We start from the raw sequence: 57,671 nt of genomic DNA, 5'->3' as shown, positions 1-57,671 counted from the left end.
CCGAAAAATGCTTTATTCGTAAAGCGGGAATGAAATATCATGTCGATCTTCATGCCATCGTATCAGCAAAAATATCAGTTAAAGAAGGTCACGATTTATCCCATAAATTACAAGATACCTTAAAAGAAAAAATCCCTCAATTAGGAAATGTTTTGATTCACATCGAACCAGATGATTATCATTGATTTTTAGATTAAAAGGAGCTAAGGTTCTAAGGTGCTGAGAAAAAAACTTAGCATCTTAGAACCTTAGTATCTTAGCAACTTTTTTAATCCAACACATTCAAAATCTTCAGCCCGAAAACAACTCCGTTTTGCTGAATTCCTCCTTGGTAGGAATGTACATAATCTACTCTGAATATCTTGAATTTTCCGAAACCTAGGTTATCTAAACCAACGGTAAACTCAGTGTAAGGTTTTCTATCAGGAATCGCCAGAGTATGAAATCCTAGATTCATAGTTGATTTTAATAAATTAATCAACGGAATTTTATTGGTTACAAAGCCCATGTCATTGTGCTCTAAGTGCATTTCAAAATAACTGTCATTTGTGCTGTTAGTGTAATAGGGCATTAAATTAAAAACATTCAAATAGCGGTCGCTTGTTCCAATATGCGTTCGATTTCCGTTAAAATGTCTGTAATCTATAAAAGAGATATTTTCGGCATTGAAAAATTTACCTGCTCTAAAGTTCATTCCTAAAACTCCTTTGTTGTTTAAAGAAAGATCATATTGAACAGAAGCGCCGATTCTTTCAAATTCATATTTTTTCTCGCTCGCCGCAAATGCCTTTTCAAAAGCTAAAAATACAGTTGGATATTTTTCATTTTTAATGTTGTATCGTCCGTCAGGTCTCGAAATGTATTTGTTTCCAAAATTAATCCGTGCAGTCAAAGCCGTTTTAAATAAATGATGCTGATCAAATGCAGGAGTTATAAAATCGTTTGGTGCCAGTGGATTATTTGACGTGTAAATATCATCTCTTTTAAAGAAAGAATAATCAGTAGTATTAAAAAGAGGTTTTCGCTGTTCGTATCCAATCTTTGCGTTTAAATTTATTCCGTTAGCAATATCCTGACCATAATTAATTTGTGCAAATTCTAAGTTGTACAATTTCATGTAATTGTCTTTGAAAAACAAGGAGCTTATTGAATTGACAAAATTACTAATAGGTTCAGCACTATTAAATTGTGCCGTTTTTGTTCCTCCAGAAGCCCAGATTGCAGCATGGTTTATGTTGTTAAAACGATGACTGAATTGACCTGTAACACGAAAACGTTCGTCAGAAAAACCATAATTAAAGGTTGTACTTATAGAAGTTGAAGTTCCTTTTTCTTCATTCCATTTTTTAAAAGAAAATCCAGAATCGAGATTAAAACCTTGAACGGTATTAAAACTTAAAGAACTTAAATTCAATAAGCCTTTATATTCAAAAGAGTATTTCTTGAACGTATTTTTATAATCATAACCCATTAAAACATCAAATATTTTAAACTTATTGTTTTTAGCGTCGATTGAATCAGTGTATTTTTGAGACTTTCTGATGGTTTGTAAACTGTCTTTTTTAATATAATCATTATTTTCTTCAATCGTCAAAGGAATTGGACGTATTTGATTCCAAAAAGCATCATCTTTTTTATTTGCATCAGCTTCAAAAGCTACAATTTCATTTCCAAAAGTTTTCTTTTCAAAAGAAGCAGGAAATTCATAATTCGAATAAACGTAATTGAACTTTCCAGAGAACTTTACGCCAAAAGCACCAGCATTAAAAGAAAGAGTTTGCGCGTTTTTTGACCAAATTTTATTTTTGACATTATAACTGAAACTCTGTTTTAGATTCATTACTTCAGTAAATTCGTTTTTCATTCTGTAGCCTTTTATGTCTAAGTCTACAGCATAAATTGCAAAACTATCATCAACTATATAGATGTAACCTTCAAAAACTGGTTCTTTATCACGTTTTGGTGTTACCTTTATTTTGTTAATCTGCTGATTGTTATCATCAAAAAACGTTCCTTCAAGTTTGTATTTGTAGTAATTGAATGCATTATTGGCGATAGGAGAGATAAGATTAATGTTGAATTCTAATGTGTTATCATAGAAATCATAAGTAGATAAAGTCGCGGTATTATAACTGAATCCGTTATTGTTTCCAGAAATTTTAGAGGCAATGATTTTCTCTTTTAGTTTTTCTGGTTTCTCAAAAGAAATCTTAGATATAGTTTCTGATAAATATAAAATACCTGTTCCGGTCGAGTCTAAATTTGAAGCCATTTCGTCGCCGATATCGACTTTCATCCCCATTATTTTCTTTGGAAGATCTTTTATTTTAAACATTCCTTTCGAATAAAAATCAGCGGTATAACGAGCTGTTTTTTCAGAATTACTTTTTTTGTTAGCAATAGCATTTTTTATAATAGCATTTGCAGGGTTGTCTCTTGAATTAATTACAACCTCATTAAGTTCAAAATTTTCTTCTTCCATTTTTACATCTAAAATCAAGCTTTTAGAATCAGAAGCAACGGTTTGTTTTTGGGTTTTAAAACCTAAATATTGAAAGGTGATTTTATTTTTACCAATTTCTTTTACATTAAGCTGGTATTTTCCCTGCTCATTTGAAGTGGTACTGGTATAAGTGTTTTCTTCAAAAACAGAAACAAAAGGCAAAGGATTTCCTTTTAGATCAGTTATTGTCCCTTTGATTTGGGCAAAATTGGAAATTGAAAAAATTAAAAAGGCGAATACAGTAAAGTTTTTCATGAGAGTGGTTTCTCTCACAAAAGTAGAATAAGTTAAAAACGAGCTTATTAAAAAATTGTTAAAAAAAGACTTACAAGAAAAATTGAATTGCGAGATCGTAACTTTTTAGACCAAAACCTAAAATTACACCTTTTGCATTTCCAGACAAATAAGACTGATGTCTGAAGCTTTCGCGGGCATACGTGTTTGAAATATGTACTTCGATTACTGGCGTTGTAACCGCTTTCATTGCATCGCCTATACCTATAGAAGTGTGAGTGTATGCTCCTGCATTTAAAATAATTCCATCAAAAGTAAAACCGCATTCTTGAATTTTACCAATCAATTCCCCTTCGATATTGCTTTGGTAATAAGAAAGTTCAACATTTGGAAATTTTTGTTTCAACGTTTCAAAATAATCTTCAAAAGTTTGGCTTCCGTAAACTTCAGGTTCTCTCTTTCCTAAAAGATTTAAATTTGGTCCGTTGATAATGCAGATTTTCATAAAGAATTTGATTTTAATTATAAGTGATGTGAGTTCACTTTACGTTTTAACTGAAAACATTTCACTAAAGTGTAAAAATAAAAAAACCGTTCTAATTAATTGAACGGTTTTTGTAAAACTATGTGATATTCTTTTTAGAACATGAATCCAGCTGAAAGTTGAACTGTTGAGTTTTTTACATCAGCTTTTGTTGAAACTTCTGTTAGTCCTAATCCGTAACGAGCTTGAACAAAGATACTTTTAGTTACTTTTAGACCTAATCCAGCATTAACGGCAAAATCAAAAGTTTTTGGGTCTTCTGCGTCAAACTCTTTTTTGTTACTTAATAAGAATGAAGCTTGAGGTCCAAGTTCTAAACTAACTGATTTAGTTAAGTAGAATTTTGCCATTACTGGAATAGCTAGGTATCCAAGTTCGTTTTTAAATTCTTTAACTGCATTTTTATATGTTGCACCTTGAGTTGAGTATAAAAGCTCAGGTTGAATAGAGAATTTTTCTAATAATTTAACTTCAGCAACAAGACCAGCATGGTAGCTTGTAATACCTTCTTTGTCAAACGCTACTCCGTTTAGGCTTGCATCTCCAGTTTGGCTTGCAAAGTTAACTCCGGCTTTTACTCCAATTTGTAATAATTGTGCTTGAATGGTTGCTGATGTTGCTAAGAACAATACAGCTGCTAAAAGTATTTTTTTCATAAAAATGTTTTTAGGGGTTTCGTGTTTAAATGTTATTTATTAAGTCAAAACTACATTATTTTCAATTTATTGCTTTATATCAGGCTTTATAAAATTATTAAAATTCACACTTTTTTTTGTGTTTAATCGGCTTTTTTCCTTGTGTTTTCTTCTAATTGTTTGAAAGTCAGTTATTTATTTGTAGTCTAATTCTGTCTTATTTTGATATTTAAATGACTTATTGAGGATCTTTTTCTGTAAGTATAATCTTAATTTCGTATCCCATAATTAAAAAAATAAATTATGAAAAAGGTTATTTTTACTGCTATTGCAGTATTAGGTTTTGCATTTGCTAATGCACAAACTGGAGGGTTTGCTAAAGGAGATGCTTTTATTTCTGGAGCTTTAACTGTAGGTTCTACAAAAACTGGTGATGTAAAAACCAGCGGTTTTGAGATTGAACCAAAAGTAGGTTACTTTGTATCTGAAAACATTGCTATTGGAGCAAAATTAGGTTTTGGCTCTGATAAGGTTGGTGATGACAAAACGAATTCATTTACAGCTGGAGCTTTTGGTAGATATTATTTTACTCCTGCTTCTCAGTTCTCAGTTTTTGGTCAAGCTGGTCTTGATTTTACAAACAGTAAAGCTGGAGATTTCAAAACAAATCAAGTTGGTGCAAATGTAGGTTTAGGTTTAAGTTATTTCTTGTCTAATCATTTTGCTATTGAAGCAAGCTGGGCAGGTTTAGAATACAGCGTAAACAACAATGGTGGTCATGGTGCTGACAAAAGCAACAATTTTGGTTTTGGTACTGACTTAAGAGATGTTAGATTTGGAGTAATCTATAAATTCTAAATAAAATATTTAGTTAGTTTTGAAAGGCCTTCCTCTTTTGAGGAGGGCTTTTTTTGTGCATATAATGGTCGTGTTGTGAAATCAAATGCTTTTAAATTAGGTGGTTAATCTCTTATTACTATTTTATTTGTTAAATTCCTAGCGTAGAATTATGAAGAATATTTTTATATTTGAACTATATAACGTAAAAACAAATTGTAATGAAAAGAATTATTTTAGCTGCTATAGCAGTAATGGTATTTGGATTTGCGAATGCGCAAAAAACAAGATTTGGAGTTAAAGGAGGTCTTAACCTTACAAGTTTTGCAGGTGGAAATTACTATGACTCTAAGTCCTTGGTAGGTTTTCAAGTTGGTGGCTTTGCCGAAATTAAAGTTATAGAGAGGTTGTCGATTCAGCCTGAGGTTTTGTTCTCTACGCAGGGAGCTAAACTTGATGATCTGAATGTTGATAGAAAATTGAATTATATTAATGTTCCTGTTTTGGCTAAATTTTATATTACCAAACAGTTTACTGTTGAGGGAGGGCCTCAACTTGGGTTTTTAGTATCTGCGAAAAGTAATGGGACTGATGTTAAAGACGCATACAAATCAGTAGATACAGGATTTAATTTTGGAGCTGGATATAATTTTACGGAGAATGTTTCTGTAGGGCTTCGTTATACCGTAGGTTTGTCAAATATCGGAGATTATAATGCTGAAACTTGGGAAGAGCTTTATGATAGTCCAAAGAACAGTGTTTTGGCATTGACTTTAGCTTATAAATTCTAATATCTTAAAACGATATTTTGTATAAAACCTTCCTAAATTTCAGGAAGGTTTTTTTGTGCTCAAAAATGTTTTACTTTGTAAAGTATGAAATGGAATAATTACATAAAAGACTACCAATCGTATTTGCGTATAGAAAGAGGATTGTCTAAAAATACAATCGAGAATTATAGTTTTGATATAGAACGTTTGTGCCTTTTTTTAGAAACCAATCAAATTGACGTTTCACCTCTAAAAATTACTGATGAAACAATTCAGCAGTTTATTTACTCAGTATCTAAGGAAGTAAACCCTAGATCTCAATCTAGAATTATTTCTGGTTTGAAAAGCTTTTTTAATTATTTGGTTTTTGAAGATTATAGAAACGATAGTCCTTTAGAGTTAATTGAGAGTCCTAAAACCGGCAGAAAACTACCCGATACATTGTCTGTGGAAGAAATTGATGCTTTAATTGCTGCAATAGATTTGAGCAGTAACGAAGGGGAACGAAACCGTGCTATGCTGGAAACTTTATACGGTTGCGGACTTCGGGTTTCGGAGTTGGTTTCGCTCAAAATATCTGATTTGTTTTTTGATGAAGGTTTTGTGAAGATTACAGGGAAAGGAAATAAAGAGCGTTTTGTTCCGATAGGAAAGGTAACTAGAAAATACATAGAGATTTATCAAAATGAAATTCGGGTGCATCTAAATATTAAAAAGGGTTTTGAAGATACCTTGTTTTTAAATCGCCGAGGTAATCAGCTTACTCGTGCTATGATTTTTACAATAATAAAAGATCTGGCTGTAAAAATTAAACTAAGTAAAACAATTAGTCCGCATACATTACGTCATTCTTTTGCGACACATTTATTAGAAAACGGCGCCGATTTAAGGTCGATTCAATTAATGCTGGGACATGAATCTATTACCACAACTGAAATTTATGTACATCTCGATCGAAGTTTCTTGAAAGAAGTGATGCATTCATTCCATCCGAGAAAATAATTTTTTTTACGTGAAACCTGTGTTTTTAAGCAAAAATTAATATATTGTGTTTGATTTAATGTTAAAAAGAAAGTATAAAAAGCAATAATAAGACTTTTGAATTTGATTTTGATAAAGTAATTATTTACTTAAAATGACGGCGTATGGTTTTTGATTTTTTTAATAGTGAAGATTGCTTAGAAGTTAATAATTTTTACAAAAAACTGCTTGCAGAAGTGCCGGACTTGATTTTTCAGTTTGTGATAGATGCAGATAATCAGTATTCATTTCCTCTTGTAAGCAGATCTGTTGATGAAATTTTTGAACTTGCGATAGATAAATTTACAGATGATATAAAACTGATTATCTACGAAAGAATCTTGCCGCAAGATCGTGATATGTTTTTTCAAAGTTTGGTTAAGGCGCGAAAAGAAATTAAGCCTTGGGAGATTGAGTTTAGAGCAGTTTTGCCTAAAAAAGGACTTCGATGGTTTAGAGTTTCAGCTAAAACTGAATTGTCTGATGGTGATAAAGTAAGCTTTTTTGGACATGTTTCAGATATAACTGAACTTAAAGATAAAGAAGAAAAACTTCGTATTTCTGAAGAGCGTTTTCAGTTTGCTCTAGATGCTTCTACGGTTGGAATTTGGGATTGGGATATGATGACTAATAATGTTTTTTATTCGTCATTATCATTAAAAATCTTAGAATTAGAATCAACTGATATTTTTGACGATCCGGAGCGTTGGGATAAAATTGTACATCCTGATGATCTTCCAAAATATTATTCGGACATCAAGGAGCATTTTGAAAACAAAATACCTTACTACGAAAACTATCATCGTGTAATGACTTCCAGCGGTAATTATAAATGGATTTTAGATCGTGGTAAAGTTATCAAGCGTGATGAAAATGGAAAGCCATTGCGTGTTATAGGAACGCATACTGATATTTCATTGCAGAAAGAAAAGGAGCTTGAGCTCTTGAAAACAATGAAATTGTACAGCGATCAAAATAGCCGACTGCTGAATTTTTCACATATTGTATCGCATAATTTAAATACTCAGGCAGGGAATATTAAGTCAATTTTGGATTTTATTGATGCAGATGGCGACAAGGAAACGGTTACCGAAATGCTGGAACATTTGCGTACGGTTTCTAATGATTTAAATGAAACGATTTCAAATTTAAGTCAGATTGTAAAAACGCAAAGCAATATTAATATCACAGTTGGGCCGTTAAAGCTTTTTGAGTATATAGAGAAAACTATTTCGACAATAAAAGGGCACAGCAAACAGAAAAAAGTCACAATTATAAATAATGTGCCGGAGTACTTGATAATAAATTTTAATCCCGCTTATTTAGAAAGTGTTTTGTTGAATTTTACAACTAATGCCATAAAGTATGCGCATCCTGACAGAGATCCAGTTATTGTTTTTGATTATGGTTTGGAAACAGATGGACATAAATCATTGAAGATTACTGATAATGGTTTAGGAATTGATTTGAAGGTGTACGGCGATTTGTTGTTTGGAATGTATAAAACATTTCATAAACATGAAGAGGCGCGCGGAATAGGTTTGTATATTACCAGAAACCAAATAGAGGCTATGAAAGGAACAGTTTCTGTAGAAAGTGAAGTAGGAGTAGGAACGAGTTTTAAAATCACGTTTAATGATCTTTAAAAGCTTCGTAGTTAGATAGAATTAAAAAAGGCAGCTCGTAAAGAACTGCCTTTTTTGTTTTTATGTATGGATTGGCTGTTATTTTGCAATATTTACAGCTCTTGTTTCTCTAATTACAGTTACTTTAACTTGACCTGGGTAAGTCATTTCAGTTTGAATTTTTTGTGAGATTTCAAATGATAAGTTTGCCGCATTGTCATCAGAAACTTTTTCACTTTCAACGATAACACGAAGTTCTCTACCAGCTTGAATTGCGTAAGCATTTTTTACACCGCTGAATCCGTAAGCTACTTCTTCAAGATCTTTCAAACGCTGAATGTATGAATCTAAAACCTGACGTCTTGCTCCTGGTCTTGCTCCTGATATAGCATCACAAACCTGAACAATTGGCGATAATAATGATTTCATTTCGATCTCGTCGTGGTGAGCACCAATAGCGTTGCATACTTCTTCTTTTTCTCCGTATTTCTCAGCCCATTGCATACCTAATAGTGCGTGAGGCAAATCACTTTCTGTATCTGGAACTTTACCAATATCGTGTAGTAAACCAGCTCTTTTAGCTAATTTGACATTCAAGCCTAATTCGGCTGCCATGATACCGCAAAGTTTCGAAACTTCTCTTGAGTGTTGTAATAAATTTTGTCCGTAAGATGAACGGTATTTCATTCTACCAACAACTTTAATTAATTCCGGGTGTAATCCGTGAATTCCTAAGTCAATAACGGTACGTTTACCAACTTCGATAATTTCGTCGTCGATTTGTTTAGCTGTTTTTGCAACAACTTCTTCGATTCTAGCTGGGTGAATACGTCCGTCAGTTACCAATTTGTGCAATGACAAACGAGCAATTTCTCTACGAACTGGATCAAAACAAGAAAGAATGATTGCTTCTGGTGTATCATCAACGATAATTTCAACTCCAGTTGCAGCTTCAAGAGCTCTAATGTTACGACCTTCACGACCAATGATTCTACCTTTTACATCGTCAGATTCGATGTTGAATACAGAAACGCAATTTTCAACAGCTTCTTCTGTTCCAACTCTTTGAATTGTATTGATGATGATTTTTTTAGCTTCTTGTTGTGCAGTAAGTTTAGCCTCTTCAATTGTGTCTTGAATATGAGACATTGCTTTGCTTTTAGCTTCTGCTTTTAAGCCTTCAACTAATTGTTCTTTAGCTTCTTCTGCAGAAAGTCCAGAGATAACTTCAAGCTGCTGTAATTGACTTTTGTGTAACTTGTCAACTTCAGCTTGTTTTTTGTCTAAAACTTCAATTTTATTGTTGTATTCAGCTGTTTTAGATTCAAAATCGTCATTTACTTTTTTAGCTTTTGAAAGCTCATTAGAAACTTGAGATTCTTTATCACGTACTCTTTTTTCTACTTCAGCAACTTTTTTATCTCGTGCTAAAATAACTTGTTCGTGTTCTGATTTTAATTCGATAAAACGCTCTTTTGCTTGAAGAATTTTATCTTTTTTAATATTTTCGGCTTCTAAATTAGCGTCTTTTAAAATCGAAGCTGCCTCTTTTTTTGCGTTTTTTATTAGGTTTGAAATATTACTTTTCTCGATAAATTTAGCTATTGCAAAACCTGCTGCAATACCTACTATACCAATAATGATCGTTATGATGTCCATGTTTGTTAAGGTTTATATATAAAAAAAGCCTACATTAATTGCTTGAATAAACTCGTAAAGACAAGTTTTGAGCTAACTCACTGTTCAAGTTTCCCAGCCAAAGGAGGGCATACTATAGTAGTGATGATTTGCTCATTCTAAATTGTTAGTGTTGAGTTTACCAATTGTGAACTAATGTAGGCAGTATCTTAGTTTCTGTAAAGAACGTTTAGTTTTCGAGATATTGATCTAAAAGCAAATTTAATTTTTTAATTCTTTCGATAGTTTGCTCGCCATCGATTGCGTTATCAATTTGTTTTTGTTCCACTTGCGATGCAAATTGCAGTGCGCACATGGCTAATACATCTTGTTTGTCGCGAACTGCGTAACTTTCTTCGAACTGCTTAATCATGGCATCAATTTTTTTTGAAGCACTTCTAAGTCCTTCTTCTTGAGCTGGATCTACCGTTAATGGGTAAACTCGGTCTGCAATTGATATTTTGATTTTAAGCTTTCCGTCCATGTTATCTAATCTGATAGTTGTGCTATACAGTAATCAATTTCGCGAATTAATGAATTTATTTTAAGCTTTGTCTCTCTCTTGTTGTCGTCGCTGCCAAGCAACGAATTGGCTATCTTAAGTGTGTCATACTGCTTCTTCAAAGCTTCAATCTCCTCAGATTGTTTTCGAATAATTTGCGCAGCTTTGGCTAATTCTAATTGTAATACCTGATTATTCTTTTCCAAGCTTTTTGATTTCTCAAACAGCTTTTCGATTTTATATTCAAGAGTATCAATTATTTCGGCAATTACACTCATTATACATCCTATTCATTACTTAATCATACAAAGTTAATATTCCTTTTTATTAATGCAATTTTTTATCGATTTTTTTGCATTAAAAATAGACAAATAAATGAATTTCAATCAATTGTGTTTTTGTGGCTGTATCTTCGGTTTTTCCCTGTTAATTTTTTATCTTAGCAAAAATGTTATTTTATGAGATTTTCTGTATTTGCCCTTTTGTGCGGCCACTTTATTTTTGCCCAAACACAATATCCTAAAGATTATTTTCGTCCGCCATTAGATATTCCGATGCAGCTTTCGGGTAATTTTGGAGAATTAAGACCAAATCATTTTCATGCAGGTTTTGATTTGAAAACCAATCAGAGAGAAGGACTCAATGTCTATGCAATTGCCGATGGTTATGTGTCGAGAATTAAGATTTCGACGTTTGGAAACGGAAAATGTATTTACATCACGCATCCAAACGGGTATACTTCTGTTTATGGGCATTTGCAAACCACTAAAGGAGCGATTCAAGATTTTGTAACCAAAGCGCACTATGCTGAAAAGGCTTATGAAATTGAATTATTTCCGAAACCAGGTGATCTTCCGGTTACAAAAGGACAGTTAATTGCACTTTCTGGAAATACAGGTTCATCTGAAGGACCGCATTTGCATTTTGAAATTAGAGATACAAAAACGGAGTTTGTAATTAATCCAATTTTCTTTGGGTTTGATAAAAATATTAAAGACACAAAGAAACCAACTTTGTCAAGTTTGTATGTTTATCCATTAGACAATGCCTCAGTTAATCAGTCCAAACAGCCTGTGTTGTTAAACATGACACTTCAAAAAGACGGAACCTATCTTGCAGGAAAAGTAAAAACGAATGGAAAAATTGGTTTTGGAATTAATGCTGTTGATACTGATGATGTTTCTTTTAATAAAAATGGCGTTTTTAATGTTTCGACATTTTTAAATGGAAATCAAAATTACAACTATCAATTTAATACCTATTCATTTGATGAAATGCGTTACATCAATGCATTTATTGATTATTCGCGATACAAAAAAACAAGTCAGCGTGTTCAGAAGCTTTTCATGAAAACACCTTTTGCGTTAAGCATTATAAAAACGGATGCATCTAGAGGGATAATTACGGCAGAACCTAATTTGGCGTCAACTTATAGAATTGAAGTTTCAGATTATTATGGGAATCTAAATTCAATCACAGTTCCAATCGAATATGATTCAGCTGTTCCTTTGGTGCCGGCAGAAGCGAGTACATCTAAGTATTTTGTTAAATACAATAAAGATTCTAATTTCGAAAAAGATAATATGTCTGTTTTCTTTCCAGCAGGAACATTTTACGATGACTTTAATCTAAATTTTGATGTTAAAAATAATCGAATTTATATTCATGATGATACCGTTCCTGTGCATTCTAATTTTACTATAACCATCAAGGATAATACTTATTCTGAAGCCTTGCGCGACAAAGTTTTTATTGGAAGAATAAGCGGAGCAAGCAGCAGTTACAACGGTACGGTTAGAAAGGGAGATGTTTATACAGCAAAATCAAAAGTATTAGGACAATATGGTTTAGTATTAGATACTATAAAACCCGTTATTAAAATTACAAAGCCGGTTCAGGATAAATGGATCAGCGATCAGAAAAAAATCGAGTTTATTATCAGCGATTCTTCGTCAGGAATTAAATCCTATAACGGCTATTTGAACGGAAAATGGGTTTTGTTTGAATATGAAAATAAAAACAAAAAGATTACTCACACTTTTGATCCTCAATTACTGCTTGAAGGAGCAAATGATTTAAAAATTGAAGTAATTGATAATGTAGGGAATTCTTCTATCTTTGAAACACGTTTCCTTAGAAGTCAACAAAAATAAAACCCAAATAGTTGTATAATAATAGGTTCATATTCGCCTTGTTTTTTCTGTTTTTCACATGTGCTTTGTTTGCTCAAAACGGTCATGTTAAGGGCATTATTGTCGACGATGAAAATAATATTGTTTCTAATGTAAATATCACATCAGGTAAAAATAGTACACAGTCTGATGTCAATGGTTTTTTTGAAATTGATGTAGTTTCAAATAAAAAAGTTTCGATAATTTTTACCCATATTTCTTTAAAAATGATAAGCTTAACGGTGAATTTAAAGCCAAATGAGTTTTTTGTTTTTAATCCCGTAATGAGTAATTCTGAAGAACAGATGGGAGAAGTTTTTGTGTCTTCCAAAAATAGAAAACGTGTTCAGGGAATTGCAACAATTGATGTAACAGCAATAAAAAAAGTTCCCGGTGCAAATGCAGGTGTAGAAAATATCTTAAAAACACTTCCGGGCGTAAATTCAAATAATGAACTTAGTACACAATATGCAGTACGAGGCGGTAATTATGATGAGAATTTAGTTTACGTTAATGAAGTCGAAGTTTATCGTCCGTTTTTAATTCGGTCAGGGCAACAGGAAGGATTGAGTTTTACCAATACAGATTTGGTTCAAAATGTGGATTTTTCGGCAGGTGGATTTCAAGCTAAGTTTGGAGATAAATTATCATCAGTTTTAGATATTACTTATAGAAGGCCAACTCGGTTTGGTGCTTCCTTAGAGGCTAGTTTTTTAGGAGGAAGCGCTTCTGTTGATGCCGTTTCGAAAAACAAAAAATGGTCAGCAGTAACCGGAGTTCGCTACAGAAATAATAGTTTACTGGTAAATAGTCAAGATACAAAGACAAATTATACGCCGACTTTTGCTGATTTTCAAACTAACATAAATTACGATATTTCTGAAAAATGGCAGATGAGTTTTCTGGGAAATGTTTCACAGAATAAATATTTATATCAGCCCTTAACCAGAGAAACAAAATTTGGAACTATCGATCAGCCAATGGCGCTTAATGTGTATTATGAAGGTCAAGAAAAAGATCAATATGATACTTATTTTGGAGCTTTAAAAACAACTTATAAAGTTTCTCCATCTCTTACTTTAAAATTAATTGGATCATTATTTCATACGACAGAAAAAGAGCATTTTGATATTTTGGCGCAATATCGTTTAGGAAATGCGGCAGCAGAGGATGGAACAAACGAGACAGCGGTTGATTTTACTCGAGGAATTGGATCGCAGTTGAATCACGCTAGAAATGATTTGGATGCTTTAATTGCAAATATTGAAATTAAGGGTTCGAAAGACTGGAAAGAAAGTCAGCTTGAATTTGGTTTAAAATATACAAGAGAATCAATTCGAGATCGAGTTGTGGAGTGGGAGGTAATTGATTCATCTGGGTTTTCGGTAAATCCGCCTTTAGTTATGCTGCCAAAAAATAATCAGCCTTATACGCCTTATGAAGGCCCGCTTTTGCCTTATCAAAACGTTCGAGCGACAAATTTTAATACTATAAATAGATTTTGTGGTTATACACAATGGAATAAACAGTCAGAAATTGGTTCTAATCAGGTTTGGTTTCATGTAGGTGCTCGTTTTCAAAGTTGGAATGTTTCAGGCGCTGCGGTTGAGGGAAAAAATCAGTTTGTGTTGAGTCCGCGAGCGCAATTTGCGATAAAACCAGATTGGGATATGGATATGGTTTTCAGAATTTCTGGAGGATTGTATCATCAGCCGCCTTTTTATCGAGAACTCCGGGATTTGAATGGAGTAGTGAATCCGAATGTAAAAGCGCAGGAAGCAGTTCATGTCGTTTTGAGCAACGATTACAATTTTAAAATGTGGAATCGCCCTTTTAAATGGGTTACAGAAGTTTATTATAAGTCACTTTCAGACGTAAATGTGTATTCGATAGATAATGTTCGAATTCGATATGTTGCCAATAATAATGCAAAAGCATATGCACAAGGTTTGGATTTTAGATTGAATGGAGAATTTGTGCCAGGAACGGAGTCTTGGGTTAGTTTTGGATATTTGAAAACCGAAGAGAATTACGAAAACAAAGGTTATATCGCACGTCCGACAGATCAGCGTTTGAAATTTGCAATGATGTTTCAGGATTATATGCCAAATATTCCAAGTGTAAAAGTGTATCTTAATTTAGTGTATAATACTGGTTTGCCTGGAGGCGCACCAGCTTATTCTGATCCTTATTTGTATCAAAACAGATTAAATGATTACAGAAGAGCTGATATTGGTTTTGCTAAAGTTTTTGTTGACAGCAGTACTCAGAATGCTAAAACAGGCTGGCTTAAAAATTTTAAAGAGTTATCTGTTGGATTAGAGATTTTTAATATTTTCAACAATCAAAATGCGATTACGAATACTTGGGTTCGCGATGTTTATTCTAAAAACCAATATGCGATCCCGAATTTTATGACTTCAAGAGTCTTTAATATAAAACTGAATGCACGGTTATGATAAGGAAACGGGAAAATAGAAGAAGGATTTATTATGTTCCCGGAATGATTTCTTTGATTGTTATTCCTTTACTGTGTTTTTATCATTTTTATAAAGTTGATGCTTTTAAAGATGAGCGATGTATTGATATTAATGTTCCTAGTGACTCTACTGAGACAAGGATGTTTATGGCTTATAAAAGGAATTATAAAGTTTTTAATTTTAATAATTCCTTGGATTTAGAAAGAAAAAAGTTAAATAAACTTCAATTTGATTTAAAAGAATTAAATCGTACAAATGATACAATAAATGGAATTCAAGTTTGTTTTGGCGCTAAGATGAAATATGAAGTTTATATTGAAATTTTGGATATCTTCTTTGCTGAAAAAGAAACATTGTTTATGCAATATAAAAACAACTTTTTTGTTTTGAGAATACCAAAGCCTAAGAATCAAATAAGTGTAAAAATTGTCCCAATTACATGTGGTTATTTTGAAGCTAATAAAGATTATATCTTGGAACAGGAGAGAAAGAAGAGGTTCGAGTATTATTTATCTTTGTATAAACAAAATTGGATTGTGTTTTTAGGTTATCTTGGAATTGTGTTTCTCAATATCTTTGCTTTAGTAAAATTCAATAAAAACAGATAATACGATCAAAAATACTATATTTGATATTCTAATATAATTTGCAAGCATGAAAAATTCCTTAAAATATATAGCCTTAATAATCATCGGTACATTAATGAGTTGTAAAGATGAAGTACAGCAAAAGCCAAAAGTAATTTATGATGGTTCAAATAAAGTTGGAGCTGTCGCAAAGAGTGATTCGACACAAATTGAAATTGCAGATTTGCCTATTCAGATGGAAGGAACGAATTATTTAATTCATCCTGTTGGTGATTTAAGGGTTTTTGAAAAGGGGTCAAAAGCACGTTACGGTTCTTCGAGCGTGAATGATATAAGCTTTACAATCTCTAATTTGGGAGAATATGAAATTACGGGATATCTTCAGAATTTAAAATTTCAAAAAGTAGATTCAGATTCAATTCGTCCGCTTTCAGATAAACCGGTTTTAATTTTAACCGCTACTTATTTGAAAACGGTTGCAGACAAAACGCAGAATAAAGTTATGGTTTATACTTTAACAGATTCAGATACTAACAAAGATGGTAAAATTGATACAAGCGATATTAAAACGTTGTATTTAAGTGATATCAGCGGGGAAAACTTCACAAAAGTTTCTGCTGACTTGCAAGAATTGGTAGACTGGAATTTGATCGAATCTAAAAACCGTTTGTATTTTAGAACTATCGAGGACACGAACCAAAACGGGCAGTTTGATAAAAACGATGTTTTGCATTACAATTATATCGATTTGACTTCGAAAAAATGGGAAGTGAAGAGTTATAAGCCTATTTAAAAAAACATTCTACTTTAAAAAAAAGCAGAGTTTGTGAAAGCAAACTCTGCTTTTTTTTTGTAGAAAGGGAAAATCTAATTTATTAAATATAAGAAATATACGAATATTTTAATTATTTATCATAAGAAAAAGATTATATTTGATTTTCTATATTTTATCAAGATGATTAGTTTTAAAAAGTACAAAGTACAGCGAGGAGACACAATTGAAAAAATAGCCAATAAAATTGGAATTCCTGTAAAAGATGTAAGAGCATTTCATAATCAGCATTGTGAAATATCCGATCTGGTAGAATTTGGTTTGCCAATAAGATTTGTAGAATATATTTTGCTTTCTGATCTAAATTCTTATGTAGATTCTAAACTTTCTGAGCAAAAAGCGCTTAAAAAAGTATTTTCTAATTCTGAAAATCTCCTTCGGTTAGCTTGGATTGAGAATTATACACAAGAGTATGGAACTATTATTCAGTTTAGACAGAATAATCAATTAAAAAACAAAGTTCATTTTACTTCGAAAGTTGAGTTTTTAAGAGAACAGGATAATCATTTTATTGTAAAACTTCAAGTCAATCAAGTATATATAAATGATAAAGAACCTAATTTGGTTATTGAGGAATTTGCAAGTGAAATTTCTAAAGTATTATATCCTATTGTATTGTGCTTGACTGACAGAGGAGCAATACACAGCATACTTAATGTAGAAGATATCCATAGAAGATGGAAAGATCTCAAGCCTGCTATACTAAAATACTACAAAGGAGGAAACGTAATACAACGATTAATATATTCTTTCGAAAAAAGTATTGGCTCAGAATCTTTATTAAGACGAAGCTTTGAAGAACACCCTTTTTTTCAAATATTTTTTGCACCGATATATCAAAATCATTCTTCAGATTTATCATTTACCAGCTTTGGCTTTCAAACGCAAACTTTTCAAAGTATTGATGAGTTTCAAACCGCTACATCAAAAATTTGTGTAAGACGTAAAGAAATTGTCTCCAGAATAAATTTTAATAAAGGCTTAGATCCATTTGATGAATCTGACAAAGACGTGGGGGATCTTAAAGAAATTGATTTGCGAAAGGAAGAATTTGAGAGGGGAAAATTGGAAGATGGAATTGATAAGAATTTGGATTTTCAATACAAATTACATCAGGATAACAAAACCATATTTTCTGTTAGTGGTTTTATAAATTCAAGATTAAGTAATAAAACAATTTCTACCATTGAGTTTGAAACTTATGCAATAAACAACAAAAAGCAAAAAACAGAAATTTTAAATCCAGTATCAGGACAAATAGATTGGAATTTGGAAATTATTAATGAAAAAGAAATTAAAGAGCCAGGATTTTGGGAAGGGTTTTGGGGAAGATAATTTATCAGGAGTAAAAGATTTAATTGCGAATTTTTTTTAAAAAAAAAGTAAAAAAATGAATGGTTTTATAGTAGTAGAGAGTGCTCGAATAAAATGTGAATATGGCAGTATTGAATCGGCATTTTTAAAAGCAGATTATAACGGATGTACAATTGATGACAAGAATCCTATACTGGAAAGTAATTTAGATATTTCTAATTTTCTTTTTTGCACCCTGCATCAAAGGGCGTGTGTGTTTAAAGCTCTTGATGAAAAATGGAGAGACCCGGCGTATTTCAAGACTGATGAAGAAAGCTATATTACATCACAATCGACATTGTATTGTAAAGACGGCGGACGTTTATCTATAGTAGATGCAGGACAAACTGTTGTAGCTGAAAAAGACGGCATGCTGATAATGATAGAATGATCTGTTTTTTTTATACAAGGATATTTTTATTATCTAAAATTATGTAAAATGAGCAAAATACATTTAGTATGTCAAGGGGCAATTTGTAAATGTCAGTTTGGTACAGCACCTGATACTTTGAAAGTAAAAACACAAACCAAACGTTTTATAAATGATTCAAAAGGAGAATCAAAACTAACGTCAACAGATAAAGATATAGGTCAGACATTTGAAAAAAATACTTTTGGAAGCTGTGCAAAAATGAACAATAATCCTTGCAAACCATCGGTAACAAAGTGGGAAGGTGTTCATGATAAAGTGACTTTGCAGGACAATGGCGGTAAACCCTTATTAGAAAATAGTAAAGCAACTTGCGCAGTTGCAGGGAGTCCTTGTATAGAAATTATTAATCATGGGCAGATTTGCGAGATTACCGAACAGAATATTAAGAACGTTAGTCCCGAAGTAATTAAGATTATTAATCCTGCAATAAATTTAAGCATTGATGAAATTGATAAATTACAAATACCTAATATCTAACTATCATGAGTGATAATAAATTGCATCTAATTCCAGTATTAGAAAAAGGACAGACTTATAATGCTGCTTTGGCAAGTATTGTTTTGTCTAATGCGGGTTATTTTTCCGTAACAATTAAGGAGTATCAGGAAGACGAAAAAAAGATAAAAGAGTTAGAAAAAAAGAAAGAAGCTGCAAAGAATTTTGCTATAGATAAGTGGGAAGCAAACGAAAAAAAAGGCTGGGGTCAAAAAAAATTAAAAGAAGAATATGAGCAGGATATACAAGAGTATTCAAAATTAGAAGCTCAAGTCCAAAAGTATAAAGAAAAATATAATGATGTAAACTGGTGCTGGCAGCTGGCAGGTAAAAAAATAATTCCTAATAACCTTTCTCATAATGATTCCTTTAGCAAAGGGATTTATCAAATAAAAAATACGGGTAAACAAAGTGTTTTATTTCCAAAATTTCTAATAGGAGGAGGAGTATCGTGGATTGAAGCATTTCATGAAAATGAAGGGCCTGTAGGACAGACACCTTATGGGCTTTGTGTACAAGCTTATGGAATACCAGAAATAGCGAGGATAGAATGGACAGATATTGAACGTAACCCTATAACACAAAAAATAGGTTTTAATTCAAAAGTAATTTTGCATATCTATACCACAGCATTGTACGGACAGGAACTGGAAATAAAGTTAACAGATAAGAATTCGTTAGTTTCTCCAAAAAATAAAGCATTTTCAGAAGCGCCAGCTTTTGAGAGGCAAGTAAATATTCGAAAACTCAATAAAAGAGACATAGGTAAAAAAGGGGTTTCTGGTTTGTTGACAAAAGAAGGACAGAATAATGTTGCAGAGCAAGAATATTACACACAAAAAATAGAGATCGAAATAGTAATTGAGGAAGCCTGGGACATGCACAACGGTACTATTTTGAGTATATTCCCAGCTATAAAATCTCTAGAAACGGATGTTTATTTTAAGGAGTTTGAAGGCGTTCCTTTAGATGTAGTTAGTTACAAAGAAGTAATTACTTCTGTTCAGCAGGTAAGTAATAAACCAGTATTAATTGCAACAATAGAAACAAATGTGGCGCACTACAACCATTGCAGGTACGATAAAATCGAATTGAAAAAACAAGATAAGTCGGGATCTGTTGTGCTTTTTGATTCAGCAAAAAATGCACATAGAGAATTAAAAACTATTCCTGTAGAGATAGTAGTAGGAAAAAAAGAAACCTATTTATTGGATTTTGATTTTGAAACTAAAGAGTGTGAACAAAAACCTGTTAAACACATTAACGAAGAACTTACATTAATTAGTGTTCCTAAAGATTATGAGGTAAAAATTGATTCCAGTTCTAAGGCTGAGCATAAAATAAAAAAGGAAGAAAAGAAATTAATAAAAACAGAATCTACTCGCGACTCCTCAATAATGGGGATGAAAACGAAACAGAACGAAATTATTCCTGTAGAAAAAGGTATTGTTACTGTTAGACAAAAGCAAATAGAATTTGATGCGTTTTATAATTATGATATTCCGCAGGATGCTAATGCTGTAACCACATTTATAAAGGCAGTACGGTATATTTGGCTTCATGATTTAAGTGCAGACAAAATAAACAGGATCAATGCTTTTGCAGCCACATGTGCGTTACAGCAAAATATTCATATTGCGATCTATCCTGATATTAAATGGACTTTGAAATTTGGGTTTAATGTTACCAAAGATGATATTGAAAAATTAAATAAAAAAGGAGGAACGTTTGCTCCTCTAAAAACCTATCAAGACCGTGCTCAGGAAAAAGAAGATGACTATTTTGAAAAAAATAAATCACGTAAAGAAACCAAAGACAGAGCCGAAAAATATTTTTCAGAAAAATATGATCTAAAACGGAGAGATTTACCTGCTGCTCCTGTAGATAAAGGAACTAAATTTAAACAGATAATTGAGATTGTAAAAAACATAAAAATATCTCTGGAAGAGCAGCATTATGGCGGTGCTGTAAAAAATGAGCTGACGGATGAGTTTGTAAAACAATTCTACGAACAGATAAGACCTATAGGTATATTAATTGGGAAAGCAATTGGTATTATAGATGGGGATTATGATAAAAAAGAGTTTACTCCAGGAGAAGAAAAAGACATAGATGGATTAATGGCTAAGTTTAACAGAAAGCCTGTTAAGTACGAAATGTTATATCCTAAAATATCCTGTGCGGGTTCGTGGTATTTTCAGGAAATTGATGCTAAACAATATCCTGAATTTGCAGGAAGGCAAGGCTTGGGCGTAGATTTAATATTAAAAACGGCACCATTAATTGGTGTTTCTATAAAATGGGACATTTTAGAACTTTTGTGCCGCAGGCACCCTATAGCGTACGCTGTTTTAAAAGCGGTTGATGGTTTAATATATATTTTGGCAGACGATCCAAGTGCCGTTACTTGCGATTTTATAGTATCTGGACAGATTGACTCTACTGTAAATTTACAACTTAATTGTTTAGCTGGTTTTAAGGATTTTAATGTAAAAGGGAAAAGTGGAATAAAAGCTGAAATTATATTGGAGCTAAAACTTAATAATAGTATGAAATTAGGGAAATTTGAAATTTTAGCAAAAAGAGATCTGAGTACAGGGGCTTCGATTGGCTTAGGAATAGAAGATTTATACGGTATTGATAATAATGGTATATATATTAAAAAAGATTTAGTTTTTGAAGGAATTAAATTTTCTTTTAAAGCTGAAGGGAGTATAGAACTTGCAAAAAAGGAACGGAAAAGGAGAGAAAATATGGTTAAATTGGGAGGAAAGGTATCAGGAGAAATAACAATGTTAGCGCATACTTTTTCAACAAATAAAATATATTTAAATAAAACATTACAATCATGAAAAAAATAATAATGCTAACATTAATATTAATCACAAACTTAAGTTGTTCACAAAAAAATAATAATCAAAACATGACAGATTTTAGCTTAAATACTTTATATAAAAAACTAGAAATTTACAATGAAAGACCTGAGTACTGGCTGTTTCTGCATAGTAATAATTGCTCCTATGTTGTTACATTAGATGACATGCCAATTTATGAAGATTACGACGAGGGTAGTATGAAGTCGTTATCAATACCAATAAATAATTTTATATTAGAAAGTGGGAAACATGAATTGAAAATTTTGATTTTACCAACAATAAATGAAAATTATCACTTAAATAATTTACTTAGTAGCGATTATACTTTAAATATCAAAATAAACAGAACAGAAAATAAAAAAGAAACTATTGTTTTCAATAAAAAGCTTTCAAATGATGAACAAAATAAAACATTTAAGCAGAATATTATTCCTTTTGAAGCTGAGGTTCCATACAGGTTAACAGGTTGGAGCAATAGTATAGATTTGACAAAACAAGACAGGGAATCTTTAGAAAAAGAAGTTGTGAATTTTTATAAAGAAATAATGGATGATTATAAAAATAAAAAAACAGAAAGTATTGAAAAGAAATATTATAATAGGCAGTTCGAAAATGCACAATCTCTATATTCATATAAAAAAGAAGATTCGGATAAATTAATTTCAGAAATAAATAAAGATGTAAACAAAGAACAAGATTTAAAATTAGAAAATTATAAATTAGTGTTTTATGGTAATGGAAAGGTAGTGGGCTTAATAAGAACAGATGGAGAATTTTTTGGAGAGTCAGCTTTTTTAGGGCTAACAGATGAAGATTTCTATGTTTATTCTTTGCTCCTCCATCGTCCAAAAGCAGGTGGTTCTTTGGAAGTAATACGTTAAGAGTATGAAATACGGAATAATTTTGATCGCTTTTTTTTCTTTTTTTATTTCTTGTGCTCAAAAGGAAATCAAAAAAGAAGATGTTATGAATCAAGATAATATAAAGAAAGCAATAGTGTTCTTTAATATAAATTACTTATCATGTTCAACAGAAATATTAATTAATGATATTCCTATTTATAAAAATTTGAATGGCAAAGATAAAGCTGGAGAAAGTTTTAGTTTTCAAATAAATGAATATCTTTTAAAGTCAGGTAAACAAGAGTTAACGATAAGAATTTATCCTGCAAGTAATGAAAAGGACATCTTAAATTCAAGTATTTCAAATTCTTCAAATTTGAAGGTAAATATCATTTATGGAGATCCTAAAATCCAAAAAATAAAAGATTATCAAACTGCAATAAATTATGAAACGAATAACTCTACAATAGATCCTCATACTCCATTTATAGAAATAAAAAAAGAGTTCTACATTCAATCATTACCATATGAATTAAAAGGATGGTCGGAATCTGTTTCTTTAGTTAAAGAAGACAAAAATAAATTAGAATCAGAAGTTGTTCAATTTTATAATGATTTTAGAGATAATTATACAAGTAAGGATATTGATCAACTTTCGGGTAAAATTTATAAAAAGGAATTTGAAAAATCAGAAGCAAATTATTTTAAAAGTAAAGATGATACTCAAAAAATATTAAATTCTCTTTTAAAAGAAATTGATACAGTTCAAACGATGTTGTCAATAGAACATTATAAAATGTTTTTTTATGGTAATGGAAAAGTAGTAGCATTGGTTAGAATTGATAATGAATTTAGAGGGGAATCTGTAATTATTGGAGAAACTGAAGACAATTATAATTTTTATCCAATTTATTTACATCGCCCAAGATCTGGGGCTCCTTTAGAGATAATACGTTAGATATGAAAAGAGTATTTAGCATTGTTTTATCTTTTACTTTTTTATTTTCTTGCGCTCAAAAAGAAATGGAAAAAGAGATTATCGCTTATCAAGATAAAATGTATGATAAGATAGAAAAATTTGACACAAAACCTTTGTATATATTACAAGTAAATAAAAATAATTGCAGAGTATTAGTTTCTTGTAACGATATACCACATTGGATCACTTTTTTTGATAATGATGGAGCAAGTACTCCTTTGTTTTTGAATGATTACATTCTGAAATCGGGTAATCAAATTGTGAAAATACAGATCTATCCTAAAGAGGGACAGGAATTTATTGCAGATAATGCTGATTTAGATATTAAATTAAAATATGCAAAAGACAAAAATGATGGTGTAGATACGTATACAAATTTATCACACGTAGAGTTACCAGAAAATATTGGGAGTAAAAAATCACCTTATTTGGAGCTTAAAATACCATTTGAAGCTATTGTTCCTTGGGATTTTAGCAAAGATTTAGACACGGCTCAAGATTTATCTAAAGTTCCAGATATAGAAGAAAAAGTAGTAAAAAAGTACAAGCAATTGAGAGAATTATTAGTAAATGGCGATGGCTTATCTTTTCTTAAAGAAATCGAGCGTAGTGATTTAAAAACAATGTCTTATTTATATTTTACAAAAAAAGAAATATTAATTGAAGATAAAATCGAAAACAGTGATATAAAACCTATTAGAAAAGATGTTAAAAACAGAAAAGTATACCCGATTGAAGATTATGAAATGACTTTTAGTGCAGATAACAAATTAGTAATATTAAGACGTAAAAAAGATCGAGAAGAGATACTAAATGTAGAGTTTGAAACTGAAACAGGTGTTGATGGATCAATTAGATGTACAATACTCTATATGCCGTATAATAGTAATGAATTAAAGGTTTGGTAGTGAAAAAAGCACCTTCTTTGCCAAATAGTGATTTAAAAGTAAAAAGCCCTAAAGGTTGTTATTTGGTATTTTGGTTTTTTATAGTGACTTTATTAGGAATGCTTTTAGTGCTTTTTATTAAAATTACATGTTTTTCAGGAGAAGTAATAACATGGGAATAAAAAGAGCAACTTATATAGTTTCTATATTCTCAATAGTAAATAGTATTTATTTATCTTTTGTTTATTTGGAGGCATTTATGCTTAATAAATTAGATAATAAATTAATTTCAAATTTTACATTAATACTTTTTTCGACACTCTTAATTTTATCGACTGTAGTAATAATTGTTAACATAACAAAAAAGAGAAAAAATAGAAATTTAAATTTTGTAGATTTCTTATTGCAGAAAATACTGCTTCCTGTTTTTTGTCTTTTTTTTATGTTATTTATTTACGACAACTTGAAATTCGACTATTTTGAGTTGCTAATATATGGCATAGCAATTCTGATAGAAATTTTTAGCATTGCATTTGCAATTGGAAAAAATAGAGAAAATGCATTGTTGAAACTTATGGGAGTTGTATTTGTTTGGGTTATTATAGCAACTATTTGTTTTTCTCTAACAGGAATTTTTGATCAATATTTTGGATATAAGGAATTGGGAAATTCAAATTTAAGATTGGTATTTACAGCTGTTTTTTATCATTTATTTAATGCTTGTTTCTTATTTTATTCTAGTTTGCCTAAAATTATGATTGATGAAGAATTTAAAAAAAATGTCAAGATGTAAGGAATATTTAGATATATATAGTCGTTTAAAAATATTCGATTTCTTAGCGTTATTATTAATCATGGTTTCTAATTTGCTAAGCCTGTGCCCAAAAAACTCAAATTAAAATATCACTTTCCAAATCAGATTTTTCTATGTCAAAATCATGATCTAGTTTATGAACTAAATCAATTACAAGTTTTTTATACCAGTTCTCTGATTTAGGGTGTATATAAATTTTTTCGATAAGGTATTTAAGGTCAACATTGATTCTTAAACCATCGTTTATTTTGAGATTGCTTTTGGAAGTATCGGTAATAATTCGGACCTCGCGTTCGTATTGAAAGCTTTTTCTTTTGAATAAAAACGGAAAGAATAAATCATCAAACGGAATGTATTCTCTTTTGTAATCGATGTAATTTACTTCGCCTATATATTGGTCGAAATTGTTTTCTGGTTTTAAAGCTTTCTGTAATCTTCCAATTGTAGACTGAATGGCTAATCCTTCGCTGTTTTGAGTAAAAATCTGCCACATTGCAAACGATTCGTATTCATTTATGTGCCAGCTGCTGATCGCAACTTTTTCTCGATGCGTTTTGTAGTAACTTAGGAAATCAGGATTGTCAACTGCAAGCTTTTTTATCTCTTCGTAAGTAGGTTCACTGAAAGTGCCTTCGTATTGATCTTCGAATTTGTCAGAACGAGACATAAATAACTTCTTCGAAAGTAATAGGTCTAGAAATTTAGATAAATCAAGATATTTCCAAACAATCGTATTAGGATCATTTGGCAGTTTGATATTAGGGTTGTTAATATACATTTTTAAGAAGCGTTAAAAAGTTTATTCTTTAACTAACCTAAAGTTATAAAAATAAACACAGATTAAAGAAATTAAAATCAGGTTTAATAATTCTTTAATCTGTGTTCGTTTATTTGTTAAGTCTTGGTTTTGTGCTTAAGACTCGAAAGACTGCATAGTTACCAGTTTATTGTAGGTTCCGTTGTGAGCAATTAGTTCATCATGTGTTCCTTGCTCAACAATTTTGCCTTTTTGCATTACTACGATTATATCTGCTTTTTGAATTGTCGAAAGACGGTGGGCAATTACAATAGAAGTTCTGTTTTGCATCATGTTTTCTAAAGCGATCTGAACAAATTTTTCGCTTTCAGTATCTAATGCAGAAGTTGCTTCGTCCAAAATCATAATCGGCGGATTTTTTAATACTGCTCTTGCAATCGATAAGCGTTGTTTTTGCCCGCCAGAAAGCTTATTTCCGCTGTCTCCGATGTTGGTATAAATTCCCTGCGGAAGATCTTTTACAAACTCATATGCATTTGCGATTTTCAAAGCTTCGATTATTTCATCATCAGTAGCGTCTAGTTTCCCTAATGAAATATTGGCCTTAATAGTATCATTAAATAAAATGCTGTCTTGTGTAACTAGTCCCATTAAGCTGCGAAGCGATTGCAGATTCATATCCTTAATGTTGATGCCGTCAATAGAAATTGTTCCGTCGTTTACATCATAAAAACGAGTTAGTAAGTTTGCAATAGTACTTTTTCCACTTCCAGATTGACCAACAAGTGCAACAGTTTGTCCTTTTTTAATTTGAAGAGAAAAGTCTTTTAAAACCGTTTCTTCTTCGTATTTAAAGTTGATGTTTTGAATGTCGATATTATTATCAAAAGTCGATTTTTCAATTGCATTTTCTTTAGAAACAATAGTGTTTTCTTGTTCCAAAATTTCAAGAACACGTTCTGCTGCAGCATTTCCTCTTTTTACTCCATAAGAAGCTTTAGAAATGGCTTTTGCAGGAGTTAGAATGTTATAAGCCAATCCCATGTAAGCGATAAAAGCGGCGCCTTCTAAAGTTTTATCAATTAAAACCATCTGTCCGCCGTACCAAAGTAAAATGGCAATAACAGTAATCCCCATAAACTCACTCGCAGGAGAAGCTAAGTTCTGACGGTTTCCAATACTGTTTGATAAATTGAAAAAACGTTCTGTTGAATTTTGAAAAACGGTATTAAAGTAATTTTCAGAATTGTATCCCTTTACTACTTTTAATCCGCCAATTGTTTCTTCGATAGTAGATAGAAATCTTCCTTGTTCTTCTTGAGCTTTTGTGGATTGTTTTTTAAGCTGTTTCCCAATCAAAGAAATAATATATCCTGAAACTGGAATAAAAATAAAAACAAACAAAGTCAGTTTGGCACTGATGATAAGCATGGTAGCTATCGTAAAAATAATAGTTAAAGGTTCTTTTACGATAAGCTCTAAGATTGCTAAAAATGAGTTTTGAACTTCGTTTACATCTGCAGAAATTCTTGAAATTACATCTCCTTTTCTTTTTTCAGAATAAAAAGCCAAAGGAAGTTCTAGTGTTTTTTTGTACAAAGCATTTCTCATGTCTTTTAAAACACCATTTCTCAAAAAATTGATAAAAAACATCGCTAGATAATCGGCTAAATTTTTTAATAAAAAGATCGAGATGATTATAGCAACCATAATAGATAGAACATAACCAGATTCGTGAGTTCCTTTTGTTGTGGTAATATAGTAGCTTAAATAGTCTTCTCCATATTCTTTAAGCTGTAAAATTCCTTTAAATACGGGTTTTACATTGTTTGCTTTTGTTTTGTCAAATAACACCTGAAGCATCGGTATTAAAGCAACAAACGAAAGTGTACTGAAAAGCGCATACAAAACATTAAAGAAAATGTTTAAGAAGGCATATTTTTTATATGGATATATAAAAGGAACTATTTTTTTGAAATTACTCATTTTTATGGATATTGTTTTCTGCTATAGCGATGGCTCTTTCGAGTTTTTCGAGCAATAATTTTTTTTCAGGTAATTGGGTTAAATATGCCGAAACTTTGATTTGGTCATCGTTGTCAAGCATTAAATAATTAATTTGTTCTGGAGATTTTTCACTGCATAAAATTAATCCAATTGGTTTGTTTTCTCCTTCTTTTTGTTCGTTTTTCTCCAACCAGCGAAGGTATAACTCCATTTGACCTTTATATGAAGCTTTGAATTTTCCTAGTTTTAAGTCAATTGCGACCAAACGTCTTAAGCCGCGATGATAAAATAGAAGATCAATATAAAAATCTTCGTCATCTATAGTGATTCGTTTTTGGCGGGCAAGAAAAGCAAATTCGCTTCCCATTTCAGTAATGAAATTTTGTAATTGGGCTAAGATTGAACTTTCTAAATCTTTCTCCGAATAAGTGTCGTGAAGACCTAAGAAGTCTAAAAAGTAAGGATCTCGAAAAGTTAAATCAGGACTAATTTGTTTTTCAGTTTTTAATAACTCGAGATCGTTAAGGATTGTTTCTTCTGGTTTTTTGCTGATGGCGGTTCTTTCAAAAAGCATGCTGTCAATGCGTTCTTGTAAGATTCGTACACTCCAGCGTTCGTGAATACTCATCTGAATGTAGAACTCACGTTTTATGTCGCTTTCAATATTTAGTATTGAGTATAAGTGCGACCAGCTCAATTGTGCAGACAGTGTCTGCACAATTGTAAAGTCTTGAAAAACAGAGTTTAGCTTGATGAAGCTGTGTATGTTTCTTTTGCTAAATCCTGTTCCGTATCTTTTTGATAATTCTAAGCTTAAGCTTTGAATTGTTTTTTTGCCATAATCAGCGCGATCGTTTTTTAGAATTTCATCATTGATGCTTCTGCCAATCTTCCAATATAAGAGCGTTAATTCCTGATTTACTGTTTTGGCAACAAAATGACGAGTCTGATCTATTAGTCCAATTATTGAATCTAATAGCTCAAGTTTATCATTTGTTTCCAGTTTGGCACTCATTATATTTATTTCAATTGCATATCTGCAATGATGTTTTGAATTTTTCCGTCTAAGAAACTTTCTGCGGCATCAAAATCTAGTACAGATTCTAATTCGGCATTTACACTGATGTAAAACTTGATTTTTGGCTCCGTTCCACTTGGTCTTGCGCAAATTTTAGAGCCGTCTTCAGTATAATAAATCAATACGTTTGATTTCGGAATATCCATTGAAGATTCTTCGTTTGTCAATAAGTTCAATGCAGTCGATGATTGATAGTCTTCAACCATAATTACACGTTGACCGTTTACTTCTTTTAGAGGATTTTGGCGTAGATTAATCATCATTTGATTAATTTCTTCTAAGCCTTCCATGCCTTTTTTGGTCAATGAAACTAAATATTCTTTGTAAAAACCATTTTCAACATAAAGTTGTAAAAGTTCTTTATAAACAGAGCTTCCGGCAGCTTTTGCCTGAGCAGCAACTTCACATATTAATAAGGTAGCAGCAACAGCGTCTTTGTCTCTAACTGCGTCGCCAACCATAAAACCAAAGCTTTCTTCACCGCCTCCAATAAACTGAAGCTCAGGAAAATCTTTGATCATTTTAGCAATCCATTTAAATCCTGTTAAGCCAACTTTACATTCTACGCCATAACTTGTAGCCAGCTCCATCATCATTGGGGTTGAAACAATTGTTGAGCCTATAAATTGTTTTCCGTTAAGTTTACCTGCTTTTTTCCATTGTTTCAATAAGAAAGAAGTCATTAAAATCATGGTTTGATTTCCGTTAAGTAAAATCATTTTACCATCATTGTTTCTTACAGCAACTCCTAGACGATCACAATCAGGATCTGTTCCAATAACAATATCTGAATTAGTTTTATCTGCCAAAGCCAAAGCCATTGTTAAAGCTTCTGGTTCTTCTGGGTTTGGAGATTTTACTGTTGGGAAATCACCATTTGGTTCAGCTTGTTCAGGAACAATGTGCACGTTTGTATATCCAGCTTGTGACAAAGTATCTGGAACAGATTTTATAGAAGTTCCGTGCAATGAAGTAAATACAATATGTAAATTGTCTTTGGCTTCAGCCGGAGTATTAAAACTTGCATTTTCAATTGAAGATTTTACAAATGCTTTGTCAATTTCAGTATCGATATATTGAATTAAGCTCTCGTTTGCATTGAACTTAATTTTATCGTAGCTTAAATTTTCGATCACATTAATAATAGCAGCGTCTTGCGGAGGAACAATTTGTCCGCCATCTTCCCAATACACTTTATATCCGTTATACTCAGGAGGATTGTGTGAAGCAGTAAGAACGATTCCGCATTGACAACCTAAATATTTAAGAGCAAAAGACAATTCAGGAGTTGGACGCATATCAGAAAACAAATAAACCTGAATTCCGTTTGCAGAGAAAACATCGGCAACCACTTTTGCTAAAGTGTTACTGTTATGACGACAATCGTAAGCGATAACTACTTTTAAAGGCTGATTTGGAAAAACTTCATGAAGATAATCAGAAAGACCTTGAGTGTTTTTTCCAAGTGTATATTTGTTGATTCGGTTATTTCCAACACCCATGACACCGCGCATTCCGCCAGTTCCAAATTCTAGATTTTTATAAAAGCTTTCTTCAAGTTCTTTTGGCGAAGTAGTCAATAATTCTTTAACAGCTGCTTGCGTTTCTTTGTCAAATGTTGGCGTCAACCATTCGTTTACAGCATTCAATATGTTAGGTGCTATATTCATGTAAATGTCTTTTTAATATTTTTTAAATAAAAATAAGTTTTTTCAGGAGTCGATCCTGTTTCCTACGTCTGAGAAGGCAAAGTATTTCGATTAAAAATTAACCTCTCTTGAAACCTTATAACGTTCTTCGTTGTTTTTGGTTCTCAAAATGATTTCGCCTAGAAAACCTGCTAAAAAAAGCTGAGTTCCAAGAATCATTGTGGTTAACGCAATAAAAAACCACGGATTACTAGTTACCAGGCTGTACTTCATTCCATTGTACATATGGTATAGTTTTGAAATACCAATGTATCCCGCAGATAGAAATCCGATAATGAACATTAGTGAACCTATCGCTCCAAATAAGTGCATTGGTCTTTTTCCGAATCTTGATAAAAACCAAATCGTAATTAAATCTAGAAAACCGTTTATGAAACGATCCATTCCAAATTTAGTTTCACCATACTTACGCGCTTGGTGAATAACCACTTTTTCGCCAATTTTATTAAAACCAGCATTTTTTGCCAAAACTGGAATGTAACGGTGCATTTCACCAGATACCTCAATGTTTTTTACAACTGTGTTGTTGTATGCTTTTAGTCCGCAGTTAAAATCATTCAATTCAACACCCGAAGTTTTTCTGGCAGCCCAGTTGAATAATTTTGAAGGCAGATTTTTTGCTACGACAGAATCGTAACGTTTCTTTTTCCAGCCAGAAACCAAATCGAATTTCTGAGTTGTAATCATTTCATATAATCCTGGAATTTCATCCGGACTATCTTGTAAATCGGCATCCATTGTAATAATTACATCGCCTTTTGCTTTTGCAAAACCAGCATGCAAAGCCTGCGATTTTCCAAAGTTTTTCATGAAACGAATCCCTTTTACATTTGGGTTTTCGTTTGAGAAACGTTCAATAATATTCCAAGAATCATCTGTACTTCCATCATCCACAAAAATGATTTCATAAGAGTAATTGTTAGATTGCATCACTTTAATAATCCATGTATATAGTTCTTGAAGTGACTCCTCTTCATTTAGAAGCGGTATAAGTATAGATAAATTCATTTATATTTTTATTCTTGTGTAGATTTGCTTTTGAAAAATGCAGCTAAAATTAATCCTAAAATTGAGTAGCCGACAATACTGAAAATTAAAGCTTTTAGTTGTTCTATAGTTGAGAAAGGACTGTTTTCTTTCATTTTAGCTAAAGCTTCATTTACAGCTGAAGCTGGTGTTCCAAACTTTTGTAAAGTTTCAGCCATGTATTTTATAAGTAACTCGTTTACGGTGTCTTTAGCGCCTGGATCGACTACATTAAATAATATAATACTAAATAAGGTAGAAATTGCTAAAGCAATTATAGTAGTTATAAAAAAAGTGGTAAATGCATCTTTAAACGAAAAAAAGCCGTTGATTTCTTTTTTTGTTTTAACCAATAATAGGATGCCAATTATTAAATAAAGCACAAATGTTAGACCGCCTACCCAGCCCGAAACAAATAATTTTAGATCTATAGCATACATTGTTGCAGTAATCAAAGCTAGGATGATTCCTAGAGTAATGCCGTAAGTAACTCCATTCTTTTTAATAACTTCATTAATCATATTTCTATAAGTTTAAAATTAATCCACAAATATAGTAATTCCCAGTATAATCGAAGATAAAAAAAGCTTTTCGAAATAAACTAAAAAAAAGTGAGCTAAGTATTTGTTTATTAAAAAAGAATTGTAAATTTGCACACTCAAAAATAATTAAATTTTTAAACAAAAAAGAGTAGAGTTGTTTATACCTTTTTCTAACCATGGAAAAGCTTCAAAATAAAAATGCTCTAAAACAATAAATAAAAGAAAAGATGAAAAAAGGAATTCACCCAGAAAATTACAGATTAGTTGCATTTAAAGACATGTCAAATGACGAAGTTTTTATCACTAAATCTACTGCAGATACAAAAGAAACAATTGAAGTTGACGGAGTTGAGTATCCAGTTGTAAAAATGGAGATTTCTAGAACATCTCACCCTTTTTATACTGGTAAATCTAAACTTATCGATACTGCAGGACGTATTGATAAATTCAAAACTAAATATGCAAAACACGCTAAAAAATAATAGCTGTTTACAATCATACAAAAGCCTTCCAATCGGAAGGCTTTTTTTGTACAATAATTTATTAGCTGCGACTCGAGCGATAGCGAACTGGCGAAGCAATTCACGAATTATTTTATTCTAAATTATTAAAAGACAAAAACTAGATTTTAAATATAGAATGTGGCTTCAACCATGCGGTACGTGTTGCAGATATATTGTGTCCTATGGTTGAAATCACGGGCTATGTTTTTTTATTATAATTAAGAGCAATACGATTATTCATGAATTAATTACTATCTACTAAAACAATTTTAGTAAAAAAAATAAATATTTGTAACTTTGACCCTGATAACCAAATCAAGATTTTAACAAGTACAAAATTTATTTATGAATTATATTCTTTTTGACGGTCCGGTCCGGAATGCTTTACTGCCTTTTACTTTTACAAGACCTGTGGCTGATATTCTAATTGGAATTATGACGATTCGCCAAAAATGGGAATCACGTTTAGGTTCTACTATTACAACAATTACTGAGGATTACTTATCTGCCAAATTTCCGATGGTGGAAATGGAAGAAAATGTAATGATTAATGCGGCGTATTTACCAAATGATGCACTGGCAGAATTAATTTCTGATTTAAAAGAAAATCAGGCGATCTTTAAAGGAGATGATGTAATTGCTTTTTTTACAACAGAAAATCAAGAAGAAGTTGATTTTGATTCATACGAAGTTATTCAGTACAATGAAGATTGTTTGACGGTTGAACATACATGGGATATTTTTTCTAAAAATGACGCTGCGATTCGTGCTGATTTTGCTTATTTGACAGAAGATAGAAAGTCACAGCCAATTCCTAAGAGTGTAAATGTTATAGCGCCTGAGAATATTTTTATCGAAGAAGGAGCAAAATTGGAGTTTGTAACTTTAAATGCATCAACAGGACCTATTTATATAGGTAAGAATACTGAAATCATGGAAGGAACTGTAATTCGCGGTCCTTTTGCTTTATGCGAAAATGGTTCAGTAAAACTTAATGCTAAGATTTACGGAGCAACAACAGTTGGTCCAGGATCTAGAATAGGAGGAGAGGTTAAGAATTCTGTTCTTTTTGCCAATTCAAACAAAGGGCATGATGGATTTCTTGGTGATTCAGTTTTGGGAGAATGGTGTAATATTGGTGCAGACAGTAATAATTCAAATCTTAAGAATAATTACGAAGAAGTAAAATTGTGGAGTTATGAAACAGAAGGATTTGCAAAAACAGGTCTTCAGTTTTGTGGTTTAATGATGGGTGATCACAGCAAATGTGGTATCAATACTATGTTTAATACTGGAACTGTTGTTGGAGTAAGTGCTAATATTTTTGGTTCTGGATTTCCTAGAAATTTTGTTCCAAGTTTTTCTTGGGGCGGAGCAGCTGGTTTTACAACGTACGTAACCAAAAAAGCTTTCGAAACTGCCAAATTAGTTATGGGAAGACGAAATATTGCTTTTGATGAAATAGAAGCTTCAATTTTAGAGCATATTTTTGAAGAAACTAAAAAATGGAGAAAAGATTAATTAGATAATTAGTCAATTTGAAAATTAGATAATTTTTTGAACCCGACAAATTTTTAAAATTTGTCGGGTTTTGCTTTATAGTAGATTTTTAAATTTATCAGTTTTTGTTAATTGTCAATCTTAGTGAAATCTCCTTTTGTGTTGAATTTTAATTCTAAACCGTTGGTTAGTTTTGTTTCATAGCCAAAAGACCCCAGTTCAATTTTGGTTACTTTTTCTTTAGGAAAATTTGCTTTTACGTAAGAGGCAATTTTTTTTGGGATGATAGACGTTGGAAGTTTAGCGCCTTTACCATCAACTTCTTTCCAGTTTCCTTTTTTGTCAAATTCGATTTCAATTTTATTATCAAATTGAACTTTGTATTCTGTAGAGAGAATTTCTTTATCCTCTAATATGTAGCTTGGTTTTTTTGAACCAAAGTGCGTTTTTAAGAAAGTTTGAGCATTTGCTGGCAAAGCTTCTTTTTTAATTACCGTTTTTTGCGCATGTGCAGAAAGTCCAAATAATAACGCCGCAATAAGACTGGCAGTTAGGTTTAATTTAGTTCTCATATTTTGCTGATTTTTAAATTCTTATACAAGATAAGATTAAATTTTGTGAATATGTAGGAATATTGATGTAATTTAAAAAATCATGCTGCTCTGTAATCTAAATAATATTGTCTAATACTCTAATTAATCTATCTTTGCAGCACGAAAAAAATGGGTAGTCAAATAAACGATTAACCGATTAAACAAATTCACAGAAAGTAATGATTACAGTTAACGATATTTCGGTTCAGTTTGGTGGAACTACATTATTTAGCGATGTTTCTTTTGCTATAAACGAAAATGATAAAATCGCCCTTATGGGTAAAAATGGTGCGGGAAAATCGACACTTCTAAAAATAATTTCAGGACAAAGCAAGCCTTCTACAGGAAGTATTTCTACACCAAAAGATGCTGTTGTGGCTTATCTGCCTCAGCATTTATTGACCAAAGACGGCTCTACTGTAATGGAAGAGGCTTCTAAAGCTTTTGGTGAAATTTTTAAAATGAAAGCCGAAATCGACGAAATCAATGAGCAGTTAACAGTTCGTACGGATTATGAAAGTGATGCATACATGAAATTGATCGAACGAGTTTCTGACTTAAGTGAGAAGTATTATGCAATTGAAGAAGTAAATTACGAAGCGGAAGTTGAAAAAATCTTAGTTGGTTTAGGTTTTGAGAGAGAAGATTTTACACGTCAAACTTCTGAATTTTCTGGAGGATGGAGAATGCGTATTGAGTTGGCTAAAATTTTACTTCAAAAACCAGATTTGATTTTACTGGATGAGCCTACCAACCACATGGATATTGAAAGTATTCAATGGCTGGAAGAGTTTTTATTGACTTCTGCCAAAGCGGTTGTGGTAATTTCGCACGATAGAGCGTTTGTAGATAATATTACAAATCGTACGATCGAAGTAACAATGGGAAGAATCTACGATTATAAAGCTAAATATTCTCATTATTTAGAACTTAGAAAAGACCGTCGTATTCATCAACAGAAAGCTTATGATGAACAGCAAAAAATGATTGCTGACAATAGAGCTTTTATTGATCGTTTTAAAGGAACGTTCTCAAAAACCGATGCAGTACAATCACGTGTGAAAATGCTTGAAAAACTTGAAATTGTTCAAGTTGATGAAGTAGATACTTCTGCATTGCGTTTGAAGTTTCCGCCGGCGGCACGTTCTGGACAATATCCTGTTGTAGTAAAAGAAATGTCTAAATCGTACGGAGATCATGTCGTTTTTAAAGATGCTAATATTGTAATTGAACGCGGTCAGAAAGTTGCCTTTGTTGGTAAAAATGGAGAAGGAAAATCGACCATGATCAAAGCAATTATGAAAGAAATTGGTGTTGATGAAGGAAGTGTTGAAATTGGGCATAACGCACAAATTGGATATTTCGCTCAAAACCAGGCTTCATTATTAGATGAAAATGCAACTATTTTTGAAACTATCGATGCAATTGCAGTAGGAGATATTCGTACACAGATTAAAAATATTCTTGGAGCGTTTATGTTTCAAGGTGATGATATTACCAAGAAAGTAAAAGTGCTTTCTGGTGGAGAAAAAACACGTTTGGCAATGATTAAATTGTTGTTAGAACCAGTAAATTTATTGATTCTGGATGAGCCTTCGAATCACTTGGATATGAAGACAAAAGACATCATTAAAGATGCTTTGCGTGATTTTGACGGAACATTAATCTTGGTTTCTCACGACCGTGATTTCCTTGACGGATTAGCGACTAAAGTTTTTGAATTTGGAAACAAACGTGTGAAAGAGCATTTTGAAGACGTAGCAGGTTTCCTTGCGCATAAAAAAATGGATTCTATGAGAGAGATTGAAAAGTAATTCTCTCTTTAAAAAATATAAAGGCATAAGTTGATTCTTATGCCTTTTTTTATGTCAAAAAATTATGCTTCTTTTAAAATGCTTTTCTTTTTAAAATACAAAGCAATGTAAGCACCAACTGAGCAGACTGAGCCAATAATAATCATATTCCAGATTGGTGTTGTAGTTTGTGAAAAAGCACCGTCTTCAATAATTAGAATTCTAAAAGCTTTTAAGAAATGAGTCAACGGAATCACATTTGCGATCGCTTGAACAGCTTGAGGCATTTGGCTTAAAGGCCAAGTAAAACCGCTTAATATAAAGCTTGGCGTTGCAATTACCATCAAAATTTCTGTCGCTTTTAATTGATTTGGAACGACTACACTTACCAAAATTCCGATGAAGGAAACAGACAATACAAATATTCCAGCAATAAAAGTAAGCGGTAGTAAATTTTCATAAAACGGAAGCCTGAACCACAAAGTAAAAAGCCAGTAAATAAGCCAGACTCCAAAGCTCATTATGAGATATGGAATTATTTTTACGGCAAGCATTTTGAAAATTGACGGGCATCTTTTTACTAAATCTTTAAAAGTCCCGTTTTCAAATTCAGAAGCAAAAGAAAGTGCTAATCCGAGTAAAAGCACTTGCTGCAGTACCGTTGCAAGAACACCCGGCCAAAGAAAATACATATAGTTGGTGCTGCGATTGTATTTTTTTATAAAAGTAGTTTTGAAAGGTTCATATTGCGACATGAGCAAATTTTCAGGAATACCTTGTTTTCGTAATGTTTCAATTTGAACACCTGCTTTTAATGTTCCTAAACAAACTTGTATAGCAGTCGAAGCATAATTAGCCGTTAAAACATTAGATGTATTTACAATGGTTGTAATTTCAGGATACTTTTTAGTGAGCGTCATTTTTTCAAAATCTTTTGGAATAATAACTACACAAGTTGCTTCTTTTTCAATGGCAATTTTGGAAAGATTATTTTGATCGTATAAAATAGAAGCAATCGATAAAACTTCATTATCCTCAAACATCTGAACTGCTTTTGAGCTTAATTCACTTCGATCCTGATCAACTACAATTATGGGTAAATCGGTTACCTTGCCTTTACCATAAACATATCCCAGTAAAACACCATAGAGTATTGGTGCGCCAATGAATAATATTCGGAGCACTTTGTTTTTCCAAAATAATTGAAATTCCCGTTTAAGCAATGAAAAAAAGTTTTGCATAGTTAAAGCGATAAAGTAACAGTTGTTTTTGTAATAAGATTTTTTGCCTGCTCCATATTTGAAGGTGTTATTTTTATTTCGAATAAGCTTTCCTGCATTTCGTAATCTGGATAAGCAGTAGCAATATTTCCGTAAGCCCCCAATTGTTTTATGGTGGTAATTGTTCCTTTAATATTTTCTTTTTTATATGGAACCTGTACCGTTATTTCTTGCCCCTTTTTTAACTTATCCAATTGTTTTTCAGGTATTGTAAAACGAAAATAAGTACTGTCGGCAATATAGCCATTAAACAAAGTGTAACCCGGCAATGCAAGTTCGCCAAGATTTAAAGTAATCGTTTCGATACTCATGTTCTGCGGAGCAATTATATAACGTTCCTTATTTGCGGTTTCTACTTCCTGCAATGCGCCAAGAGCTCTGTCTTGCTGTCCTAAAGCCATTGTTTGCTGTTCGATTCGAGCGCCTTTTTTTGCATCATCAAGCTCGGCAATAACTGCATTATACTGCGCTTGTGCTCCTTGATATTTGGCAAAAGTTTCATCATAAGTTTGTTGAGAAATCAAAGAATCTTTCAGCATATTAGTCAATCGTTTGATTGATTTTTGAGCAAACTCGTATTGTTCCTTTAATCCCATTTTTTTAGCCTCGAGCTGTTTAATTTGGTTTTCAGTAGCGCCTTTTACTGCCATTTTATATTGTGCTTGTGCCGAGATTACTGCGCCTTCAGCCTGACTTTTTTTAGCATCTACTTCTGGAATGTCTAAAATTGCCAATGTATCTCCTTTTTGTACAATGTCTCCTTCCTTGACATAGATTTTTAAAATCTTGCCAGGAATTTTACTGACAACTGCAATTTGTTCTTTTTCTATTTTTCCTTGAATTGTATCCTCTTTTTTTGCTTTTTGACAGCTCATTAAAAGAAGAATTACGACAGCGGTTACAATTATTTTTTTCATAAATAGAACTTTTATTTAGATATTTTTTTTGATAAATCGCCCGTGGCAATTATAGTTTCAATAGCAGCAAGCCTTTGTTCAATCAATGTCGTTGTTTTGTTTACAGATGCTTTATAAGAGTCGTTTTCTGCTTCAAGACGTTCAGATATATTGATTAAACCTTCTTTATACTGTTTTATGGCCAGATTTAAATTATTGTTTGCCACTTTTTCCTGCTGTTGCGTAATGTCTATTTTTTGAGTCAGCACACTATAATCAACGAGATTTTTTTCAAGCAGAAGTTCGAGTTTCTCTTTAGTGTCATCAATTTGATTTTGAACCTGTTCAATATTTATTTTAGCTTCATGCACTTTGTGTTTTCTTTCAAAACCAGAAAAAACTTCCCATTTCATCGCAGCTCCAACAACCCAGTTGTTGCTTATTGTAGCTTCGTTTAAACCTAAATATAAAGCTTGATTAATTCCTGTAATTATTGGTGTAGTAGCATTTGCATCAAAAAGACTGGAATACGAAACTCCTCCAAACGCTCCTAAAGTTGGCAGATAAGTTCCTTTCTCCTTCTTTAATAAATATTCATAAGCAGATTTAAAGGATTCCAATGCTTTTATTTCTTGTTTATTTTGCGTGCTTAATTTTTCGTCTGTTATTAAATAGGGGTTTAAGTCGTAATGAACATTTTCTATTTCTGTAATAGAATAACCCGTTAAATATTGAATTTTTTTATAAACTAACTTTCTTTTCCCGTCGAGTTCAATTTTTTTTGAAGCCAGTTCTAATGAAGCCAGTTTAATTTTATCCCGATCATACGGAATGGTAAGTCCTTGTTCGATGGCTTTTGTGACACGTTTTGTTTCTGTTTCTAGTCGGTTTTCGCTTTCCTTTAGCAGTTTGTCAATCTCCTTCAATAATGCTAATTGATCAAAAGTGTTAATGACTTCTTTTGTGATTTGATCTTTTTCAGATTCTTTTAAAAATACAGTTCCTTTAGTTTTTTCTTCAATAGCTTTTGCTCCATTCGGAATTTGCATACCGCTGAATAGTACGGTTTTTGCCATTACACTTCCATTAAAGATGTTTCCATAATTTTTAAAAGCAGTTTTGCCGTCAAATAAAGGATAGTTTACAATTGGAATAGTTGCCGTAGGAAGATCTACAGTAAGTTTATTGTCAAAATAAGTATAAAGAGCACTCGCTTCAACCGTTGGAATATATTTATTCCAGACACTTTTTTCCTGAAGATTCAATTTCTCAATGTCTAAATCCTTGTTTTTTAAAGAAGCACTTTTTTCGATAGCCTTCTGGATCGCATCATCCAAAGTCGATGAGACCTCAATTTGGCCATATCCACAGGTAATTGAAAGAAAAAAAAGAAAAAGAAGTACATGTTTTTTCATCGCAATTTAATTTCTATAATTTGACAAATCGTAAAACAGATTTTGTAAGACATTACAAAAGAAGAAGATGTTCATAAAGAACGCTTATCTACAAATATAAGAATATAAGTCTTACAATATGACCTTTTTTAGAAGTAAAGTTGGGCAAAAAGGCTGTTTTTATTTAGTGCTTTATAATGTAAAACAGAAAGTTGTATAGTAGTGTTAAAACTTTGTGTGTTTTTTCATACCTTAGTCAAACCAAAAACTAATTAACTAATTATTAACATGAAAAAAAGTATTCTGTTTTTTGCGGTTTTAATGAGTAGTTTGTTTAACCCTTTGTTTTCTCAAACAAATGATGAACCTGTAGCTTTAGGTTTACCTGGGGACAACCTTAATTTATATGCTGTATTAGATATATTTCAAAAATCAAAAACTTTAGAAGATTTTGAAAAAGCATTAAACGATCCAGAAACTAAGGTTAATAATTTAGATTTAAATAATGATGGAGAAATCGATTATATTGAAATCGAAAGTCATAAAGAAGGAAATACACATGTTATTGTGCTTCAGGTAGCTGTAAATAGTAAAGAAACTCAAGATGTTGCAGTTATTGAAGTTGATAAAGACAAGAAAAATAATGTTCACGTTCAGGCAATTGGAGACAAAGATCTATATGGGAAAAATTATATAGTTGAACCTTCAGATACAGCTGCAGGAACACCAAATCCCGGTTATAAAGGAGACCAAACAGTAATTGTAAATAACAATACAACTAATAATTATAATACCACAACCAGTCCAAGTTATGTAAGTACAAGTGTGAGTGCATGGCCGGTAGTGTTGTTTTTGTTTTCTCCTATATATGTAGCGTACAGATCGCCTTGGTATTGGGGTTATTATCCTCCATACTGGCGTCCGTGGCGTCCAGTTTATTATCATGACTATTGGGGGTATCACGGACATTATTACAACAATCGTTATTACCGAAGAACTACCGTTATAAGAAATCCTAGATATTATAATAATTATGCCACCAGAAGAAATTCATCTGTAGTAGTTAGGGATAATCGAGTTAACGGACGTTATAAAGGGACTTATAATGGCAGGGATTATAAAAGACCTGCGCCGGTAACGCCTGCAAGACCTTCAAGACCAGGAAATAGTACAAGACCGGTAACTCGACCAACAAATCCGTCGACCAGACCTGGAGGAACAACTAGACCAGTAACACGTCCAACAAATCCTGGCACAACAAGACCAGTAACGCGACCAACAAACCCAACAACTAGACCCGGTGTGACAAACCCTGGTACAACAAGACCAGTGACTCGTCCTGCAAACCCGTCAACAAAACCTGCGGTAAGACCAACACAGCCTGTAACTCGCCCCGCAGCGCCAGTAACACGACCAGCAACTCGTCCGGCGCCTAGTCCAGCACCAAATAGAAATACAGCAGCCCCAAGGCCGGCAAATCGAAGTTCAGATAGAAGATGAGAGGAGAATAAAAAGTAAGCAGAGATAATATTGTACTAATTTTTTATTTAAAGTCTTTATGAATAAACCTTTACTAGTAAAAATTATTTTTATCCTTTTGATAATACCACATTTTGTGAATGCCCAAACCGCTGCAACTCAAACTGCAACAGATTCTGATGATGGTGTTAAGTATCCGCAGTTTCAGTTTAAAGGGCTTTTTCAAGCTCGATATTTAGAGAGTTTTGGTGATAATGTAGATGTAATGGGAGTTCATCACTCTACAGGAGATGCTACTCAAAGTACATTTGATATTAAAAGAATGCGTGTAGGATTGAATACAAAACTTAGCGAAGCTACGGAAGTTGTAATATTAGTAAATCTAGCCGATTTTAAATCAGATACAAAAGGAAAGGTGCTGGAGAATGCTTATGCAAAATATACTTTTAATAAATATATAGCGATAACAGGCGGGCAATTTCGTCCAGCTTTTGGTATAGAGGAATTGGTTCCTGTGGACATTATTAAATCTTTCGATTTCTCTAATCAATATTATGAATTTGGAAAAAACGGATGGACGAGTTTTCAAATTGGAGCTTCGGCAAGCGGAAACTTTGACATTGGAAAAATTCCTGTAAACTATGCTGTTTCGGTTTTAAATGGAAACGGTAAAAATCAGGAAATGGATAAAGATAATGGTAAGCAGTATTCTACACGCTGGGTTTTTGGATTGTCAAAGGAACATAAGATAAATTTAGGTTTGAATGCTGGAACTGGTAAGGTTTTCAAGGAAAAAGTTTTTGCCTTTGGAGCTGATATTACCAGCGATTTTAAGCTGACAGATAAATTTACTTTTGATTTGCAGATAGAGTACAAGCAAGGTACAAATCATAATTTATATTTTTCGCTGCCGGCTGATACAAGAACTCCTGATGTTTCTGATTACCAAATGCGCGGAATTTATTTTCTGCCTAATTTAAGATACTCCGTTAATTACAAAAAACTGACCTCTTTAGAATTGTCTTGTCGTTTTGAAAGTTTCGATCCGAGTTATAAAATTAATTCAAATGTTAGGCAGACTTATACGCCAATGATTAGTTTTGAATTTGGAAAAGCGTATACAGGTCGTATCGAAATGGGATTTGAAATAGACAGATATGCTCGCAATATCCCAGACACCTCTTCTTATAATGATAATTTGTTTCTAATTCAGTTTCAATGCAGACTGTAGTCTAATTTAATCCTAATTTTATGAAAGAAGTAAAAATCCCTCAAACCTTAATTACGCTTGCAGTTGGAATTGCAATTTGGTTAATCCCTGCGCCAGATGGTGTAGTAATCGAAGCATGGCATTTGTTTGCCATTTTTGTAGCTACAATTTTAGGAATTATTCTAAAAGCTGCTCCCATGGGTACAATGTGTATGATTGCCATTGCTTTAACCGCTTTTTCTCAGGTTTTGGCTCCTGGTGATGCAGGTAAATCAATTACTTTGGCTCTAAAAGGCTTTGGAGATAAAGTGATTTGGTTAATCGGGATTTCATTTTTTATAGCGAGAGGATTTATAAAAACAGGTTTAGGAAACAGGATTGCTTTTTTGTTTATTAGAATATTCGGAAAAAGTTCATTGGGTCTGGCTTATGGCTTAGGTTTGGCTGATTTGGTTTTAGCTCCTGCTGTACCTAGTAATACAGCTCGAGGCGGAGGAATTATTTATCCTATTATGAAATCAATGTCAATGAGTTTTGGTTCTATGCCGGATCAACCCGAAACACACCGAAAACTAGGATCATATCTTACTCTAAGCAGTTACAATGCAAATTTAATTGCGTCTTCTATGTTTTTGACAGGAACAGCAAGTAACCCGATGTGTCAAAAGTTTGCACTTAATTTAGGAATAAAAATTTCTTGGATGTCATGGGCGGCAGCTGCTATAGTTCCTGGTTTGTGTGCTTTTTTTGTAATTCCTTTTGTGTTATATAAAATTTATCCGCCTGAACTTAAAAAAACGGGAGATGCACCGCAAATTGCTGCTCAGAAATTGAAAGATATGGGGCCAATTACCCGCAACGAATGGATGATGCTCCTAACGTTTTTTATTTTGTTATTTCTCTGGATGACTGGTGATTTGTTTTCTATTGATGCTACAACAACGGCTTTTATAGGTTTAGTAATTTTGCTTTTAACTTCGGTGCTGACTTGGGATGATGTAAAAGCTGAAAAAGGAGCTTGGGACACAATCGTTTGGTTTTCAGTTTTAGTTATGATGGCAAGTTCGTTAAACGAACTAGGTTTTATAAACTGGTTTAGTAATGTAATAAAAGCAGAAATAGGAGGCTTGAGCTGGCAGATGGCATTTCCTATTATTGTGCTAGTATACTTTTTTAGCCATTACCTTTTTGCCAGCGCAACAGCTCACGTAGCGGCAATGTATGCGGCGCTTTTAGGAGTAGGAGTTTCGTTAGGGGTTCCAGGATTGCTTTTAGCGTTTATGCTTGGTTTTGTAGGGTCAATTTACGGAACTTTAACGCATTACGGTCATGGGCCGGCACCTGTTTTTTTTGGGAGCGGCTATGTTGATTTAAAAAGCTGGTGGGTCAAAGGTTTAATAACCGGACTTGTAATGCTTTTTATTTATATGGTAATCGGCGGTATGTGGCTTAAGCTGATAGGCGATTTTTAGATTCTAATTCCCGGAGGGAGCAATTCTTTGTATTTTGGGTTTTTCTTGAAAAAAGAAACAATTTTTGGATGGATTGGAACTACTCTCAATTTTTTTTCTGTGCTCAGCTCCATTATGTTTTTAAGTAAGGTGTCGATTACAGCTTGATTTTCGTAGTTTTCTGGAGTGTTGATTTTTGTTAGGAAAATTTTCTTTTCCTGAAATGAATATTCAATGCTTAATAATCCTTCTGGAACTGTGGTTTCAAATTGTCTTGCAAAAGTATTGTCTTTGATTTCCATAGTAATTTCAATAGATTCCATAATTTGTCATGTTTTTATTAGTCGTTAATATGTAATAGAGAATGGGGGTGGAACAATCTCATGTAGAATTCTTTTTGGAAATTTTAAAAAATGTCGGACTACAAAGGTAATCATTTGATTTTCAATATTAGATTATTTTTTGAAATCTCTATTTTGGGTATGAAAGCAGTTGTTTTTTTGTTTTATTTTTTTAGAGTTTTAATTATGGTGCAAGATTTGCTGTGGGTACAACTAAAAAAAGTACTTTTAACTTGAAATTATAGTCATAATTGTAATCCATTTTCAAACAAATGAGCAAAATTCCTGTATATTTTATGCCCGGTTTAGCAGCAAGTCCTGCCATTTTTGAAAGAATCAAACTAGATGAAACTATTTTTGAAATGTGTCTGTTGGAGTGGGAAATTCCAAACCCAAAAGAATCATTGTCTGATTATGCACTGCGAATCAGCAAGAATATAAAACATGAAAATCCTGTTTTAATAGGAGTATCTTTTGGAGGAATTTTGGTTCAGGAGATAGCAAAACACATTCAAACCAGAAAAGTAATTATTATTTCTAGTGTTAGAAGTAATGTTGAGTTTCCGAGAAGAATGAAAATTGGCAAAACAACAAAAGCTTATAAACTGATTCCAATGAAGTTAATTTTAAACATTGAGAATCTTGCAAAATACTCTTTTGGCGAAAAAGTCAATAAGCGCATTAAGTTGTATGAAAAGTTTTTAGCGGTTCGTGATCTTAATTATTTACAATGGGCAGTAGAATCGGTTATTTTATGGGATAGAAATCAAATCGATGAAAAAGTGATTCATATTCACGGTGATCACGATGATGTTTTTCCTATAAAGTATATTAACAGCTGTATTGTTGTAAAAGGCGGAACCCATATTATGATTCTTAATAAGTACAAATGGCTGAATGAGAATCTGCCTTCTATTATATTAGAGAATTAAATTCCAATTTTAAAAATCCAAATTCCAATTCTTTGAAGTTTCTAGCGCAATCTTGTCATTTCGACGAAGGAGAAATCTCCGCAAGTAGCTCGACAAAGATTATCGATTTTGATTATAGAGTTACTCGTGAAGATTTCTCCTTCGTCGAAATGACAAACTAAGCGTTGGTCTCGTGTTAGAAAGAAAATTTAAAATAAAAAAAATCCCAAATTCACAATTAATTGGAATTTGGGACTTCAATCCCGATAGCTATCGGGATGTAATTTAGAAAATTAGATTTTCTTCATTTGTTCTTTCATCATTGAGATTTGCTCTTTCAGCATTCCTTGTTTGTCTAATTTTTTAGCTTCAGCTAATAAATTTGTTGCTTCAAGTTTTCTTCTGCGTGACATTGCAACTCCTGCAAGGTTTAATTTTGCAACGGCTAGATCCATATCCATAGATAGTCCAAGTTCAATTGCTTTTTTGAAATGTTTCTCAGCTTGAATAAGATTTGTTTGAGATAACATGATTCCGTGAAGATAATTAAAATAACCTTGTTGCTTTCTTACTAATGCAGTTTCAGGGTTTTTAATATAAGATAACCATTTTTTTGCTCCTTCAAAGTCTTGTTTTCTTAATTTAAGGAAGGCTAAAAGGATAAATTCATTTTTAAAGTAAAGAAAAATTGGAATTGCAGTTAGTAATAAAAGGAATATTCCGTTACCTATATTGCTTTCTGTAAATTGCCAGATGCCAGCTACTACAAGTAATCCAGCTAAAATAAGTTTGATAATTTTATTAAACATAATTGATGTATATTTGTGATTGCAAATATAGTAAAATGAATTAAAAATATTTTTATTAAAGTACTTGCCAGAAAAAAAAGTCTTTGTATATTTGCACTCGGTTTTGGAATAAGGATCTCCAAAACAGAAAAAGAGATATTAGATACCATTTAAAGATACAAAGCAATGAGCAAAAGAACATTTCAACCATCGAAAAGAAAAAGAAGAAATAAGCACGGATTTATGGACAGAATGGCTTCTGCGAATGGAAGAAAAGTTCTAGCGCGTAGAAGAGCAAAAGGAAGACATAAATTAACTGTTTCTAGCGAGCCTAGACACAAAAAATAATGTTTGTATAAACATACATAAGGCGATTACTTTTTTAGTATCGCCTTTTTTTATACCTTGTCGGTAATAAATTTGTAACATTCTAGTTTCTAAAGCACTGTGAATGTTTTTTGAATACATTATAATAACTACACAATACATACAAAATGCCTAAAGACACATCAATAAAATCAGTTTTAATAATAGGTTCAGGACCTATTGTTATTGGTCAAGCTTGCGAATTCGATTATGCGGGATCTCAATCTGCACGCTCGATTCGTGAAGAAGGAATTGAAGTTATCTTGATAAACTCAAATCCAGCGACGATTATGACCGACCCAACCATGGCCGATCATGTTTATTTGAAACCACTAACTACAAAATCGATTATTGAAATTCTAAAGGAACATCCACAAATTGACGCTGTTTTGCCAACTATGGGAGGACAAACGGCTTTGAACTTGTGTTTGGAAGCTGAAGAAAAAGGAATTTGGCAGGATTTCGGCGTAAAATTAATCGGGGTTGATGTAAATGCAATTAACATTACCGAAGATAGAGAGCAGTTTAAACAGCTTTTAGAAAGAATTAATGTGCCAACTGCACCTGCAAAAACAGCTACTTCATATTTAGAAGGAAAAGAAATTGCTCAGGAATTTGGTTTCCCGCTTGTAATCCGACCTTCATTTACACTTGGAGGAACTGGAGCAGCAGTTGTTTACAAAAAAGAAGATTTTGATGAGCTTTTAACAAGAGGTCTTGAAGCTTCTCCAATTCACGAAGTTTTAATTGATAAAGCTTTGATGGGATGGAAAGAATATGAGTTAGAACTTTTGAGAGATAAAAATGACAACGTTGTAATTATCTGTTCGATCGAAAATATGGATCCAATGGGAATCCACACAGGAGATTCGATTACAGTTGCGCCAGCGATGACATTATCAGATACAACTTTCCAAAAATTACGTGACTACGCCATCTTAATGATGAGAAGTATCGGAAATTTTGCAGGAGGTTGTAACGTACAATTTGCAGTTTCACCAGACGAAAAAGAAGATATTGTTGCGATCGAAATTAATCCTCGTGTATCTCGTTCTTCTGCTTTAGCATCAAAAGCAACAGGTTACCCAATTGCTAAAATTGCTTCTAAACTGGCTTTAGGATACAATCTTGACGAATTGCAAAACCAAATTACAAAATCAACTTCGGCTCTTTTTGAACCAACTTTAGATTATGTAATCGTAAAAATACCACGTTGGAACTTTGATAAATTTGAAGGTGCTGACAGAACTTTAGGACTTCAAATGAAATCTGTTGGTGAAGTAATGGGAATTGGAAGATCTTTCCAGGAAGCATTACACAAAGCAACTCAATCTCTTGAAATTAAAAGAAACGGTTTAGGTGCTGACGGAAAAGGATATAAAAACTACGAACAAATTATCGAGAAACTAACTTTTGCAAGTTGGGATCGTGTTTTTGTAATTTATGATGCGATTGCAATGGGAATTCCGTTGAGCCGTATTCACGAAATCACAAAAATCGATATGTGGTTCTTAAAACAATACGAAGAACTTTATACTTTAGAGAAAGAAATTTCGAACTATAAAGTTTCGAATCTTCCAAAAGAGCTTTTGCTTGAAGCGAAACAAAAAGGTTTTGCCGACAGACAAATTGCTCACATGGTAAATTGCTTAGAAAGTGAGATTCATACTTTACGTATGGATCAAAATATTAACCGTGTCTTTAAATTGGTTGATACTTGTGCGGCTGAGTTTAAAGCAAAAACACCTTATTACTATTCTACTTTTGAGGCTGAAATCGAAAAAGCAAATGGTGAGCGCTACGTAGATAACGAAAGCATTGTAACAGATAGAAAGAAGATCATCGTTTTAGGTTCTGGACCAAACAGAATTGGACAGGGAATCGAGTTTGATTATTCTTGTGTACACGGAGTTTTAGCAGCTAAAGAATGCGGTTACGAAACAATCATGATCAACTGTAATCCTGAAACGGTTTCGACTGACTTTGATACAGCTGACAAATTATACTTCGAGCCCGTTTTCTGGGAACATATTTATGATATCATTCAGCATGAAAAACCAGAAGGTGTTATTGTTCAGTTAGGTGGACAGACGGCTTTGAAATTGGCTGAAAAATTATCTAAATACGGAGTAAAAATCATCGGAACTAGTTTTGATGCACTTGATTTAGCTGAAGATAGAGGACGTTTCTCAGATTTATTGAGAGAATTACACATTCCTTTCCCACAATTCGGAATCGCTGAAACGGCGGATGAGGCTTCTGCTCTTGCAGATACTTTAGACTTCCCATTATTGATTCGTCCTTCTTATGTATTAGGAGGTCAGGGAATGAAAATTGTAATCAATAAAAAAGAATTAGAAGAGCACGTAATCAACTTGTTGAAAACTATTCCTGGAAATAAATTGCTTTTAGATCACTATTTAGCCGGAGCAATCGAAGCTGAAGCGGATGCAATTTGTGATGCTGACGGAAATGTTTACATCATAGGAATTATGGAGCATATCGAACCTTGCGGAGTTCACTCTGGAGATAGTAATGCTACTTTGCCTCCTTTTAACTTAGGAGAATTTGTAATGCAGCAAATAAAAGATCATACAGAAAAAATTGCAAGAGCGTTGAAAACTGTTGGTTTAATCAATATTCAGTTTGCTATAAAAGACGATACGGTTTACATTATCGAAGCAAATCCAAGAGCTTCTAGAACGGTGCCATTTATTGCAAAAGCGTACGGTGAGCCTTATGTGAACTATGCTACAAAAGTAATGTTAGGACATAGTAAAGTAACTGATTTTGATTTTAACCCACAATTAAACGGGTTTGCGATCAAACAGCCGGTTTTCTCTTTCAGTAAATTCCATAATGTAAACAAAGCATTAGGACCAGAAATGAAATCGACAGGAGAAAGCATCTTGTTTATTGATGACTTAAAAGACGATCAATTCTACGAATTGTACTCTAGAAGAAAAATGTATTTGAGTAAATAATCTCAAATTTTAATATAAAAAAAGCTCCAATGAAAATTGGAGCTTTTTGATTTTAGTTAGGCCTAAGTTTATTCATTTTCGCTAAAACTCATATTGTCACGAGTGTTTTTTTGAACAGAGATTGCTCCAAACAATGCTAATAAGAAGGCAAATGCATAGAAACCTTTTTCGCTTGGTAAAATTGTTGCATTCCATAAGCCAACAGCTAAAAGCACAATTGATAAAAGAGTTCCAAACCAGCAGATTCCATAGTAAATGTCAGTCACTGGAAGTTTTTCAAGTCTGTCTCTAACGCTTTTTTGTAATGAAACCACAGCAAAAAGTCCAAACATTAGAACTGTAAAATAATAGCCTTTTTCGTTTAGCAGCATTTCAGCTCTTGCTAGTCCAACAATATATCCAATCATTCCAGCTCCAAGAGCTACCCAAGATGCCGCTATAAAGGCATTCGATGTTTTTTGTACCATGTTTGTTTTTAATTTATTAAATGTATTGGTTAGCGACAAATGTAATTAAATTCGTATAATATATGCAAAAATGCATATAAAGATTATTCAGTTTTATCTTCTTAATTGTTAAAAATAAAAAAAGCTCCTAATGGAGCTTTTTCAATTTAAGTAAGATGTATTTATTATTTAACCAGCTGCTGTAAAGGTTTTAACTGTTCCATGTCTATATTTGATTGTTTTAAAACAGTCATTAAAGTCATGATGTTATTTGGATTCATGTTTTTTCCTAAAACACGAACTACTGCAAAACCAGTTTCTTTTCGATTAGCGAAAACAACAAACTCTTCAATGTTTTCATCTGTGCCAACATAACTTATAGAAGCGCCGTCTTTACCTGAGCCAAATGTCATTAGCTGTTGATATTTTGGGTCTTTTAAAATAGCTTTGACTTTTGCTCTTTCTGTTTCAAATTGAGCTTGATTTTTGTCGTTTGCTTTAAAAGCTAGAATATTCATCTTGTCAAATGACTTTAAAGCTTCATTTTGCTCGGCGGATAATTTTGCTTTTTCTAAATTTAAAATAGTAGGAGAAACATCTAGAGCAATAAAATCTTTATTGTCTGTATTTTGTACAAAATACTTTTGCAATGAAGGTTCAGAATTACAACTTACTAAAGTTAATAATACTAAAAGGGCTGAGGTAAAAACGTTGATTTTCATGATTATTTTTTGCCTTTAGAGGCTTTTTTTAAGTCTGAACCGCCTGGAAGCTGCATTTTGTCTGTAAGTACTGAAATTTCGTTTAAGTCAAAATTTCCAGTTAGAGAAAGTAAAACAGTTTCGTCATTTTTTGCGCCGTCAACAAACATAAGTAATTCTCTAATTTGTGTATCGCTTGCACCAGATTTTACCATTATGCGTACATTTTTTCCGCTGTCGTTTACTCTCATAAGTTCTTCCAGACCTGCTGTTTTAATATATTTATCAGCAGAAGCCTTCATGTCGGCTTCGATTTTAGGATTTTTTGTTGTAAACACTTTCAAATAATCTAATTTTTTAATCAAATTAATGTACTGCTGTGTTTCTTTATCAGTAGCGTCAACTTTTACTTTGCTCATTAAATCGAACATTTTTTTGTTTACAATTACTGATGTCACATCGTCTTGACCATCAAATTTGTCAAAGGCGCCTTGAGCATAAAATACATTTGTTACAAAGGCGAATACTAGTGTTATGATAAGATTTTTCATTTTTGATTGAATTTAATTACTGTTTAAAAATTTTGTTTTTTGATTGTTCGTATTCGTTAATGTATTGTACACTTTCGATACCTACATTAACATTGTTTGATAATAATGCCAAAGCTTTTTGAGTCGCTTTCAGCGCTTCTTCCGGATTATCATAGGTTCCTAATTCTGATTGTGCTGCAACTACTGGAGCTGCATTTTTTTCACTAACAAAGAAATAAGTTCCAATTCCGAGTAAAACAACAGCCGAAGCAGCAATCGATAACCACGCTACATTTCGTTTCTTAGTTTGTAGTGGAATCTCTTGTGTCGATTTTTGCTGTTTTACCTGAGAGAAATAACCAAAAAGTGGTTTGTATTGCTCCAAATGCTGCGCAACATTTGATGATGAAAAGTATTCTTTTAACTGATTTTCTTCGGCAATAGTTGTCTCTCCCTCGAAGTATTTTTCTAATATATGTTCTATTTTATCTGATTCCATAACTGTGTGTGTTAATCATTTCTTCTCTAATTTTTTTTCTTGCTCTTGAAAGTGCTACCCGAATCGCCGTTTCATTCATGTTGACAATTTTTGCAATTTCTTCAAATTCATATTGCTCGACATCTCGCAATTGAATCAGTATTTGCAATTGTTCAGGGAGTTGATTTACTATTTTTTCAACCCATTCTAAACTGTCTGAATCTTCCAGTTTTTTATCCAATTGCGGCTCACGATCTGTGAAATTATTATGAACAATTTTTAGATTTCCAGCTCTTTTTGATTTTAACTGATCAAGACAATAATTTTTAGTCATTGTCATTGCCAGCGCTTCAACATTATTATAAGTACTTAAATCGTCTTTTTTATTCCATAATTTGACCAATACCTCCTGAGCAGCATCTTCTGCTTCTTCGGTGCTGGTAAGCAATCGTTTTGCCAGACGAAAAACTTTGTCTTTAAAAGGATTTACTAATTCTATAAACACATTCTGGTTCATAAATTAAAGGTTATTCGTTAGCTTATATAATCAAGACGAGGCACAATTATTTTTGTTACAAAGAGTTTGTATTTTTTTTATAAAAAAAGAATACTACTTAAAACTAAAGATAGTATTTTTACGTTAGTATTCTATAATGATGCCGAAACCAAAATTTATGAAAACAATTCTAAGGTCAGCACTTCTCTTGTGTATGTTAGCATTTTCTTTGCAGTCTTGTGAAGATCAGGACGATGTTATGTCTCCATCTCATTTACAAGTTAATGATTTTGTATGGAGAGGATTGAATGAAGTTTATTTATGGCAGGCTGATGTGCCAAATTTAGCTGATGACCGTTTTGCTTCAAAAGCAGACTTAGAGAATTACTTAGCGGGTTATTCAAGACCTGAAGATTTATTTCAGGATTTGCTGAATAAACCAATTAGCAAATATCCAAATGGTAATGCAATAGATCGTTTTAGCTGGATTGTTGATGATTATACTGTTTTAGAACAGGAGCTTAATGGTATTTCAAAAAATAATGGTTTAGATTTTAAGCTTACTAGAGTTGCTCAAGGATCTAATGATTTAGTTGGTTATGTTCGTTATGTTATTCCTAATTCTAACGCATCGACTAAAGATATTAAAAGAGGAGATTTGTTTACGAGTATAAACGGAACAAAACTTACGATTTCAAATTATCAATCTTTATTGAATACTGATAATTATACTTTAGATCTTGCTGATTTTAATGGATCTGCATTTGTATTGAATGGAAAAACGGTTTCCTTATCTAAAACAACTTTAGAGGAAAACCCTATTCTTATTAATAAGGTGATTGAATCTGGAGAGCACAAAATAGGATATTTAATGTATAATGGTTTTTATGCAGGGTATGATGCGAGGTTAAATCAAGCTTTTGGGGATTTAAAAGGAAAAGGAATTACTGATTTAGTTTTGGATTTAAGATATAACGGCGGAGGTTCTGTAAGATCGTCTACGCGTTTAGCCAGTATGATTACCGGGCAGTTTGAAGGGAAAATATTTTCGAAAAGACAATATAATTTTAAGCTTATGGCTGGAATGACAGCAGATGATTTAGAGCTGTTGAATGAAAGATTTGTAAAAAGTATTGATGGTGCAGTAATAAATAGTTTAAACTTGGCGAGAGTATTTATTATCACTACAGCAAATACAGCATCTGCAAGTGAATTGGTTATAAATGGACTAAAACCATATATTGAAGTTATTCAAGTTGGCGAAATTACTACAGGTAAAAATGTGGGATCGTTTACGGTTTATGATTCTCCAACTTTAACAAAGACAAAGGTGAATCCAAATCATAGATATGCTATGCAGCCATTGGTTTTTAAAATTGCTAACGCTGCTGATTTTGGAGATTATACACAAGGATTGCCTCCAACATATGAACAACGTGAGTCTTTTAAAACATATGGCGTTTTGGGAGAAAGCAGCGAACCGCTTTTGAATCTGGCGATTTCTAAAATAACAGGAGCAACTGCCAAAAAAGTTCAAACGGAACAAGATGTAGTTTTGCCTGAAATCAGTAATTCTAAAAAAATAAATGGATTGCGAAATGAAATGTATTTGGAGAATGTTCCAAAAGAATTTATGAGGACTTTAAAATAGAAGTAAAAAAAAATAGGCTTTCAGAGATGAAAGCCTATTTTTTTTCCAAAAACTAATAACAAATTCTAAAAGAATTAATCATTAAAATAGAAGCCATTTGGTGCAATACCAACTGTTAATTCTTTTAGTAAAGTTCCAGTCAAGTTATAGATGTATGCTTTACTGTCTACTTTGTAGTTACCGCTGTCTGCCAAGTAAACTTTACCGTCTTTAACTGCAAAACCGTATAAGTTAGCAACTGAAGGAGCATTGAAAATTGGAGTTGAAGAAACTGCAGTTGCAGAAGTGTTTATAACATAAACTGAGCTTTTTACGGTATAATAAATTTTGTCATCAGAAATATCTAAATATCCAGCTTTTTCTAAGCTTGCAGGAAATGGAAGTTTAGTAACAGATTTATCTGCTAATTTTACTTTTACAATTTCGCTGCTTGCTCCACCCCAAGGTGCTCTTAAAATATATAAAACACCATCTTCTTCTTCAATTGAATCAGCACTTGTTCCAATTGTTATTGGAGCTTCTACAGTTTTAGTTGCAATATTAACAATCAAAAGTTTGTCGCTTGCGTCTGGTTCAGTAATGTACAATTTACCATTTTCAAGAATAAGTCTGTTTGCAGTAGCATTCAATTCGATTTTTGATTCTACCTTATTTGTTGCTAAATCAATTACAGCAACATAATCGTCAGTATCACCAGTAGCTGGATTAATGTACGAGTAAGTGTTTGCATTAGTAACGTAAGCCTTTCCGTCTTTTACAACACCATATCTTGGATTAGCAAGTCCGCTGTCGATTTTAGCGATCAATTTAAAAGTATATCTGTTTACTACATTTATAACATTTGAGCCACCAGCAATGATGTAAGCTCTGTCTCCGTTAAAGAAAATGTTTTGAGCATATTTTCCAAGTAAATCTGAACCGTTTGCTGCAGTGTAAGCATCTTTTGTAAAAAGACTAAAATCATCACTAGAAAAAGAAACTGTCCCTTGTCCTGTACTTCCTTCATTTAAAATGAAAAATCCGTTGTCATATTCTCCTTTTGGCTGGTCATCATCGTCATTAGAACAAGACACAAATAAGGAAACGCCAAGTGCTATTAAAAGTAATTTACTAAGTTTCATAAATATTAAAATTTTAAAGTTAAATACATGTTGAAATTTCGACCTGGCATAGGTCTGTTCTCAAGACTTTCATAATTTTCGTTGAAAATGTTCAATACCTGAATACCAAGTTTGAAGGAGTCAAGAAATTTAAAATCATAATCGATTCCAATATTGGATAATGTAAAATCTTTTATGATTTCGTCGGGATTGTTATCTGCTCTGGTATAAACAAATCCATTATATAAAAATTGATAATAAGCAGAGATTCTATTTCTAGAATATGAAACGGAACCTGTGACTTTATTAAACGGAACAAAGAAAAGCTGTTTTTTGGTTTCTTCGTCTTTAGAAGCCGTGTAGGCATAAGAAGCATTTGCGCCAAAAATATTCTTGCCATATTGTTTTTTCCAGCTCAACAAAGTTTCGGCACCATAACTATTAACCTTATCTCTATTTTGAGGCGTCCAAATGCCATTTGAACCCGGAACCCATTGCAGTAAATCTTTAATTTTGATGTAATAAAAAGTCTGTGTCAACGAAATGTTTTTAAAGGTAAAAACGTTTCCAATTTCTGCCTGATAAGAGCTCTCTGGTTTTAAATCAGGATTCCCGCCTTCTTCCCAATATAAATCATTAAAAGTTGGGATTCTGAAGTTTCGAGATAAATTCAGTTTTAAATTGTACAATTTGTTAAACTGATAAGAAGATCCAAGATTGAATAAAACCGGTGATTTGTAATTGTCTGTAAATTCTTTTCGAATACCAAATTCATTCTTCCAGTCAGTCGAAAAATCTTGCTTTATAAGTAAAGCAGCCGAACCAATTTCTCTAGTGTTATCTCCAAAACCGCTTCCGTAGCCTTTTGTTCTGTTATAGTCTATGATTCCGTTAACTTGAGTTGATTTAAACAAAGTGTAACCTATATCGGCTTTAGAAATAAAACTCTCCGTTTTTCCGTAAGTATATTGATTTTTTGAATTATCAGCATAATACTGATAGTTTTCAAAAATATACGCCGTTTTGAAATTTGCAGTTAGTTTTCCAAAATTACCGTCGTATTCTAATAAGTTTCTGTTGAAACCATTTACATACTTGCTTTTAGTTTCTGTTTCAGTAATTAAAGAAGTATTTCTATCTGTATTTGAAGTTTGAGTATATAATTTTAAGCTGTTTTTGGCATTAATTTTATACCCCACATTAGCATTCATCGTAATAACGTCGTATTGTCCGTTTTGGTTCCAGCGTTGTTCGCCTCTCCAAGTATATTGATTTAAATACTTATAATCGTTTGTTGAGCTGTTTTTAGAAAAACCAATTTGAGCGCTCCATTTTTCGTTAGAAATATTAGTTTTATAATTGATTCCAATCGTGTTGAAACTGCCGTAGTCTAGTCTTAAATTATTTTCAAAACGCTTATAAAAACTCATGTCATTATTTAAATGTACAGTTCCTCCAATTGCGCCGCTGCCGTAAATAACACTTCCTCCGCCTGCTTTTACGCTGACAGAATTATAATCGGAACCAGAAATGGTGTTGAAATCAGTACTTCCATTCATTTGAGAATTAATATTAATTCCGTTCCAGATTACTGCAGTCTGAGAAGAAGTAGTTCCTCGAAAAGAAACCGTAGAAAGCATTCCACGGCCATACTCTTTAAAATAAAGAGTCGAATTAAAATTTAATAAATCAGTAAGTAAAGCTTCATTTTTACTTATAATGGAATCATTAAGTTTTAAAACAGATTGGGAGTTGGAGTATTTTTTTAGATTGGCATCAGAAACCAGAACCTCTTTCAGGTTATTAATAGTATCTTTTTGCGCCAAGATACTCTGGCACAATAATAAGAAAAGACAAGCAAAACGTATTTTTAAAGTCATAATTTCTACACTCCTTTTCCCGAGAGCTCGATATTTGTTACAAAGGCAGGTCTCCTGGCTTGCGTCTTGTTGTTTACCTTCCCATTCGCCGCGGCGAACAGTGGTTTTGTAGTTTACAACAAGCATTCTTTTCAGAACAAAGCTTACAGTTGCGGGTACAGCTCAAGAATTTTTACTTGATTCCCTTTTAATGTGTTAATAATAAAAACACAACCTTAATTTGCTGCAAATATAAAGTTAAAAATAATGATAATTCAAATTTGTTTTACTTTTCAGGTCAAAATGCAAACAAAAGGACTTTATAATTCGATTTTTATAATCTGGCCAAAGTCTACTTTATTTTGAAAAGCATCCTTTAACGGCAGTGAAGTCTGGTGGCATAAAATACTTCTAATTACGCCGGCATGTGCTGTAATAACAATTGGAGATTTTATTTTTTTTGAAATAAGTGCATCGATAAAATCTCCAACTCTGTCATGTAGTTCTACAAATGATTCTCCATTTTGAACTTTAATATTTACAAAATCTTCCATCCAGGGATTTAATTGTTCTGGTGGAATTTCATTCCAATTTTTCAATTCCCAATCGCCAAAATTCATTTCCATTAAACGCTCGTCTTCTTGATATGAAATTGCTTTGGTTTTTGCTTGAATGTATTTTGCTAAAGTGACACAGCGTTTTAACG

Annotated in this window: 53 protein-coding genes and 1 riboswitch (2 of these 54 running past the window's edge); of the genes, 27 read left to right on the top strand and 26 right to left on the bottom strand. The window is 32.5% G+C overall.

Translation table 11 applies throughout. From position 1 onward, the window contains the following. A protein-coding gene (locus ACHRV0_RS18880; protein ID WP_129023573.1) for a cation diffusion facilitator family transporter crosses the window boundary here: on the top strand, window positions 1–185 show its 3' end. It extends 691 nt beyond the left edge of the window; the window shows 185 of its 876 coding nt (coding positions 692–876); its start codon lies off the left edge, out of view; its stop codon occupies window positions 183–185. A gap of 83 nt (window positions 186–268) precedes the next feature. Here ACHRV0_RS18880 and ACHRV0_RS18875 read toward each other — a convergent pair whose 3' ends face one another. From ACHRV0_RS18875 to ACHRV0_RS18865, 3 genes are all read right to left on the bottom strand, one after another. After that, window positions 269–2,758, bottom strand: a complete 2,490-nt coding sequence (locus ACHRV0_RS18875; protein ID WP_395442074.1) for a DUF5686 and carboxypeptidase regulatory-like domain-containing protein — start codon at window positions 2,756–2,758, stop codon at window positions 269–271. Window positions 2,759–2,828: 70 nt separating this feature from the next. Continuing rightward, on the bottom strand, window positions 2,829–3,242 hold the full coding sequence (gene aroQ / locus ACHRV0_RS18870; RefSeq protein ID WP_395442072.1) for a type II 3-dehydroquinate dehydratase: 414 nt from the start codon (window positions 3,240–3,242) through the stop codon (window positions 2,829–2,831). A 134-nt stretch (window positions 3,243–3,376) separates the two neighbouring features. Next, entirely contained in the window at window positions 3,377–3,937 is a 561-nt protein-coding gene (locus tag ACHRV0_RS18865; RefSeq protein ID WP_089058362.1) for a porin family protein, read from the bottom strand. Between the two features lie 282 nt (window positions 3,938–4,219). Here ACHRV0_RS18865 and ACHRV0_RS18860 point away from each other — a divergent pair, with 282 nt between their 5' ends. The 4 genes from ACHRV0_RS18860 to ACHRV0_RS18845 all read left to right on the top strand — a co-directional run bounded on the left by ACHRV0_RS18860 (window position 4,220) and on the right by ACHRV0_RS18845 (window position 8,189). Further along, window positions 4,220–4,774, top strand: coding sequence for an outer membrane beta-barrel protein (locus ACHRV0_RS18860; protein WP_129023570.1), 555 nt, complete (start codon window positions 4,220–4,222; stop codon window positions 4,772–4,774). A 200-nt stretch (window positions 4,775–4,974) separates the two neighbouring features. Continuing rightward, window positions 4,975–5,544 (top strand): porin family protein, encoded by a 570-nt coding sequence (locus tag ACHRV0_RS18855; RefSeq protein WP_395442070.1) that lies wholly within the window; start codon window positions 4,975–4,977, stop codon window positions 5,542–5,544. Window positions 5,545–5,628: 84 nt separating this feature from the next. After that, the gene (xerD, locus tag ACHRV0_RS18850; RefSeq protein ID WP_089054141.1) at window positions 5,629–6,525 is read left to right on the top strand and encodes a site-specific tyrosine recombinase XerD; all 897 of its coding nucleotides are present in this window, start codon (window positions 5,629–5,631) and stop codon (window positions 6,523–6,525) included. Between the two features lie 143 nt (window positions 6,526–6,668). Beyond that, on the top strand, window positions 6,669–8,189 hold the full coding sequence (locus ACHRV0_RS18845; protein ID WP_395442068.1) for a PAS domain-containing protein: 1,521 nt from the start codon (window positions 6,669–6,671) through the stop codon (window positions 8,187–8,189). Window positions 8,190–8,267: 78 nt separating this feature from the next. Here ACHRV0_RS18845 and rny read toward each other — a convergent pair whose 3' ends face one another. The 3 genes from rny to ACHRV0_RS18830 form a co-directional block, all read right to left on the bottom strand. Then, the gene (gene rny, locus ACHRV0_RS18840; protein WP_089054143.1) at window positions 8,268–9,827 is read right to left on the bottom strand and encodes a ribonuclease Y; all 1,560 of its coding nucleotides are present in this window, start codon (window positions 9,825–9,827) and stop codon (window positions 8,268–8,270) included. 208 nt (window positions 9,828–10,035) lie between these two features. Continuing rightward, complete coding sequence (locus tag ACHRV0_RS18835; RefSeq protein WP_089058357.1) at window positions 10,036–10,329, bottom strand: cell division protein ZapA; 294 nt, start codon at window positions 10,327–10,329, stop codon at window positions 10,036–10,038. A 5-nt stretch (window positions 10,330–10,334) separates the two neighbouring features. Next, window positions 10,335–10,625 carry a hypothetical protein gene (locus tag ACHRV0_RS18830; protein ID WP_089054145.1) on the bottom strand — a complete coding sequence of 97 codons (291 nt, stop codon included), beginning with the start codon at window positions 10,623–10,625 and terminating at the stop codon, window positions 10,335–10,337. Between the two features lie 180 nt (window positions 10,626–10,805). Here ACHRV0_RS18830 and ACHRV0_RS18825 point away from each other — a divergent pair, with 180 nt between their 5' ends. The 12 genes from ACHRV0_RS18825 (at window position 10,806) to ACHRV0_RS18770 (ending at window position 25,075) form a co-directional block, all read left to right on the top strand. Continuing rightward, window positions 10,806–12,500 carry a M23 family metallopeptidase gene (locus ACHRV0_RS18825; protein ID WP_395442066.1) on the top strand — a complete coding sequence of 565 codons (1,695 nt, stop codon included), beginning with the start codon at window positions 10,806–10,808 and terminating at the stop codon, window positions 12,498–12,500. A gap of 11 nt (window positions 12,501–12,511) precedes the next feature. After that, complete coding sequence (locus ACHRV0_RS18820; RefSeq protein WP_395442064.1) at window positions 12,512–14,977, top strand: TonB-dependent receptor plug domain-containing protein; 2,466 nt, start codon at window positions 12,512–12,514, stop codon at window positions 14,975–14,977. After that, on the top strand, window positions 14,974–15,606 hold the full coding sequence (locus tag ACHRV0_RS18815; protein WP_395442063.1) for a hypothetical protein: 633 nt from the start codon (window positions 14,974–14,976) through the stop codon (window positions 15,604–15,606). Before ACHRV0_RS18820 ends, ACHRV0_RS18815 begins: the two co-directional genes overlap by 4 nt. A gap of 46 nt (window positions 15,607–15,652) precedes the next feature. Further along, window positions 15,653–16,378: a hypothetical protein gene (locus ACHRV0_RS18810; RefSeq protein ID WP_395442061.1), complete on the top strand. Its 726-nt coding sequence runs from the start codon at window positions 15,653–15,655 to the stop codon at window positions 16,376–16,378. A 162-nt stretch (window positions 16,379–16,540) separates the two neighbouring features. After that, a complete protein-coding gene (locus tag ACHRV0_RS18805) occupies window positions 16,541–17,752 on the top strand; it encodes a LysM peptidoglycan-binding domain-containing protein (protein ID WP_395442059.1) in 1,212 nt (403 codons plus the stop codon). Window positions 17,753–17,807: 55 nt separating this feature from the next. Continuing rightward, the gene (locus ACHRV0_RS18800; RefSeq protein ID WP_395442057.1) at window positions 17,808–18,161 is read left to right on the top strand and encodes a PAAR-like protein; all 354 of its coding nucleotides are present in this window, start codon (window positions 17,808–17,810) and stop codon (window positions 18,159–18,161) included. 48 nt (window positions 18,162–18,209) lie between these two features. Next, the gene (locus ACHRV0_RS18795; RefSeq protein ID WP_395442055.1) at window positions 18,210–18,680 is read left to right on the top strand and encodes a DUF4280 domain-containing protein; all 471 of its coding nucleotides are present in this window, start codon (window positions 18,210–18,212) and stop codon (window positions 18,678–18,680) included. 5 nt (window positions 18,681–18,685) lie between these two features. Beyond that, on the top strand, window positions 18,686–21,550 hold the full coding sequence (locus ACHRV0_RS18790; protein ID WP_395442053.1) for a hypothetical protein: 2,865 nt from the start codon (window positions 18,686–18,688) through the stop codon (window positions 21,548–21,550). Then, on the top strand, window positions 21,547–22,455 hold the full coding sequence (locus tag ACHRV0_RS18785; protein ID WP_395442051.1) for a hypothetical protein: 909 nt from the start codon (window positions 21,547–21,549) through the stop codon (window positions 22,453–22,455). Before ACHRV0_RS18790 ends, ACHRV0_RS18785 begins: the two co-directional genes overlap by 4 nt. Window positions 22,456–22,459: 4 nt before the next feature. Further along, a complete protein-coding gene (locus ACHRV0_RS18780) occupies window positions 22,460–23,374 on the top strand; it encodes a hypothetical protein (RefSeq protein ID WP_395442049.1) in 915 nt (304 codons plus the stop codon). A gap of 2 nt (window positions 23,375–23,376) precedes the next feature. After that, window positions 23,377–24,303 (top strand): hypothetical protein, encoded by a 927-nt coding sequence (locus ACHRV0_RS18775; RefSeq protein WP_395442048.1) that lies wholly within the window; start codon window positions 23,377–23,379, stop codon window positions 24,301–24,303. Between the two features lie 151 nt (window positions 24,304–24,454). Then, on the top strand, window positions 24,455–25,075 hold the full coding sequence (locus tag ACHRV0_RS18770; protein ID WP_395442046.1) for a hypothetical protein: 621 nt from the start codon (window positions 24,455–24,457) through the stop codon (window positions 25,073–25,075). Between the two features lie 97 nt (window positions 25,076–25,172). On the opposite strand, the gene ACHRV0_RS18765 is transcribed toward ACHRV0_RS18770, so the two are convergent. From ACHRV0_RS18765 to ACHRV0_RS18740, 6 genes are all read right to left on the bottom strand, one after another. Then, on the bottom strand, window positions 25,173–25,874 hold the full coding sequence (locus tag ACHRV0_RS18765; protein WP_395442044.1) for a DUF2971 domain-containing protein: 702 nt from the start codon (window positions 25,872–25,874) through the stop codon (window positions 25,173–25,175). 135 nt (window positions 25,875–26,009) lie between these two features. Further along, a complete protein-coding gene (locus ACHRV0_RS18760; RefSeq protein WP_089054151.1) occupies window positions 26,010–27,839 on the bottom strand; it encodes an ABC transporter ATP-binding protein in 1,830 nt (609 codons plus the stop codon). Further along, a complete protein-coding gene (locus tag ACHRV0_RS18755) occupies window positions 27,832–28,875 on the bottom strand; it encodes a YhcG family protein (protein WP_395442041.1) in 1,044 nt (347 codons plus the stop codon). Before ACHRV0_RS18755 ends, ACHRV0_RS18760 begins: the two co-directional genes overlap by 8 nt. A gap of 5 nt (window positions 28,876–28,880) precedes the next feature. Beyond that, window positions 28,881–30,608: a phospho-sugar mutase gene (locus ACHRV0_RS18750; RefSeq protein ID WP_395442040.1), complete on the bottom strand. Its 1,728-nt coding sequence runs from the start codon at window positions 30,606–30,608 to the stop codon at window positions 28,881–28,883. A gap of 90 nt (window positions 30,609–30,698) precedes the next feature. Continuing rightward, window positions 30,699–31,655 carry a glycosyltransferase family 2 protein gene (locus ACHRV0_RS18745; protein ID WP_395442038.1) on the bottom strand — a complete coding sequence of 319 codons (957 nt, stop codon included), beginning with the start codon at window positions 31,653–31,655 and terminating at the stop codon, window positions 30,699–30,701. A gap of 8 nt (window positions 31,656–31,663) precedes the next feature. Continuing rightward, on the bottom strand, window positions 31,664–32,194 hold the full coding sequence (locus ACHRV0_RS18740) for a DUF4199 domain-containing protein (protein WP_129023561.1): 531 nt from the start codon (window positions 32,192–32,194) through the stop codon (window positions 31,664–31,666). A 248-nt stretch (window positions 32,195–32,442) separates the two neighbouring features. On the opposite strand from ACHRV0_RS18740, the gene ACHRV0_RS18735 reads away from it, so the two are divergent. Together ACHRV0_RS18735 and ACHRV0_RS18730 are read left to right on the top strand one after the other, a co-directional pair. Then, window positions 32,443–32,697, top strand: a complete 255-nt coding sequence (locus ACHRV0_RS18735; RefSeq protein WP_008464817.1) for a type B 50S ribosomal protein L31 — start codon at window positions 32,443–32,445, stop codon at window positions 32,695–32,697. Window positions 32,698–33,063: 366 nt separating this feature from the next. Continuing rightward, window positions 33,064–34,239, top strand: coding sequence for a GlmU family protein (locus ACHRV0_RS18730; protein ID WP_395442036.1), 1,176 nt, complete (start codon window positions 33,064–33,066; stop codon window positions 34,237–34,239). A 107-nt stretch (window positions 34,240–34,346) separates the two neighbouring features. Here ACHRV0_RS18730 and ACHRV0_RS18725 read toward each other — a convergent pair whose 3' ends face one another. Beyond that, window positions 34,347–34,790 (bottom strand): PepSY-like domain-containing protein, encoded by a 444-nt coding sequence (locus tag ACHRV0_RS18725; protein ID WP_089054157.1) that lies wholly within the window; start codon window positions 34,788–34,790, stop codon window positions 34,347–34,349. Between the two features lie 200 nt (window positions 34,791–34,990). Here ACHRV0_RS18725 and ACHRV0_RS18720 point away from each other — a divergent pair, with 200 nt between their 5' ends. Then, window positions 34,991–36,625, top strand: coding sequence for an ABC-F family ATP-binding cassette domain-containing protein (locus ACHRV0_RS18720; RefSeq protein ID WP_089054158.1), 1,635 nt, complete (start codon window positions 34,991–34,993; stop codon window positions 36,623–36,625). Window positions 36,626–36,687: 62 nt separating this feature from the next. Here the strand turns inward: ACHRV0_RS18720 and ACHRV0_RS18715 are convergent, their stop codons facing one another. Genes ACHRV0_RS18715 through ACHRV0_RS18705 form a run of 3 tightly spaced genes read right to left on the bottom strand, consistent with a single transcriptional unit; the run spans window position 36,688 to window position 40,195 of the window. Beyond that, window positions 36,688–37,845 (bottom strand): ABC transporter permease, encoded by a 1,158-nt coding sequence (locus ACHRV0_RS18715; protein ID WP_395442033.1) that lies wholly within the window; start codon window positions 37,843–37,845, stop codon window positions 36,688–36,690. 2 nt (window positions 37,846–37,847) lie between these two features. Beyond that, complete coding sequence (locus ACHRV0_RS18710; protein WP_395442031.1) at window positions 37,848–38,801, bottom strand: HlyD family secretion protein; 954 nt, start codon at window positions 38,799–38,801, stop codon at window positions 37,848–37,850. A gap of 11 nt (window positions 38,802–38,812) precedes the next feature. After that, window positions 38,813–40,195 carry a TolC family protein gene (locus ACHRV0_RS18705; RefSeq protein ID WP_395442029.1) on the bottom strand — a complete coding sequence of 461 codons (1,383 nt, stop codon included), beginning with the start codon at window positions 40,193–40,195 and terminating at the stop codon, window positions 38,813–38,815. A gap of 267 nt (window positions 40,196–40,462) precedes the next feature. Between ACHRV0_RS18705 and ACHRV0_RS18700 the strand changes: the two genes are divergently transcribed. Genes ACHRV0_RS18700 through ACHRV0_RS18690 form a run of 3 tightly spaced genes read left to right on the top strand, consistent with a single transcriptional unit; the run spans window position 40,463 to window position 44,335 of the window. Further along, a complete protein-coding gene (locus ACHRV0_RS18700; protein ID WP_395442027.1) occupies window positions 40,463–41,674 on the top strand; it encodes a hypothetical protein in 1,212 nt (403 codons plus the stop codon). A gap of 58 nt (window positions 41,675–41,732) precedes the next feature. Continuing rightward, window positions 41,733–42,884: a porin gene (locus tag ACHRV0_RS18695; protein ID WP_129023554.1), complete on the top strand. Its 1,152-nt coding sequence runs from the start codon at window positions 41,733–41,735 to the stop codon at window positions 42,882–42,884. 20 nt (window positions 42,885–42,904) lie between these two features. Then, window positions 42,905–44,335, top strand: a complete 1,431-nt coding sequence (locus ACHRV0_RS18690) for an anion permease (RefSeq protein ID WP_089054164.1) — start codon at window positions 42,905–42,907, stop codon at window positions 44,333–44,335. On the opposite strand, the gene ACHRV0_RS18685 is transcribed toward ACHRV0_RS18690, so the two are convergent. After that, the gene (locus ACHRV0_RS18685) at window positions 44,332–44,616 is read right to left on the bottom strand and encodes a GNAT family N-acetyltransferase (RefSeq protein ID WP_129023578.1); all 285 of its coding nucleotides are present in this window, start codon (window positions 44,614–44,616) and stop codon (window positions 44,332–44,334) included. The two genes, ACHRV0_RS18690 and ACHRV0_RS18685, sit on opposite strands and share 4 nt — an antisense overlap. Before the next feature lie 311 nt (window positions 44,617–44,927). Here ACHRV0_RS18685 and ACHRV0_RS18680 point away from each other — a divergent pair, with 311 nt between their 5' ends. Further along, window positions 44,928–45,587, top strand: coding sequence for an alpha/beta hydrolase (locus ACHRV0_RS18680; protein ID WP_395442024.1), 660 nt, complete (start codon window positions 44,928–44,930; stop codon window positions 45,585–45,587). Between the two features lie 272 nt (window positions 45,588–45,859). Here ACHRV0_RS18680 and ACHRV0_RS18675 read toward each other — a convergent pair whose 3' ends face one another. After that, complete coding sequence (locus ACHRV0_RS18675; RefSeq protein ID WP_089054166.1) at window positions 45,860–46,375, bottom strand: hypothetical protein; 516 nt, start codon at window positions 46,373–46,375, stop codon at window positions 45,860–45,862. A 165-nt stretch (window positions 46,376–46,540) separates the two neighbouring features. Here ACHRV0_RS18675 and rpmH point away from each other — a divergent pair, with 165 nt between their 5' ends. Together rpmH and carB are read left to right on the top strand one after the other, a co-directional pair. Next, window positions 46,541–46,702, top strand: a complete 162-nt coding sequence (gene rpmH, locus ACHRV0_RS18670; protein ID WP_008464848.1) for a 50S ribosomal protein L34 — start codon at window positions 46,541–46,543, stop codon at window positions 46,700–46,702. A gap of 146 nt (window positions 46,703–46,848) precedes the next feature. Continuing rightward, window positions 46,849–49,704, top strand: coding sequence for a carbamoyl-phosphate synthase large subunit (carB, locus tag ACHRV0_RS18665; protein WP_129023552.1), 2,856 nt, complete (start codon window positions 46,849–46,851; stop codon window positions 49,702–49,704). 68 nt (window positions 49,705–49,772) lie between these two features. Here carB and yiaA read toward each other — a convergent pair whose 3' ends face one another. The 5 genes from yiaA to ACHRV0_RS18640 all read right to left on the bottom strand — a co-directional run bounded on the left by yiaA (window position 49,773) and on the right by ACHRV0_RS18640 (window position 52,376). Next, entirely contained in the window at window positions 49,773–50,171 is a 399-nt protein-coding gene (gene yiaA, locus ACHRV0_RS18660) for an inner membrane protein YiaA (RefSeq protein WP_089054169.1), read from the bottom strand. Window positions 50,172–50,335: 164 nt separating this feature from the next. Further along, window positions 50,336–50,872 carry a DUF4252 domain-containing protein gene (locus ACHRV0_RS18655; protein WP_395442022.1) on the bottom strand — a complete coding sequence of 179 codons (537 nt, stop codon included), beginning with the start codon at window positions 50,870–50,872 and terminating at the stop codon, window positions 50,336–50,338. A 2-nt stretch (window positions 50,873–50,874) separates the two neighbouring features. Next, window positions 50,875–51,402, bottom strand: coding sequence for a DUF4252 domain-containing protein (locus tag ACHRV0_RS18650; protein ID WP_089054171.1), 528 nt, complete (start codon window positions 51,400–51,402; stop codon window positions 50,875–50,877). A gap of 16 nt (window positions 51,403–51,418) precedes the next feature. After that, complete coding sequence (locus ACHRV0_RS18645; protein WP_129023549.1) at window positions 51,419–51,880, bottom strand: hypothetical protein; 462 nt, start codon at window positions 51,878–51,880, stop codon at window positions 51,419–51,421. Then, complete coding sequence (locus ACHRV0_RS18640) at window positions 51,867–52,376, bottom strand: RNA polymerase sigma factor (RefSeq protein WP_395442020.1); 510 nt, start codon at window positions 52,374–52,376, stop codon at window positions 51,867–51,869. The genes ACHRV0_RS18645 and ACHRV0_RS18640 overlap by 14 nt, the downstream gene beginning before the upstream one ends. Before the next feature lie 157 nt (window positions 52,377–52,533). Between ACHRV0_RS18640 and ACHRV0_RS18635 the strand changes: the two genes are divergently transcribed. Beyond that, window positions 52,534–54,006 (top strand): S41 family peptidase, encoded by a 1,473-nt coding sequence (locus ACHRV0_RS18635; RefSeq protein WP_129023547.1) that lies wholly within the window; start codon window positions 52,534–52,536, stop codon window positions 54,004–54,006. A gap of 74 nt (window positions 54,007–54,080) precedes the next feature. Here ACHRV0_RS18635 and ACHRV0_RS18630 read toward each other — a convergent pair whose 3' ends face one another. The 3 genes from ACHRV0_RS18630 to cobC all read right to left on the bottom strand — a co-directional run. Continuing rightward, a complete protein-coding gene (locus ACHRV0_RS18630) occupies window positions 54,081–55,127 on the bottom strand; it encodes a YncE family protein (protein ID WP_129023546.1) in 1,047 nt (348 codons plus the stop codon). A gap of 5 nt (window positions 55,128–55,132) precedes the next feature. Continuing rightward, window positions 55,133–56,986: a TonB-dependent receptor plug domain-containing protein gene (locus ACHRV0_RS18625; protein WP_395442017.1), complete on the bottom strand. Its 1,854-nt coding sequence runs from the start codon at window positions 56,984–56,986 to the stop codon at window positions 55,133–55,135. Between the two features lie 26 nt (window positions 56,987–57,012). Then, window positions 57,013–57,219: riboswitch (cobalamin riboswitch) on the bottom strand. A 66-nt stretch (window positions 57,220–57,285) separates the two neighbouring features. Next, on the bottom strand, window positions 57,286–57,671 hold the 3' portion of the coding sequence (gene cobC / locus ACHRV0_RS18620) for an alpha-ribazole phosphatase (RefSeq protein ID WP_395442015.1). It continues 151 nt past the right edge of the window; only the last 386 of its 537 coding nucleotides appear in the window; its start codon lies beyond the right edge, outside the window; its stop codon occupies window positions 57,286–57,288.

Source organism: Flavobacterium sp. FlaQc-30 (assembly GCF_044005885.1).
In the GTDB taxonomy this organism is placed as follows: Bacteria; Bacteroidota; Bacteroidia; order Flavobacteriales; family Flavobacteriaceae; genus Flavobacterium.
Note: the sequence above shows the minus strand (reverse complement) of the source record. Positions and strands in the feature narration are given on the sequence as shown.

Bases quoted from the DNA above. Each gene is read 5' to 3' on its own strand.
- ACHRV0_RS18675 (WP_089054166.1), bottom strand. From the start codon at position 46,375: ATGTTTAATAAAATTATCAAACTTATTTTAGCTGGATTACTTGTAGTA.
- ACHRV0_RS18775 (WP_395442048.1), top strand. From the start codon at position 23,377: ATGAAAAGAGTATTTAGCATTGTTTTATCTTTTACTTTTTTATTTTCT.
- ACHRV0_RS18720 (WP_089054158.1), top strand. From the start codon at position 34,991: ATGATTACAGTTAACGATATTTCGGTTCAGTTTGGTGGAACTACATTA.
- ACHRV0_RS18810 (WP_395442061.1), top strand. From the start codon at position 15,653: ATGAAAAATTCCTTAAAATATATAGCCTTAATAATCATCGGTACATTA.
- ACHRV0_RS18760 (WP_089054151.1), bottom strand. From the start codon at position 27,839: ATGAGTAATTTCAAAAAAATAGTTCCTTTTATATATCCATATAAAAAA.
- ACHRV0_RS18750 (WP_395442040.1), bottom strand. From the start codon at position 30,608: ATGAATATAGCACCTAACATATTGAATGCTGTAAACGAATGGTTGACG.
- ACHRV0_RS18635 (WP_129023547.1), top strand. From the start codon at position 52,534: ATGAAAACAATTCTAAGGTCAGCACTTCTCTTGTGTATGTTAGCATTT.
- ACHRV0_RS18770 (WP_395442046.1), top strand. From the start codon at position 24,455: ATGGGAATAAAAAGAGCAACTTATATAGTTTCTATATTCTCAATAGTA.
- ACHRV0_RS18725 (WP_089054157.1), bottom strand. From the start codon at position 34,790: ATGAGAACTAAATTAAACCTAACTGCCAGTCTTATTGCGGCGTTATTA.
- rpmH (WP_008464848.1), top strand. From the start codon at position 46,541: ATGAGCAAAAGAACATTTCAACCATCGAAAAGAAAAAGAAGAAATAAG.
- ACHRV0_RS18785 (WP_395442051.1), top strand. From the start codon at position 21,547: ATGAAAAAAATAATAATGCTAACATTAATATTAATCACAAACTTAAGT.
- ACHRV0_RS18630 (WP_129023546.1), bottom strand. From the start codon at position 55,127: ATGAAACTTAGTAAATTACTTTTAATAGCACTTGGCGTTTCCTTATTT.
- xerD (WP_089054141.1), top strand. From the start codon at position 5,629: ATGAAATGGAATAATTACATAAAAGACTACCAATCGTATTTGCGTATA.
- ACHRV0_RS18805 (WP_395442059.1), top strand. From the start codon at position 16,541: ATGATTAGTTTTAAAAAGTACAAAGTACAGCGAGGAGACACAATTGAA.
- ACHRV0_RS18715 (WP_395442033.1), bottom strand. From the start codon at position 37,845: ATGCAAAACTTTTTTTCATTGCTTAAACGGGAATTTCAATTATTTTGG.
- aroQ (WP_395442072.1), bottom strand. From the start codon at position 3,242: ATGAAAATCTGCATTATCAACGGACCAAATTTAAATCTTTTAGGAAAG.
- ACHRV0_RS18710 (WP_395442031.1), bottom strand. From the start codon at position 38,801: ATGAAAAAAATAATTGTAACCGCTGTCGTAATTCTTCTTTTAATGAGC.
- ACHRV0_RS18705 (WP_395442029.1), bottom strand. From the start codon at position 40,195: ATGAAAAAACATGTACTTCTTTTTCTTTTTTTTCTTTCAATTACCTGT.
- ACHRV0_RS18780 (WP_395442049.1), top strand. From the start codon at position 22,460: ATGAAATACGGAATAATTTTGATCGCTTTTTTTTCTTTTTTTATTTCT.
- ACHRV0_RS18745 (WP_395442038.1), bottom strand. From the start codon at position 31,655: ATGAATTTATCTATACTTATACCGCTTCTAAATGAAGAGGAGTCACTT.
- ACHRV0_RS18650 (WP_089054171.1), bottom strand. From the start codon at position 51,402: ATGAAAAATCTTATCATAACACTAGTATTCGCCTTTGTAACAAATGTA.
- ACHRV0_RS18790 (WP_395442053.1), top strand. From the start codon at position 18,686: ATGAGTGATAATAAATTGCATCTAATTCCAGTATTAGAAAAAGGACAG.
- ACHRV0_RS18690 (WP_089054164.1), top strand. From the start codon at position 42,905: ATGAAAGAAGTAAAAATCCCTCAAACCTTAATTACGCTTGCAGTTGGA.
- ACHRV0_RS18825 (WP_395442066.1), top strand. From the start codon at position 10,806: ATGAGATTTTCTGTATTTGCCCTTTTGTGCGGCCACTTTATTTTTGCC.
- ACHRV0_RS18640 (WP_395442020.1), bottom strand. From the start codon at position 52,376: ATGAACCAGAATGTGTTTATAGAATTAGTAAATCCTTTTAAAGACAAA.
- ACHRV0_RS18655 (WP_395442022.1), bottom strand. From the start codon at position 50,872: ATGAAAATCAACGTTTTTACCTCAGCCCTTTTAGTATTATTAACTTTA.
- ACHRV0_RS18730 (WP_395442036.1), top strand. From the start codon at position 33,064: ATGAATTATATTCTTTTTGACGGTCCGGTCCGGAATGCTTTACTGCCT.
- ACHRV0_RS18700 (WP_395442027.1), top strand. From the start codon at position 40,463: ATGAAAAAAAGTATTCTGTTTTTTGCGGTTTTAATGAGTAGTTTGTTT.
- ACHRV0_RS18830 (WP_089054145.1), bottom strand. From the start codon at position 10,625: ATGAGTGTAATTGCCGAAATAATTGATACTCTTGAATATAAAATCGAA.
- ACHRV0_RS18865 (WP_089058362.1), bottom strand. From the start codon at position 3,937: ATGAAAAAAATACTTTTAGCAGCTGTATTGTTCTTAGCAACATCAGCA.
- ACHRV0_RS18695 (WP_129023554.1), top strand. From the start codon at position 41,733: ATGAATAAACCTTTACTAGTAAAAATTATTTTTATCCTTTTGATAATA.
- ACHRV0_RS18765 (WP_395442044.1), bottom strand. From the start codon at position 25,874: ATGTATATTAACAACCCTAATATCAAACTGCCAAATGATCCTAATACG.
- ACHRV0_RS18685 (WP_129023578.1), bottom strand. From the start codon at position 44,616: ATGGAAATCAAAGACAATACTTTTGCAAGACAATTTGAAACCACAGTT.
- ACHRV0_RS18855 (WP_395442070.1), top strand. From the start codon at position 4,975: ATGAAAAGAATTATTTTAGCTGCTATAGCAGTAATGGTATTTGGATTT.
- ACHRV0_RS18645 (WP_129023549.1), bottom strand. From the start codon at position 51,880: ATGGAATCAGATAAAATAGAACATATATTAGAAAAATACTTCGAGGGA.
- rny (WP_089054143.1), bottom strand. From the start codon at position 9,827: ATGGACATCATAACGATCATTATTGGTATAGTAGGTATTGCAGCAGGT.
- ACHRV0_RS18835 (WP_089058357.1), bottom strand. From the start codon at position 10,329: ATGGACGGAAAGCTTAAAATCAAAATATCAATTGCAGACCGAGTTTAC.
- ACHRV0_RS18795 (WP_395442055.1), top strand. From the start codon at position 18,210: ATGAGCAAAATACATTTAGTATGTCAAGGGGCAATTTGTAAATGTCAG.
- ACHRV0_RS18875 (WP_395442074.1), bottom strand. From the start codon at position 2,758: ATGAAAAACTTTACTGTATTCGCCTTTTTAATTTTTTCAATTTCCAAT.
- carB (WP_129023552.1), top strand. From the start codon at position 46,849: ATGCCTAAAGACACATCAATAAAATCAGTTTTAATAATAGGTTCAGGA.
- ACHRV0_RS18755 (WP_395442041.1), bottom strand. From the start codon at position 28,875: ATGAGTGCCAAACTGGAAACAAATGATAAACTTGAGCTATTAGATTCA.
- ACHRV0_RS18735 (WP_008464817.1), top strand. From the start codon at position 32,443: ATGAAAAAAGGAATTCACCCAGAAAATTACAGATTAGTTGCATTTAAA.
- ACHRV0_RS18860 (WP_129023570.1), top strand. From the start codon at position 4,220: ATGAAAAAGGTTATTTTTACTGCTATTGCAGTATTAGGTTTTGCATTT.
- ACHRV0_RS18845 (WP_395442068.1), top strand. From the start codon at position 6,669: ATGGTTTTTGATTTTTTTAATAGTGAAGATTGCTTAGAAGTTAATAAT.
- yiaA (WP_089054169.1), bottom strand. From the start codon at position 50,171: ATGGTACAAAAAACATCGAATGCCTTTATAGCGGCATCTTGGGTAGCT.
- ACHRV0_RS18740 (WP_129023561.1), bottom strand. From the start codon at position 32,194: ATGATTAATGAAGTTATTAAAAAGAATGGAGTTACTTACGGCATTACT.
- ACHRV0_RS18625 (WP_395442017.1), bottom strand. From the start codon at position 56,986: ATGACTTTAAAAATACGTTTTGCTTGTCTTTTCTTATTATTGTGCCAG.
- ACHRV0_RS18680 (WP_395442024.1), top strand. From the start codon at position 44,928: ATGAGCAAAATTCCTGTATATTTTATGCCCGGTTTAGCAGCAAGTCCT.
- ACHRV0_RS18815 (WP_395442063.1), top strand. From the start codon at position 14,974: ATGATAAGGAAACGGGAAAATAGAAGAAGGATTTATTATGTTCCCGGA.
- ACHRV0_RS18800 (WP_395442057.1), top strand. From the start codon at position 17,808: ATGAATGGTTTTATAGTAGTAGAGAGTGCTCGAATAAAATGTGAATAT.